Raw genomic sequence first — 55,712 nt, forward strand, 5'->3', positions numbered from 1 at the left:
GCGCCGCCACTTCGTGGACCTGCTGCCGCCCGACGCGCTGGCCGCGCTGACCGAGGCGCTGAAGCCCGTCGCGGAGCACCTCCACGACGAGCGCGGCCGTCCCTGACCACCGGCGTGCTCAGGCGCCGTCCCCCGCGGGGGACGTGAGCCGGGCGAGGGTGGCGCGGAGCCCTTCCCACGCCTGGGCCGTGTCGGGGTTGTCGGTGTGGGGCGCGCGGAACCAGCCGAGGAACGCCGCCGTGTCGTCCAGGTCCCAGCGCAGCCGGTGGAACGCCAGGAGGTCCTGGTCGGGCGTGTGGCCGGTGGCGCGGGCGTAGTACGCGAGGTCGTCGGGGCCGTCGGCGACGAGCCACAGGTCGCGCTCCGGCGGGGCGAGGGCGGTCGTGTCCCAGTCGATCAGCAGCCGCCGGTCACCGGCGCGCAGGATGTTGCCCGGGTGCGGTTCCCCGTGCGTGACGACGGGGGCGCCTGACGGGCGCGCGGCCTGCCGGTCGAAGGCTTCCAGCACGGCACGCAGCGCGGGTGCGTGGCGGGCGGTCAGGGCGCGGGCGGGCTCGGCGTAGGGGCCGCCGGCCCAGGGGATGTCGGTGGCGTCGAGCGCAGCGTCCAGGACGGCGCGGCCGGGCGGCGCGGGCGTGTGGTGCGGGATGCCGGGTGGGGGTGGCGTGCTGTGGAGTGCGGCGAGGAGGTCGAGGACGAGGCGGCGCTCGTGCGGCGTGCGCGCCTCGCAGAACTGGCCAGGGTCACCTGCGACGAACGGGAAGACGCTCACGCAGTACCGCTCCCCCAGCGGCGCGACCGTAGCGCCGTCCGCCGTGCGCAGCGGGGCCACGACGAACGGCAGTGCGCGCAGGGCGTATGCGGTGTCCATCGCACGCCGCAGCCCCAGCAGCGCGCCCTGCACGTCGGGGCCGCAGTGCGGCTTGTCGGAGAGATCGGCCACGGTGACGAACCACCGGCGGCCGTCGCCGGTGGTCACGGTCCAGTGGTGGTCGCCGAACCCGGCGGGCACCCAGGTCGGCGTGGGGTGTTCGAGCCCCCACGCCGACAGGGCGGCGCACAGGGCACTGTCAGGGATGTCCGACGGCCGGTGTCTCATACGGCTCAACGTAGCGGGGGCGGCGCCGCGCGTACCCGGCGACCGCCCCCGTGGCCAGGGCAGCCGCGACCAGCGCGGCGCTCACCCACAGCGGCGACCGGTAGCCGTGCCCCGCGTCGATCGCCTGCCCGCCGAGCCAGGGCCCGAGGGCCGCGCCGACGTTCAGCGCGGCCGTCGCGAGGCCGCCCGCCAGGGTCGGGGCGCCGTCCGCCGCGTACAGGGCGCGGGCGATGAGCGTGGAGCCGACCGCGAAGGACAGCGCGCCCTGCACCAGGGTGAGGACCAGCAGCGCGGGGGCGCTGCCGGCGGCGGGCACCAGGAGCAGCCATCCGGCGAGCAGCGCGGCGCCGCCTCCGGCCAGCAGCGGCAGCGGCCTGGCGTCCGCGACGCGGCCCGCCGCCGTCACGCCGAGGAAGGAGCCGATGCCGAAGAGCGCGAGCACGCCGGGCATCCAGCCCTCGCCGATGCCGCCGACCTCGGTGGCCAGCGGGGCGAGGTAGGTGAACGAGCAGAACGTCGCGCCGTTCACCAGGGCGCCGAGCAGCAGGACGAGCAGGAGGCGCGGCCTGCGCAGCACGCGCAGTTCGCGCCGCGCGCTGCTCGTCGCGGCGGGCGGCGGCCCGGCGGGCACGGACCACAGGATCGCCGCGACGGCGGGCAGCGACACCAGGGCCACCGCCCAGAAGGCCGCGCGCCAGCCCCACAGGTTGCCGAGCAGCGCGCCTGCCGGGACCCCGGCGACGCAGGCCAGCGTCACGCCGCCGAGCAGCACGGACGTGGCGCGTCCCTTGGCGTTCGCCGGGACGAGGGCCGTCGCCGTCGCGAGGGCCACGGCGAGGAACCCGGCGTTGGCCACCGCGCCGACGACGCGGGTGGCGAGCAGGACGCCGTAGCTCGGCGTCAGGGCGCCCACGACATGGGCGAGCAGGAAGGCCGTCAGGAAGCCGAGCAGGGCGCCCCGGGGTGACCAGCGCAGGCTGGCGACGGCCATGAGCGGCGCGCCGGCGACCATCCCCAGCGCGAACGCCGAGGTGAGCGATCCGGCGGCGGCCAGCGAGACGTCCAGGTCGGCGGCGATGTCCGGCAGGAGGCCGGAGAGCATGAACTCGGACGTCCCCTGGGCGAGGACGGCGAGCGCGAGCAGGTACAGGACAAGAGGCACAGCGGTACTCCGCAACCACGAATGACCACGCCATGGACAGGGCGGCGCGACGGTGTACCGGTGGCGGGGAGGGGCGACGCGGCGTCGGAAGGACGGCGGCGTGGTGGGAGCGCGTCAGCGCGGCGTCGCGGGAAGCCACCGGCGGACCGGTGGCCTGCGTCTGTCGGATTCGGGGTTCGACACGCTGCGCAGGGTAAGGGGCCGGGTGGCGCCGCGTCCACGGGATTACCGCGGCGCCACCCGTACGGATCAGCGCCGCGGGGCGGAGTCCGGGAGCGGCGGCGGGACGGCGGCCGGTCGGCGTTCCAGCGCGGCGAGTGCCTGCCCGACCGCCTCGGCGAGCTGCGGGTCCTCGCCCGCCGCCCGGTCCTGGGGGCGGATGACGACCTCGGTGTCGGGCTCGGTGCCATGGTTCTCGACGCCGTAGCCGAAGCCGCCCTCGAGATGGCTCGCGAACGTCGGCTGCGTGACCAGGGTGCCGTCCACGAGCGTGTACCGCATGTCGATGCCCACGAGGCCGCCCCAGCTGCGGGCGCCGACGACGGGGGCGAATCCCCTGATCCGGGCGGCTGCCAGCACCTGGTCGCCGTCCGAGCCCGAGTTCTCGTCCCCGAGCATGACGACGGGGCCGCGCGGCGTGTCCAGCGGATACGTCCTCGGCTCGCCGACGCGCGGGACCTTCCAGCCCATCAGCTGCCGGGAGAGCTTCTCGACCACCAGCTCGGAGAGATGGCCGCCGCCGTTGAAGCGGGCGTCCACGATCAGGCCCTCGTACGCCATCTGCGTGCGCAGGTCGCGGTGCAGCTGGGCCCATCCCGCGATCATCATGTCCGGCATGTGCAGGTAGCCGAGACGGCCGCCGGAGAGGCGGGCCGTCTCGGCGCGGCGGCCCGCGACCCACTCGTGGTAGCGCAGCGGACTCTCGGTCGCGAGGGGGACGACCACGACGTGCCGGGGGCCGCCGCCCGCCGCAGGACCGATCGTCAGCTCGACGGGCCGGTCGGCCGTGCCGGTGAGCAGGGGCAGGGGGCCGGTCGCGGCGGGGACGGGGTGGCCGTCCACGGCGAGCAGGGCGTCGCCCGGCCGTACGCCCACGCCGGGTGCGGCCAGCGGGGAGCGGGCGGCCGGGTCGGCGGGCTCGCCGGGCAGGACGCGGACGACGCGCCAGACGCCCTCGGCGTCGCGGGTCAGCTCCGCGCCGAGCAGCCCGTCGCGTCCGTGCGCGGGGGCGGGGGGCTCGGGCGGGACCACGTACGCGTGGGACGTCCCGAGTTCGCCCTGCACCTCCCAGAGCAGATCGAACAGGTCGTCGCGGCTGCCCAGCGCGTCGAGGAGGGGCCGGTACGCGTCGAGCGTGGCGGCCCAGTTGACGCCGCCCATGTCGGCCCGCCAGAACTTGTCCCGCATGAGGCGGCCCGCCTCGTCGTACATCTGCCGCCATTCGGCGGGCGGATCGACGGTGACGCGGACGCGGCCGAGGTCGAGGTCACGCGGCTCGGCGGGGGCGGGGCCGGTGGCGGACAGCTCACGCAACCCCTCACCCGTGCGGGCCACGAGGCGTGTGCCGTCGCCGCTGACCTCGAAGCCGGAGATCTCGGTGGCCAGTTCGCCGTGCTCCAGGGTGTCGGTGCGGAAGCGTTCCAGCGTGCGGGTCGCCCGCGTCCCGGTGCCGAGGCCCAGCCTGATGCCGTCGTAGTCGCGCACGGGGTGGCGCAGCCACAGGAGGCCGTCGGCGTAGGCGCGGAGGGAGGAGTAGCGGCCGGTCTCCACGGGGAAGGGCACGGCGCGCTCGTGCAGCCCGTCGAGGTCCACGGTGACGGCGGCGGGCCCGCCCCCCGCGTCCCCCGCGTCCGCCGCGTCCGCCGCGTCCGCCGCCGGGGCGTAACCGTCGCGGAACGGGCCGAACGGGGAGGGCGTCGTGGCGGCCAGCGGCAGCAGCCAGGGCCGGGCGGCTGCGGGGAAGCCGACGTCGAAGACGACCGAGTCGTAGACGGGCTCGAAGGACCGCTCGGACAGGAACGCGAGATGCCGTCCGTCACGGGTGAACACCGGCTCGTGGTCGATGAACCGCAGCGGCGTCACGTCGGTGACGGCGCGGTCGTCCTGCGGGCCGCGTACGTGCGCCATGCGCAGCTGCCGCAGCGGGAGCGGGCCCGCGTGGGACCAGGCGAGCCAGGCGGAGTCGGGTGAGAAGGCGAGGCCGGTCGCGTGGTCGTGCGAGGAGCGGTCCAGCTCGGTGACCAGGCCGCTGTCCGGCTCGACCAGCAGGACCCGGCCGTCGTGCGAGGCGGCGGCGATCAGCGTGCCGTCCGGTGCGACGGCGAGTTCGTGGACGCGTCCCAGCTCGCCCGCCGCGAACAGCCGCGCGTCGGCGACGGGTTCGCCGTCCCGGGGTGCGGCGGCGCGCAGGGCGAGCGCGTCGTCGCCCCGGGCGTCGGTGACCCACAGGACGTGTTCTGCGCCGTCGCGGCTGAAGGTCAGGGGCAGGCGTGCCCGTACGCCCGGCTCCGCCGCCAGCGCGCGGACGGGGCCGTCGCGGTGGGTGAGCCAGTGCAGCGTGCCGCGGGTCTCGACGGCGGTGGCGCGGCCCGTCGTGTCGGGGCTGAAGGTGCCGAGGTGGTCGGCGGCGCTCACGGGGTGGGGGCGGCGGGCGGTGCGGGAGCCGCCCAGGGTGATGGCCGGGTGCCGCGGCCGGGTGTCGTCCGGGCCGTCGAGGCTGTCCAGGACGCGCAGCTGACCGCGCGTCATGTAGGTGACGCGCACGCCGTCCGTCGCCGCTTCGCGGGCGTAGGTCTCCAGCGGGGTGTGGCGGCGCAGGCCGGAACCGTCGGGCAGCGACGAGTAGACGGCGCCGATGCCCTCGTGGTCGGAGAGGAAGGCGATGCGCTCGCCGACCCACAGGGGGAATTCGAGGTTGCCGTCGAGGTCGGCGTGGACCCGGGTGAAGTCGCCCGAGCCGTCACGGTCGATCCACAGGCGGCCCGCCATGCCGCCCCGGTAGCGCTTCCACCGGGCCGCGTCACGGCCCCGGCTCATGGCGGGCGTTATCACGAGTACGCCGCCGTCAGGACCGTACGCGGCGCCGCTGACCGCCCCGTACGGCAGGCGGCGCGCGGGGCCGCCGTCCAGCGGCACCGCCCAGGCCCAGGTCCGGCGTATGGCGGGCTGGTCGTGCGCGGCGAGGACGAGGACCTCGTCCGGGGACAGCCAGCCGTACACGGAGGTCTCGCGCGCGGACCAGTGGGTGAGACGGGTGGCGGGGCCCCCGGCGGACGGGGCCGTGTACACCTCGGTCGTGTCGCCGCGCCGGGACGTCCAGGCGATCCGGGCACCGTCAGGGGAGAGCCGGGGCGTGCTGACCGGCACGTGGTCCGTGCTGACGCGCCAGGCCCGGCCGCCGCCGAGCGGCGCGAGCCAGATGTCGTCCTCGGCCGTGAAGGTGACCATGTCGCCGTGGGAATGCGGGAATCGTGCGTAGAACGGGTGATCCATCGGCTCAGGCTAGGCAAGGGCGGCCGGACAATCCGACTGCGACACACGGGAGTTGGTGGACCGCGCGCCTGCCCGCCTCAGCGGTTCCCGGCGGGCGGCACGTCGGGGACGGGCTGGCCGGGGGGTGTGTAGGCGGCGAGGAGCGTGCCGGTGATGGCGTGGGGCGCGGCCTCCTCGGTGAGGCGGTCGGCGGTGATCTCGTCCGCCGCCGTGTGCAGGACGCTGTAGAAGGTCGCGACGAGCCAGGCCGTGGGGGCGTCCGCGCGGAAGATGCCGTCCGACTGCCCGCGCTCGATCAGCGTGTGGATACGGCGCATCGGGGCCTCGTGCAGCGCGCGGATGCGCTCGGGGGACAGTTCGTCCTGGGCGGCGCGCAGCAGCGCGCGGGAGCGGTCCACGATGCGCCAGGACGAGTCGATGAGCCGGGTGAGGGCGGCGCGCGGGTCGCCGCCGAGGTCCACCGTGCGCAGGGACGCCTCGGCGTCCGTCATGGCGTGGGCGAGGACGGCCTCCACGAGTTCCGGCCGTGAGCCGAAGTGGCTGTAGAGGGTGACGCGGCCGACGCCCGCGCCCTGGGCGATGTCGCCCATGCTCGCGCCGGGGTCGCGGCCGAGGACGTCCCAGGCGGCGTCGATGATCAGCTCGGCGTTGCGCCGGGCGTCGGACCTGCGGCCCCTGACCCGCCGTTCCTGGCCGGTCTCCTCGTCGCGCGCCTGTGCCATCCGTCCGCAGCCTCCTCGTACCTGTCCGCCCCGCCGTGCAGTTCACCCGTGAGTGTCATTCTGCGGCACGCGGTTTCCCGAACACATGTGTTCGGGTTAATGTGGCCGAGTCAACCCGAACAGACCTGTACGGATTAGGGGGCACGTGATGGCCTCGCATCACCCGCACGCGGCCGAGGCGGCACCACAGGGCGCGGAGAAGGCGCCCCCCGAGGGGATACCGCCCGCCCTCCCGGGCCGATGGCGGCTCCTCGCGCTGCTGGGCACCGCCCAGTTCATGCTGGTGCTCGACGTCACGGTCGTGACGATCGCGCTGCCGGACATCGGGGCGAGCCTCGGCCTCGGCCGCTCGGCCCTGACCTGGGTGCTGAGCGCCTACACCCTCGCCTTCGGCGGCCTGATGCTGCTCGGCGGCAAGGCGGCCGACCTGTGGGGGGCGCGGCCCCTCGTCCTCGGCGGGCTCGCCGTGTTCACCGCCGCGTCGCTGACGGCGGGCCTGGCAGGCGGCCCGGCGGGCGCGGCACTGCTCGTCGGGGCGCGCGCCGCGCAGGGCATCGGCGCGGCCCTGCTCTCCCCCGCCGCGCTCGCGACCGTCACCACCGCGTTCCACGGCCAGGAGCGACGGCGTGCGCTCGGCGTCTGGGCCGCGCTCGGCGGCACGGGCTCGGCCGTGGGCGTCCTGGCCGGAGGGCTGCTGACGGCGGGGCCCGGCTGGCGCTGGGTCTTCTTCGTCAACGTGCCCGTGGGGCTCGCGCTGCTGGCGGCGCTGCCCTCCGTCCTGCCCGCGTCCGCCCGCCGGCGCGGAGCGCGGCTCGACGTGCCGGGCGCGCTGCTCGTGACCGCCGCCACGGCCGCCGCGATCCAGGGCCTCGTCCGCGCCGGTGACGACGGCTGGCGCTCGGCGCAGGCGCTGCTCCCGCTGGCGCTCGCCGGCCTGCTGTACGGCGCGTTCGCGGCCGTCCAACGGCGGTCACGCGCGCCGCTGATGCACCTCGCGGTCCTGACGCGGCGGCCCGTGCTGACCGGCGTGGCGCTCATGCTCGTCGGCACGGCGCTGCTGATCACGCAGTTCTTCCTCGGTTCCTTCTACCTGCAACGCGCGGCGGGGCACGGCCCGTTGGCCACCGGCCTGCTGTTCCTGCCGGTGGCGGTCGGCACGATCGTGGGCGCCCACACCGCGAGCCACGCGGTGAGCCGCTTCGGCGCCCGGGCGGTCGCGCCCGTCGCCCTGGCGGTGACGGCGGCGGCGCTCGCCGTCCCGGCCGCCGCGCTCGGCACGTGGACGCTGGTCGGCGGCATGAGCGTCGCGTCGGCCGCCGTCGGAGCCGTCCTCGTCTGCGCCACGCTCACCGCGCTCGCCCGGGTGCCCCACCAGGAGGCGGGCCTCGTCTCCGGGATCGTCAGCACCTGCCACGAGTTCGGGGCGGCGCTCGGCGTCGCGGTCGTCTCGGGCGTGGCGGCCGGGAGCATAGCCAGCGGCGGCGCCACCACCTCGGGCTTCGCGCGGGCGCTGTGGGCGGCCACCGTCGTCGCGGCCGTGGGGGCGGCCGTCGCCGCGTACCTCATACCCGCCGGGCGTCCCCCGGCCGGGACGCACGTCGCGCTCCACTGAGTGCGGGCGGCGCGGCAGGGACGGCGCCCTGACGGTGCGTCAGGACCAGCGGCCGGTGCGCCCGAGGAGCAGCGCCAGGGCCGCCGTGCCCGCCGTCGAGGTGCGCAGGACCGTGGGCCCGAGCCGGTACGGCTTCGCGCCCGCCTCGGCGAACGCGGCCAGCTCGTCCGGCGTGACGCCGCCCTCGGGACCGACGACCAGCACGATCGGCCCCTCGCCCGGCAGCGCCGCGGTGGCCAGCGGCTCCGTGCCGCTCTCGTGCAGGACGGCGGCGAACGCGGCGTCGGCCAGCAGCCCGGCCGCGCCGCGCGTCGTCACCGGATCGGCGACCTCGGGGAACCGCAGCCGCCGCGCCTGCTTGCCCGCCTCGCGCGCGGTGGCACGCCACTTGGCCAGCGCCTTCGCGCCCCGCTCGCCCCGCCACTGCGTGACGCAGCGGGCGGCGGCCCACGGCACGACGCGGTCCACCCCGGTCTCGGTCATGGTCTCCACGGCCAGTTCGCCCCGGTCGCCCTTCGGCAGCGCCTGCACGACCGTCAAGGACGGGCGCGGCGGCGGCTCCTCGCGCACGTCGGCGACCGCCACCTCCAGCCGGTCACGCCCCTCGACCGAGGCCACGGTGCCGAACGCGCCGGTGCCCCGGCCGTCCGTCAGCACGACGTCCTCGCCCGACCGCAGCCGCCGTACCGCGACCGCGTGCCGCCCCTCGGGGCCGTCGAGCAGCAGCGTCCGCCCCACGGCGGCCGTGTCCAGCGAATCGACCAGGAAGACAGGCGCGGTGCTCATCGACCGTTGAACGCGTCCTTCAGGCGGGAGAAGAGCCCCTGCTGCCCGGGCTGAAACTGGCCCATGGGGCGCTCCTCACCCCGCAGTTTCGCCAGGCGCCGCAGCAGGTCCTCCTGGTCGGCGTCCAGCTTGCCTGGCGTCTGCACCTCGACGTGGACCACCAGGTCGCCGCGACCGCCGCTGCGCAGATGCGTGATGCCGCGCGCGTGCAGGGGGATCGACTGGCCGGACTGCGTGCCGGGCCTGATATCGACCTCCTCCATGCCGTCCAGCGTCTCCAGCGGCACCTTGGTGCCGAGCGCCGCCGCCGTCATGGGCACCGTCACGGTGCAGTGCAGGTCGTCGCCACGCCGCTGGAACACCGCGTGCGGCGTCTCGCGGATCTCGACGTACAGGTCACCCGCGGGGCCGCCGCCGGGACCGACCTCGCCCTCGCCCGCGAGCTGGATGCGCGTCCCGTTGTCCACACCGGCGGGGATCTTCACCGTCAGCGTCCGCCGGGTGCGCACCCGGCCGTCGCCCGCGCACTCGGGGCACGGCGTGGGCACCACGGTCCCGAAGCCCTGGCACTGCGGACACGGCCGCGACGTCATGACCTGACCGAGGAACGACCGCGTCACCTGCGAGACCTCGCCCCGGCCACGGCACATGTCGCACGTCTGCGCCGACGTGCCGGGGGCCGCGCCCTCGCCGTTGCACGTGGAGCAGACGGTGGCCGTGTCCACCTGGATCTCCTTGGTGGTGCCGAAGGCCGCCTCGTTGAGGTCGATCTCCAGCCGGATCATGGCGTCCTGGCCGCGCCGCGTCCGCGACTTCGGGCCGCGCTGCGACGCGGTGCCGAAGAAGGCGTCCATGATGTCGGAGAAGTTCCCGAACCCCGCGCCGCCGAAGCCCGCACCGGCCGAGGCGGCGTTCCCCATGGGATCGCCGCCGAGGTCGTACATCTGTTTCTTCTGCGGGTCGGAGAGCACCTCGTACGCGGTGTTGATCTCCTTGAACCGCTCCTGCGTCTTCGGGTCAGGATTGACGTCAGGATGCAGTTCGCGCGCCAGCCTGCGGAAGGCCTTCTTGATCTCGTCCTGCGAGGCGTCCCGCTGCACGCCGAGGACCGCGTAGTAGTCCGTCGCCACTTAGTTCTCCGCGAGGATCTGTCCGACGTACCGTGCCACTGCGCGCACCGCTCCCATCGTTCCCGGGTAGTCCATGCGGGTCGGTCCGACCACGCCGAGCTTGGCCACCGCCTCGTCCCCTGAACCGTAGCCGACCGACACGACCGAGGTGGAGGTCAGCCCCTCATGGGCGTTCTCGTGACCGATGCGCACGGTCATCCCCGAGTCCTTGGCCTCGCCCAGCAGGCGCAGGAGCACGACGTGCTCCTCCAGCGCCTCCAGCACGGGCCGGATCGTCAGCGTGAAGTCCTGCCCGAAGCGGGTGAGGTTGGCGGTCCCGCCGATGACCAGCCGCTCCTCGGTCTCCTCGACCAGCGTCTCCAGCAGCGACGAGAGGACCGTCGAGACCGTGCCGCGCTCCTCCAGGTCGAAGGAGTCCGGCAGGTCGGCCACCAGGCGCGGCACCTCGGGGAACCGCTGCCCCGCGACCCGGCCGTTCAGCCGGGCCCGCAGCTCCGCGAGCGACGTCTCGCCGAACGGCACCGGGCAGTCGATCAGCCGCTGCTCGACGCGGCCGGTGTCCGTGATCAGCACCAGCATCAGCCGCGCGGGCGCCAGGGACAGCAGTTCGACGTGCCGGACCGTGGAGCGGCTGAGCGAGGGGTACTGCACGACGGCCACCTGCCGGGTCAGCTGCGCGAGCAGCCGCACCGTACGGCCGACGACGTCGTCGAGATCGACGGCGCCGTCGAGGAAGTTCTGGATCGCCCGCCGCTCGGGGGCCGACAGCGGCTTGACGTCGGCGAGCTTGTCCACGAACAGGCGGTAGCCCTTGTCCGTGGGCACCCGCCCGGCGCTGGTGTGGGGCTGGGCGATGTACCCCTCTTCCTCCAGGGCCGCCATGTCGTTGCGCACGGTGGCCGGGGAGACCTGGAGGTTGTGCCGCTCGGTCAGGGCCTTGGAGCCGACCGGCTCCTCGGTGCCCACGTAGTCCTGGACGATGGCCCGCAGCACTTCGAGCCTGCGTTCACTGAGCATGCCGCACACCTCCCGTCCGGCCGTCCGCCGATCCGACGCCCCTGGCACTCCACGTCACCGAGTGCCAATCCCTGGACCAGTGTACGGCCGGGTAGCTCGCCCAGGGAATCGCGACCGGCGTGAAGGTGTCGGGCAGGGGCCGGTCGCGGGTGGCTCGTCGTTGTTGACTGAGGCTAACGTCCCAGGTCCATGAGCACTTGGGAAGAGGTGACGGGCGGCGTGATCCGCCGCCGCCTGCCGGGCTGGGACGAAACGGTCGGCGCGGTCGCGGGTGACGGCGGTCTCCTGCTCGTGGACACGGGCCCCTCGCCCGCCGTCGCGGAGGAGGTCGGGCGGGAGGCGGGCGCGCTGCTGGGCGCGCCGGTGACCTGGCTGGTCGTGACGCATCCGCACTTCGACCACCTGCTGGGCGCGGGCGCGTTCCCGGGAGCGGCGGCGTACGGGCCACGGCACGACGGGCGGGAGGCGGCGCAGGACGCCGTGCACCAGGGGCTGCCGCCCGCCGAGGCGGAACAGGGCGCGGCGCTGCTGCCCGGCGTGCGCTGGCACGTGCTGGACGGCACGGACGTGGAGCTGGACCTCGGCGGCGGGCGGCGCGTGCTGCTCGTGGACCTCGGGGCGGCGCACTCGTCGCACGACGTCGCCGTCGTCGTGCCTGGCCCCGTGCCCGTGGTGTTCTGCGGCGACCTGGTGGAGGAGTCGGGCGAGCCCCAGGCGGGACCTGACGCGCGGCCCGCGCGCTGGCCCACCGCCCTGGACCGGCTGCTGGAGCTGGGCGGGCCCGACGCCGTCTACGTCCCCGGCCACGGCGCGCTGGTGGACGCGGCCTTCGTCCGGGCCCAGCGCGACGCGCTGCACGCGCGGTTCGGGGCGTCGGCGGACTGACCCCGCGCGCCGGGGCCGCGTGATCGAATGAGGCCATGCGCAGCCGAGAGTACGGACCCGACCTGACGCCGCCCTGGAAGCGGAGCGCGCCGGCCCCCGAGGTGCCCGCCGACGACGGGCTCGTGGTCGAGGAGGCCGTGACGGGCTTCTGCGGCGCCGTCGTCCGCTGCGAGCGGACGGCGCAGGGGCCCACCGTCACGCTGGAGGACCGTTTCGGCGCGCTGCGGGTCTTCCCGCTGGAGCCGCGCGGCTTCCTCATCGACGGCCGCCCCGTGACGCTGACCCGGCCCACGCGCCGCGCCCCGGCGGCCCCGGCGGGTCAGGGGCGCACCGCCTCCGGCTCCGTGGCCGTCCCGGGGGCGCGCGCCCGCGTGGCCCGCGCGGGGCGGATCTACGTGGAGGGGCGGCACGACGCCGAGCTGGTCGAGAAGGTCTGGGGCGACGACCTGCGGATCGAGGGCGTCGTCGTGGAGTACCTGGAGGGCGTGGACGACCTGCCCGCCGTCGTCGCGGAGTTCGCGCCGGGGCCCGACGCGCGGCTCGGCGTGCTGGTGGACCACCTGGTGCCCGGGTCGAAGGAGTCCAGGATCGCCGCGTCGGTGACCGGCGCGCACGTCCTCGTGGTCGGGCATCCGTTCATCGACGTCTGGGCGGCGGTCAAACCCGCGTCCGTCGGCATCGCCGCCTGGCCTGACGTGCCGCGCGGGCAGGACTGGAAGACGGGCGTCTGCCGCCGCCTCGGCTGGCCGGAGAACACGGGCGCGGCCTGGCAGCGCATCCTCGGGAGCGTCCGCAGCTACCGCGACCTGGACCCGGCGCTGCTCGGCCCCGTCGAGCACCTCATCGACCACGTGACGGTCGGCGGGCCGAACGGCTGACCGCGGCGGCCACCGGCGCTGAGGGACAATCGACCCCATGCCCTCCACCCTCCCCGACGGCGAGCCGGTCCCCGAGGACGGCGCCCTCCCCGCGTCGGCGACGGCCGGTGCCGCGAGCCGCCCCCTGGCGTTCTACCTGCACGTCCCGTACTGCGCGACGCGCTGCGGCTACTGCGACTTCAACACCTACACGGCCGGTGAGCTGCGCGGCTCCGGCGGCGCCCTCGCGTCGCGCGAGAACTACGCGGACGTCCTGACCGAGGAGATCAGGCTGGCGCGCAAGGTCCTCGGGGACGACCCGCGCGAGGTGTCCACGGTCTTCGTCGGCGGCGGCACCCCGACGCTGCTGCCGCCGGGCGACCTCGGGCGGATGCTGGCGGCCGTGCGCGACGAGTTCGGCCTCGCCGCCGACGCCGAGGTGACGACGGAGGCGAACCCCGACTCGGTGGACGCCGCCTCGCTCGCCGCGCTGCGCGAGTCGGGGTTCACGCGCGTCTCGTTCGGCATGCAGAGCGCCAGGCCGCACGTCCTCGCCGTCCTGGAGCGCACGCACACCCCCGGCAGCCCCGAGCGGCGCGTCGCCGAGGCGCGCGCGGCCGGGTTCGACCACGTCAGCCTCGACCTGATCTACGGCACCCCCGGCGAGACGGACGACGACTGGCGCGCCTCGCTGGACGCCGCGCTGTCGGCCGGGCCCGACCACGTCTCGGCGTACTCCCTGATCGTCGAGGACGGCACCCGCCTCGCCGGGCGCGTGCGGCGCGGCGAGGTGCCGATGACCGACGACGACGTGCACGCCGACCGGTACCTGATCGCGGAGGAGACGCTGACGGCGGCCGGGCTCGGCTGGTACGAGATCTCGAACTGGGCCGCGTCCCCCGCCGACCGCTGCCGCCACAACGAGCTGTACTGGACGGGCGCCGACTGGTGGGGCGCAGGTCCCGGCGCGCACAGCCACGTCGGCGGCGTCCGCTGGTGGAACGTGAAGCACCCCGGCGCGTACGCGCAGGCCCTCGCCGAGGGACGCTCGCCGGGGGCGGGGCGCGAGCTGCTGGCGGACGAGGACCGGCGCGTGGAGCGCGTCCTGCTGGAGCTGCGGCTGCGCGAGGGCGTGCCCCTGTCCGTCCTCGCCCCGGCGGGGCGCGCCGCCGCCGACGAGGCGCTGCGCTCGGGGCTGCTGCGGCCGGACGCGTACGCCGCGGGCCGCGCGGCCCTGACACTGCGCGGACGGCTGCTGGCGGACGCGGTGACGCGGGACCTGGTGGACTGAGCCAGAGCCTCAGCCGCCCAGCCCCGCGTCACCCCGTCAGGCGTCCGGGTACATCTCCTCGACGAGGGAGTGGAACTCGCGCTCCACGACCGGGCGCTTCAGCTTCAGGCTCGGCGTGAGGTCGCCGTGCTCGACGTCCAGCTCGCGCGGCAGCAGCCGGAAGCGCTTGACCGTCTGCCAGCGCTGGAGGCCCGCGTTCAGCTCCTGGAGGTAGCCGTCCACCAGGGCGACGGTGCGCTCGTCGGCGACGATCTGCGCGTAGTCGCCCGGCACGCCGTTGTCCTTCGCCCAGGCCAGCAGCGACACCTCGTCCAGCGCGATGAGGGCCGAGCAGAACTTGCGGCCGTGGCCGACGACCATCATCGCCGAGACGTAGGGACACACCGCCTTGAAGCGGCCCTCGATCTCGGTCGGCGCGACGTACTTGCCGCCCGAGGTCTTGAAGAGGTCCTTCTTGCGGTCGGTGATCCGCAGGTAGCCGTCGTCGGACAGCTCGCCGATGTCGCCGGTGCGGAACCAGCCGTCGGCGTCCAGCACCTCGGCCGTCTGCTCGGGCATGCCGTGGTAGCCCTGCATGATGCCGGGGCCGCGCAGCAGCAGCTCGCCGTCCTCCGCGACCTTCGCCTCAAGCCCGGGGAAGGGCTTGCCGACGGTGCCGACGCGGTTGGCGGTCAGCGGGTTCAGGAAGCTGGCGGCGGCCGTCTCGGTGAGGCCGTAGCCCTCCAGGACGGGGATGCCCGCGCCGTTGAAGAAGTGCCCGATCTCCGGGGTGAGGGCGGCCGACCCCGAGACGCAGGCGCGCATCCGGCCGCCGAACGCCTCGCGCAGCTTCGTGTAGACGAGCCGGTCGGCGAGCGCGTGCTTGACGCGCAGCCCCGCGGGGACGGACGCGCGGCCCGTGCGGCGGAAGGTGTCCTGCGAGACGCGGGAGTACTCCTTGGCCGTCGCAGAGGCCCAGTCGAAGATCCGGCCGCGCGCCCCGCCACCGGCGTGGGCGCGCATGGCGGCGCCGTTGTGGACCTTCTCGAAGATCCGCGGCACACCGCACATCACGGTCGGCCTGACGGCCGGGAGGTTCGCGACGATCTCGTCCACGCGGCCGTCCACGACCATGACGTGGCCGATCTTGATGTGCGCGGACAGCAGCACCTTGCCGAAGACGTGCGCGAGCGGCAGCCACAGGTACTGCACGTCGTCGGGGCGCAGCAGGTCGATGGCCTCGATGGTGTGGCCCATGTACGACCAGGTGTCCTGGCTCAGCCGCACGCCCTTGGGCCGCCCGGTCGTGCCCGAGGTGTAGATCAGCGTGGCGAGCTGTCCCGGGAGCAGCGCGCCGACGGTGTCCTGGACGCAGTCGGGCTTGCGCTCCAGGTAGGCGGCGCCGCGCTCGGCGAGGTCGGCGAGGGAGAGGACCCAGCCCTCCGGGTCGCCCTCGGCCGGAACGGCGTCGGCCGCCTCGATGACGACGACGTGCGCGAGGTCGGGCAGGTCGGCGCGGCGCTCCCGCACCTTGGCGAGCTGCGCGGCGTCCTCGGCGATCAGCACCCTGCTGCCCGAGTCGGCGAGGATGTACGCCGTCTCGTCGGCGTTGGTCTGCGCGTAGACCGTGGTCGTGGCGGCGCCCGCGCACATGATGCCGAGGTCGGCCAGGATCCAGTCCACGCGCGTCGCCGAGGCGACGGCCACGCGCTCCTGCGGCCGTACGCCCAGGTCCATCAGACCGGCGGCGATCGCGAAGACACGGGCCGCCGTCTCGGCCCAGGTGTAGCCCTCCCAGCCGCCGGTGCCGTCGGCCTGCGGGGGCACCGGGTAGCGCAGCGCCTCACGGTCGGGGGTCGCGGCGACGCGCTCCAGGAAGAGATGCGCCACGGATGGCGGGCGGTTCTGGGTCAGCTGCTGCTGCCTGTCGGTCACGACTTCCTCCGGGTGCCGCGCTGCAACGGGGGTGACTAATCGGTAACTTCCGGGTGGCGCTCAGACTAGAGGCCACGGCCCCCGCGCGTAAGGGGTGTCATTTCTTGTTCTTCCCCTCGGCGCTCTCGGAATCCGACGACAGGGCGACGATGAAGGCTTCCTGCGGCACCTCGACGCGCCCCACCATCTTCATCCGCTTCTTGCCCTCCTTCTGCTTCTCCAGCAGCTTGCGCTTACGGGAGATGTCGCCGCCGTAGCACTTGGACAGGACGTCCTTGCGCATGGCGCGGACCGTCTCGCGGGCGATCACGCGGGAGCCGATGGCGGCCTGGATCGGGACCTCGAACTGCTGCCGCGGGATGAGTTCGCGCAGCTTCGCGGCCATCCGCACGCCGTACGCGTACGCCTTGTCCTTGTGGACGATGGCGGAGAAGGCGTCCACCTTGTCGCCGTGCAGCAGGATGTCCACCTTGACGAGGGCGGCGGCCTGCTCGCCGATGGGCTCGTAGTCGAGCGAGGCGTAGCCGCGGGTCTTGGACTTCAGGGCGTCGAAGAAGTCGAAGACGATCTCGGCCAGCGGCAGCGTGTAGCGCAGTTCGACGCGGTCCTCGGACAGGTAGTCCATGCCCTTCATGGTGCCGCGCCTGGTCTGGCACAGCTCCATGATCGCGCCGATGTACTCGCTGGGCGCGATCAGCGTCGCGCGGACGACGGGCTCGCTGACCTCGGCGATCTTCCCGCCGGGGTACTCGCTCGGGTTGGTGACCGTGTGCTCGCTGCCGTCCTCCATGGTGACCTGGTAGACCACGTTGGGGGCGGTGGCGATCAGGTCGAGGTTGAACTCGCGCTCCAGGCGCTCCCGGATGACCTCCAGGTGCAGCAGGCCGAGGAAGCCGACGCGGAAGCCGAAGCCGAGGGCGGCGGACGTCTCGGGCTCGTAGACGAGCGCGGCGTCGTTGAGCTGGAGCTTCTCCAGGGCGTCGCGCAGGTTCGGGTAGTCGGAGCCGTCGATGGGGTACAGGCCCGAGAACACCATGGGGCGCGGGTCCTTGTAGCCGCCGAGCGCCTCGGTGGCGCCGCCGCGCTGCCGCGTGATCGTGTCGCCGACCTTGGACTGGCGCACGTCCTTGACGCCGGTGATCAGGTAGCCGACCTCGCCGACCGCGAGGCCGTCGGCCGCGGTCATCTCGGGCGAGGTGACGCCGATCTCCAGCAGTTCGTGCGTGGCGCCGGAGGACATCATCTGGATGCGCTCGCGCCTGCCGAGGGAGCCGTCCACGACCTTCACGTAGGTGACGACGCCGCGGTAGGCGTCGTAGACCGAGTCGAAGATCATCGCGCGGGCGGGCGCGTCCGGGTCGCCCACCGGGGCGGGGACCTGCCGGACGACCTCGTCGAGCAGCGCCTCGACGCCCTCGCCGGTCTTCGCCGAGACGCGCAGGACGTCCTCGGGCTCGCAGCCGATGAGGTGCGCGAGTTCGGCGGCGAACTTGTCGGGCTGGGCGGCGGGGAGGTCGATCTTGTTGAGGACCGGGATGATCGTGAGGTCGTTCTCCATCGCCAGGTAGAGGTTGGCGAGGGTCTGGGCCTCGATGCCCTGGGCGGCGTCCACGAGCAGGACGCAGCCCTCGCAGGCCGCGAGGGAACGGGACACCTCGTAGGTGAAGTCCACGTGCCCCGGGGTGTCGATCATGTTCAGCACGTGCGCCGCGCCGTGGGCCTGCCACGGCATGCGGACCGCCTGCGACTTGATCGTGATGCCACGTTCACGCTCGATGTCCATGCGGTCGAGGTACTGCGCGCGCATCTGGCGCTGATCGACGATCCCGGTGAGCTGGAGCATCCGGTCGGCAAGCGTGGACTTGCCGTGGTCGATGTGCGCGATGATGCAGAAGTTGCGGATCAGAGCCGGGTCGGTACGGCTGGGCTCCGGCGCGTTCGAAGTGATCGCGGGCACGCGGGGTCCTGTCGGTCATGGCTGGGGAAGAATGGATGGACCCCATGCTCCCACGCGCCCGCCGCGGTTGCGGATTCGGAGCCGGTGAGGGCCGCTGGTAGGCTGGCGGTCCGTGCCCGCGCGCCGGTTCACCGGCCGCGTGCACACGGTGACCTGGCGGTGACACCAGGCGGTCGGTATCGACATGCATGCGACGTGGATCGACACGGATGCGACATGCATCGAGCACGGACCGCGCGGTGGCCCGCCACCTCGCCGGAGCAGCACCAGAACCCGTGACACCCAGCGGCGCGCCGGACCCGGCCGCGCCCATCCGAACCTGCAAAGGCTCATTTCGTGGCGAACATCAAGTCCCAGATCAAGCGCATCAAGACCAACGAGAAGGCGCGGCTGCGCAACCAGGCCGTGAAGTCCGAGGTCAAGACGGCCGTCCGCCGTGCCCGCCAGGCCGTGGCCGCCGGTGACTACGAGCAGGCCGAGGCCGCCCGCAAGGTCGCCGCGCGCAAGCTGGACAAGGCCGTCAGCAAGGGCGTGCTGCACCGCAACAACGCCGCCAACAAGAAGTCGGCGCTGGCCGTCCAGGTCAACGCGCTCCAGGGCTGAGCCCCGGGTCACTCGCCGACGTCCCCGGGACGGGACCACAGCGGCCCCTCTCTCCGCTCCCGCCCGCCGCGCGTCACGTACCGCGCTGATCCCGACGTTCGCCACGCCGACGCGGTGCTCCGAGTGACCAGGGACACCCTGACCGAGGTGTCTTCGCGAAAGCCCCGGCCCCGCCGTTCCCCGGCGGGGGCCGGGGCTTTCGCGTGCCGTCGCGGCGCGGGCCGCGTCAGCGGGAGCGCGCGGCGCGGGCGATGGTGACGACGGCCTTCTCCAGCGCGTACCCCGGGTCATAGCCGCCGCCCTTGACGGCGGCGTCCGCCTCCGCCACGGCGATCAGCGCGACGGCGACGCCGTCGGCGGACCAGCCGCGCATCTGCTGCCTGACGCGGTCGATCTTCCAGGGCGGCATGCTCAGCTCGCGCGCCAGGTCCGCCGGACGCATGCCGGGAGGCGCCGACGCCAGCCTGCCGATGGAGCGCACCCCTTGGGCGAGCGCGCTGGTGACCAGCACGGGCGCCACACCGGTGGACAGTGCCCAGCGCAGCGCCTCAAGCGCCTCGGCGGCGCGGCCCTCGACGGCCCGGTCGGCGACGGTGAAGCTGGACGCCTCCGCGCGGCCCGTGTAGTAGCGGCCGACGACGGCCTCGTCGATCGCGCCCTCGACGTCGGCCGCGAGCTGGGCGCAGGCGGCGGCCAGTTCCCGCAGATCGCCGCCGACGGCGTCCACCAGCGCCTGGCAGGCGCCGGGGTTCGCGCTGCGGCCCGCCGCCCTGAACTCGCCGCGGACGAAGGCCAGCCGGTCCGCCGGCTTGGTCATCTTCGGGCAGGCCACCTCCCGGGCACCGGCCTTGCGCGCGGCGTCCAGCAGGCCCTTGCCCCGGGCGCCGCCCGCGTGCAGCAGCACGAGGGTGATCTCCTCGACGGGCGCGGCGAGATACCCCTTGACGTCCTTCACCGTGTCGGCGGACAGGTCCTGCGCCTGCCGGACGACGATGACCTTCCGCTCGGCGAACAGGGAGGGGCTGGTCAGTTCGGCGAGCGTGCCCGGCTGGAGGGCGCCGGGCTCCAGGTCGCGGACGTCCGTGTCGGGGTCGGCGGCCCGCGCCGCGGCGACGACCTCGCCCACGGCCCGGTCGAGCAGCAGTTCCTCCTGGCCGACGGCGAGCGTGAAGGGGGCGAGGGGGTCGTCGGCGTGGGCTGCTCTGGCTGGCATGGGGCCAGCATGGCACGCGCCTCGGACACCGCCGCGCGGGCGCCTCGCGCCCCGGGCCGACAATGGTGCGGTGAGCGACGGACGACATGTACTGGTGCTGCCGGACCGCGACGCGGCCGACGAGGTCGCGGCCGAGGCCGCCGGGCTCCTGGGCCTCGCCGAGGAGCCCCGCCCGCTGCGCGACGCGCTGGCCGGTGAGGACGACGCGGAGGACGCGCAGTGGCTCGTCGTCGTGGAGGACCCCGAGGGCCTGCACGACCCGGGGGCGCTCGCGGCGCTCGCGGAGGCGTACGACGGCTGGCTGGAGCGCGGCTGAGCTGCGGGGTGGGGCACACGCGCCCGGGACCAGGGCCCTACGCCCCTCGCCCGATGTGCGGCCGGGCGGGCGGCGCTAGCGTCGGTGGCCATGGGAGAAGAGAAGGCTCCGGCCCGTGACCGCGCGGTGCGCAAGGCCGATGTGCTGACCCGTCTCGAACAGGACGTGGACGCCTGGGTGTCCACGGCGGGCGCGGACGGGCTGCCGTACCTGATGCCGCTCTCGTTCGTCTGGTTCGGCGAGCGCCTGGTGATGACGACGCGGGCGGCCAACCCGACCGCCCGCAACGTCCGCGCCAACGGCCGGGCCTACGTCTCGCTCGGCCACACCCGCGACGTCGTGCTGATCGAGGCGGAGGCGGAGAGCGTGCCCTCCGGGGAGCTTCCGGCGGCGGTGGGCGAGGCGTTCGTCGGCAAGTTCACCTGGGACGTGCGCGCCGACCCCGCGTACGCGTTCCTCCTCTTCAGGCCGGTGTCCGTGCGGGCCTGGCGCGAGGTGAACGAGCTGCCGGAGCGCGAGCTGATGCGCGACGGCGTCTGGCTCGTCTGACCCGCCGGGCACGCGGGCCCGGCGCCGCCTCCCCTGCGCCGGTCCTCGACGTGCCCGCGCACGGCGATACGGCCGGGCAGGTCGTCGCTCCCGGGCGGGCAGGCGTCCGCCACCAGGGCGGCTGCCGGGCACGCTCCCCGGACACCCGGTCGTTCAGGCCGGGGGCCGGCGCGCCCCTTCCTGGTCGCGGAGGCCGGAGACCTCGGAGTCGCGCCCGCCGTCCCGGGGCGGCGCGGTGAGCCGGTGTCGGCCCTCGTGAGGTCAGGCCGAGCTTGGCCAGCCACCGGGCCGATGCGACGTTCCGCGCCGACGACGAAACCCACGCGACGACCCTGCACCCGGAGGTGCGCGAGGTACGAGACCTCGCCCTGGTGGTGGGCCGCGCTCCGGACGTCCCGCTCGCCGATGCCGACGCGTTCGCCGTCGAGGCGGGCCGCCCTGACGAATCCCGCCCGTGGTGACCGCGACCGGGCGTGCACCGCGCCGTGGACGTGGCCGCGCGTCTCCTCCTCGGGGCTGCCGAAGGGGTCCACGGCATGACGGTCGCCGACGACGAGTGCACGAAGGGACACCCGGGTCCTGGTCACGAGCCGAGTCCGTCGGGCCGACGTCACCCCGCACCGGCGCGCGGGCCGCACGGCCCGGGAACGCGCGGCCCCAGCGGGTCGGTGGTCGGCGCGGGAGGTGCCCGGATCATGGGGCTGCCTCCCGTGTCACGCCGACCGGGCCCGACGGCCCGGCGGTGACGGCGAGGTCGCCGTGCAGATCGGTCCGCAGCGTCACCGTGCCGAGGTCGGCGAGGCGGCGCAGGGTCAGGGGCGCCGGGTGGCCGTATCCGTTGTCCTCGCCGCAGGACACCAGGGCGAGCCGGGGACGCAGCCGGTCGAGGAGCGGGCCGTGCTGGTGCGCCGAGCCGTGGTGCGCGACCTTGAGCACGTCGGCGCGCGGCAGGTCCGGATGCGCGGCCAACAGCCGCTCCTGCGCGAGGGGTTCGAGGTCGCCTGGCAACAGGACGGTGAGGTCACCGGCACGGACGAGCAGCGTGACGCTGGCGTCGTTCGCCCCCAGACCCGCCGCGCCGACGGGCGGCCAGAGGACTTCCCAGCTCAGCTCGGACCCGACACGCTGCCGGTCACCGGGGACGGCGGCCTCGACCGGGATGCCCGCCTCGGCGGCCAGCCGCCGGGCCTGCGCGGCCTGGTCGTCGGAACCGCCCACGGACGGGACACGCACGGCTTCGACACTGCGGCCACGCAACACCCCTGGCAGCCCCGCCACATGGTCGGCGTGGAAGTGGCTGACGACCAGCAGGGGGACGTGCCGGACGCCGAGGTCGCGCAGGCAGCGGTCCACGGCGGCGGGTTCCGGCCCGGCGTCCACGACCACCGCGCTGCCCGGCCCTGCGGCCAGGACCAGGGCGTCGCCCTGCCCGACGTCGCAGGCGACCATGCGCCAGCCGGTCGGCGGCCAGCCGGTGAGGAGCCTGCTCAGCGGGGCCGGGCGCAGGACCGCCAGCAGCAGCACCAGCACGCACAGCAGGACGGGCCAGGGTCCGCGCGGGAGGCGGCCCAGGAGGACGACGGCCGCGGCGGAGACGGCCGCGAGCAGGGCGGCGCCGGTCCAGCCGCCCGGCCAGTCGGTCTCGGCCCCCGGCAGGGCGGCGCCGGTGCGGGCGACGGTGGCGATCCACCGCGCGGGCCAGCCCGCCGCCCAGGCCAGGGCCTCGGCGACCGGTGGCGCCACGGGTGCGGTGGCGAGGGCGGCCCAGCCGAGAACGGCGACCGGGGCGACGGCGAGGTGGGCGAGGAGGTTGCAGGGGATGGCGACGAGGCTGGTGCCCGACGTGAAGACGGTGACGACGGGCGCGCACACCAACTGGGCGGCGGCTGCCGCCGCGAGCGCGTCGGCGGGCCTTCGCGGCATGCCGCGCCGCTCCAGCGCCGCCGACCAGCGGGGCGCGAGGGTGAGGAGCGCCCCGGTGGCGAGCGCGGAGAGCAGGAAGCCGAACGACCGGCCGAGCGTGGGGTCGTGGAGCAGCAGGATCAGGACGGTGGCGGCGAGCGCGGGCAGCAGCGCGCGGTGACGGCCGGTCGCCAGGGCGAGGAGGGCGATCCCGGCGCAGGCCGCGGCGCGCAGCACGCTCGGATCGGGGCGGCAGACCAGGACGAGACCGGCGACGAGGACGCCTCCGAGGACGGCGCCGGTGCGCAGCGAGAGGCCGAACCGGGCGGCGATGCCGCCGCGTTCGGCGCGGGCCGCCGTGGCGAGGCCGCCGAGGAGGACGGTCAGGACGATGGCCACCTGGCTGCCCGAGGCGACGACGAGATGGGTCATCCCGGTGGCCCGCACCGCGTCGGCGAGGTCGTCCCCCACGCGGGAGTCGTCCCCGATGACCAGCGCGGGCAGCAGCGTTCCCGCGTCGCCGGGCAGGGGGGCGGTGGCGTCGCGCAGTCCTTCCCTGAGCCGGTCGGCGAGGCGTCGGGCGGGGCCGGGGTCGGCGGTGACCTCGGGCGGATCGTGGCCGTCCACCCGGAGGACGGCGGCCAGTTCGCCGCTGCGGCCGGGGAGCGGAGGGGTGGGCTCGGCGCGTAGGCGCAGCCGGGTGCCCGGTCGCAGGGCGAGCCAGTCGTCGGGCTGGTCCGTGGTGACGACGAGCAGCGCGGGCGCGTGGAGGGCGAGGCCGGGCTGTCCTCGCGGGGTGAGGTGGTGGACGTCGGCGGTGATGAGGACGGGGCGCGGGGCGCCGGGTCTGGCCGAGCTGCCGCGCGCGGTGCGGGGGTCGTCGGTGAGCGTCGCCTCGGCGACGGTGGCGCTCCCTGCCAGGGCGTTCCACAGACCGTGGTGGAGCCCTGCGGTGTGGAGCCCGGTGACGGCGAGGGCGGCTGCCGCGCACAGCAGCGACGTGGCCACGGGGACGGCGAGGGGGCGCGCTGTGGCACGCAGGCGCGGGAGGAACCGTGCGGAGAGGCAGCAGAGGGTGGCTCCGGCGGCGAGGCAGCAGCCGAGGGCACACAACCCGGCGGTGCGGCCGGGGAGTCCGAGGGCGAGGGCGGCGGCTGCCCAGGTGGCCACGGCAGGGGGTACGAGCCGCAGGTCGGTGGGGAGGCGCTGGTCGGGACGCGCGGCGCCGAGCCGGTGCCGGGCCCCGGCGTGGACGGGGTGCCGTGCGGTGGGTCGCCCCCTGGCGGCGCGGTCGGAGCGTGGGCGGTCAGAGCGTGACATGGTCCCTCAGCTCCGCCATGCGCTGCTCGCCGATGCCCGAGACGTCGCCGAGCTGGTCAACGGACGTGAAGCCGCCCCGCTGCTGCCGGTGTTCGGCGATGCGTCCGGCGAGGACAGGGCCGATCCCGGGAAGGGTCTCCAACTGTTCGGGGGTCGCCGAGTTCAGGCTGACGGGGGCGCCGGGGGCCGGGGCTCCTGGCGGCGGCGCGGGCGCGCCCGCCGCCTGGGGCTGCGCCGTGGCGCCGACGAGGATCTGTTCGCCGTCGAGCAGGAGCCTGGCGCGGTTGAGGGCGTCGGTGTCCGTGCCGGGTTCGCTGCCGCCCGCCGCGTCGATCGCGTCGGCGACCCGTGACCCGGCGGGGAGGGTGTAGATCCCCGGATCGGCCACCGCGCCCGCCACATCGACCACCACCGCTCCCCCGTCCGCCGGTACGGCGGCGCCAGCGGTGGACGGGCCGGGATCAGGATCGGGGCCGGGCTCTGCCCGAGCGGCGGTGTCGGCGGCGGACGGGTCGGTGTCGGCGGGGGCGTCCGTCACCGCGACGGTCTCGGGACGGCCCGCGACGAAGTGGTACCAGGCGAAGGCCACGGCGGCGGCCAGCACGACGGCCAGCGCCGCCAGCGTCCGCGCCTCCATGGCGCAGCGCGCGCCCAGCCACACGCCCAGGCGACCGGCCCGCCCACGCCGCCGCGTGCGGCCGGGCTCCGGCGGTGGCCCGTGCGCGTCCACCGCCGGGACCGGGACCGGATCGGGCGGAGGGCCGGTCCGTTCCACCACCGGGACCGCCCGGCGGTCGGCGGGGCTGCCGGGCAGCAGCGCCGTGGCGCGGACCAGCGCAGGACGGTGGCCCCGGCCGGGCCCCCGCCCGGCGTTCCTGCGGCCCACGGTGGTCCGGTGCCGCGTCGTCGTTCGCTGCCTGTGTGCGTTCATGCCCCAGACGCTCCCACCGATCACCGACAGTGACCAGAGGGGTCCTGGAATCTGGGGACAACCCCCGCCTTGTGGATAACTCGGCCACCCTTCCGGGTGACCGTCACCCCGCCCCGGCCGACAGGCTCCGGTCGGACAGGAACCGCAGGTACTCGACCGCGTCCAGCGGGTTCCCGTCCGTCCGCGCACGGCGCGGCGCGGTGCCCCGCACCGGCCGGTCCGTGCCCGGCCGGGTCCACAACGCGCCCTGCCCGCCGGTCAGTCCTGGCAGCGCGCCCACCAGCCGCTGGAGCGGCCCGACCGGCATCTCGGCCTCGACCGCCCACACCGCCCCCCGCGGCTCCGCGACACCGACCTCAGCCCCGAGCCCCGCCAGCAGCCCCACGACGTCCCCCACCGCATCGGCCGGAAGCTCCACCTCCACCGCCTGGCACGGCTCGTGGACACGCGTGCCCGCGTCCGCCAGCGCGCGCAGGACGGCCATCGGCGTGACCTTGCGGAAGTCGGCCGTCACCGTGTCCGGCGAGTGGAAGTCGAGCCGGTGGACCGTCAGCACGCAGTCGGTCACCGCCCACCCGTGCACCCCCTGCCCGAGCGCCCGCAGCGCCGTCTCCTCCACCGCGCGGTGGTACGCGCGCGGGCCGTGCCCGGCCTCGACGTCGTGCACGTACCGCACGCCGGACCCGTAAGGACCCGGCTCGACACGAACCCCCACCGTGGCCCAGAACTCGTTCCCCTCCGTCCGCCGCATCTCCATCAGCGCCTCCCCCACGCCGACCGGCCGCTCCACGTACAGCGGGCGCGGCTCCCCGAAGTCCGCGTCCACGCCGAAGTCACGCCGCAGCCGCTCCCCGATGACCTCGCGCTGCACCGCCCCGTACAACAGCAGCGCCACCGCCCCGTCGGGCGCACGCCTGACCTGGATGAGCGGGTCCTCGTCCGCCAGCGCCGTGAGCGCGGCCCACAGGCGGCCCTCCCCGCCCGGCTCCCGGCCACGGACGGCCGTCTCCAGGCCGGGCGGCGCGAAGTGCGACGGCCCACCCGCGCCGCCACCCGCACCCCCGGAACCGTCCCCGAGCCGGTCGCCGACCCGCACCTCGGCCAGCCCCCGCACCCGCGCGACGTCCCCCGCGACCAGCCGCCGCCCGGCGTCCCTCCCCGGCGCGGCGACGACGTCGAGCCCGGTGACCCGTCCCCCGAAACCGCCCTCCGCGCCGCCCGGCTCACGCCGCCGGAACGTCAGCCGCTGCCGGTCCCGCACCTCCCCCGCGAACAGCCGCAGGTAGGCGACCTTCCGCCCCGTGGCCCGGCCCCCCTCCGCCCGCTCGACGGCGAACACCACGCCACGCGGCGCGTCCCCTTCGCCGCCTCCGGCCGCCGGGGGCACGAACGCGCCGATCGCGGCGGCCAGTTCGCCCGTCCCCTCCCCCGTCAGCGCCGAGCCGCACCACAGCGGGTACGCCAGCCCGGCCGCCGTCTGCCGCGCCAGCCGCTCCCGCAGCTCCGCGCCGGAGGGCGTCCGCCCCTCGACGAGCGCCGCGAGCAGCCGCTCGTCGTTCTCGGCCAGCGCCTCCGCCGCCCGCGCGTCCAGCGGCAGCGGGACGGCCCGCGCCCCGGGCGTCCCAGGGCCCACCACCCCGCCCAGGGGGACGACGCACGGGGTGAGCACCCGCCGTACGTCGGCGAGCAGCGAGTCGTACCGCGCGCCGGGGCGGTCGATCTTGTTGACGAAGAGCAGCGTGGGGAGCCGCAGGCGCCGCAGCGTCCGCATCAGGACCCGCGTCTGCGCCTGCACACCCTCGACGGCCGACAGCACGAGCACCGCCCCGTCGAGCACGGACAGGGCGCGCTCGACCTCGGCGACGAAGTCGGGGTGGCCCGGGGTGTCCACCAGGTTGATCTGCCGCCCGGCGGCGGTGAAGGCGGCGACGGAGGCGCGGATCGTGATGCCGCGCTCGCGCTCCAGCGCGCCGCTGTCGGTGCGGGTGCTCCCGGCGTCCACGCTCCCCAGCTCGGGGACGGCGCCGTGGTCGAAGAGCAGGCGCTCGGTCAGGCTGGTCTTACCGGCATCGACGTGGGCGAGCACCCCGATGTTCAGGGTCCTGCGGGAAGGGTTCGGGATGGGCAAGAGGGTCCTCGAAGTCCAGGGGGAGGTCATTCGGCAGCTCGACCGCTCCGAGGGAACGCCGCATGTCTCTCTCCTGTCTTCGCCGGACCGTCACCGGCCCACCGGGTGTGGGGCAGCGCGGACCCTACCGACGCCGCCCGCGCCCCCGCACCCCGTTTATGCCGCGCCCCCCGTCAGCCCCGCCAGCAGTTCGTCCGCCGCCGCGTACGGGTCCGCCGCACCCGCCGCGACCCGCTCCGCCAGCGCCGCGAGCCGGTGGTCCCCGCGCAGGTCCGCCATGCGGCGGCGCAGCGCGGTGACGGCCAGCGTCTCGATCTCCCGGGCGGCGCGCCGCGTACGGCGGGCCGCAAGGCCGCCGTTCCCCGCCAGCCACTCCCGGTGCTTGTCCAGCGCCTCCGTCATCGCGTCCACGCCCTCGCCCCGCGCCGCGACCGTGCGCACGACCGAGGGCCGCCAGTCCCCCGGCGCGCGCGGCGCACCGAGCCCCAGCATGTGCTGGAGCTCGCGCACGGTCGCGTCGGCGCCCTCGCGGTCGGCCTTGTTGACGACGAAGACGTCCCCGACCTCCAGGATCCCCGCCTTGGCCGCCTGCACCCCGTCGCCCATCCCCGGCGCGAGGAGCACGACGGTGGTGTCCGCCTGCGACGCGACGTCCACCTCTGACTGCCCGACGCCGACCGTCTCCACGAGCACCACGTCGCACCCCGCCGCGTCCAGCACCCGCACCGCCTGCGGCGCCGCCCACGCCAGGCCGCCGAGGTGCCCGCGCGTCGCCATGGAGCGGATGTACACGCCGGGGTCCGTGACGTGCTCGCCCATCCGCACCCGGTCCCCCAGCAGCGCGCCGCCCGAGAACGGCGAGGACGGGTCCACGGCCAGCACCCCGACGCGCAGCCCGGCCCGCCGGTAGGCGGTGATCAGCGCGGACGTGGTCGTTGACTTCCCGACGCCCGGCGCGCCCGTCAGGCCCACGACGTAGGCGTGCCCGGTGTGCGGGGCGAGGCGCGCCATGACCTCGCGCAGCTGCGGCGCCTCGTTCTCCACGAGGGTGATCAGCCGGGCGACGGCCCGCGCCTGCCCGTCGCGGGCCCTGGACACCAGCTCGGCGACGCCGGTGCCGCGCGCCAGGCCCGTCACGCGCGGGGCGCGCGCAGGATCAGCGCGTCGCCCTGCCCGCCGCCGCCGCACAGGGCCGCGACGCCGGTGCCGCCCCCGCGCCTCCCCAGCTCGTGCGCCAGGTGCAGGGCCAGCCGCGCCCCTGACATCCCGATCGGGTGACCGAGCGCGATGGCGCCCCCGTTGACGTTGACCCGGTCGAGCCCGAGGCCGAGGTCGCGCATCGACTGGACGGCGACGGCGGCGAACGCCTCGTTGATCTCGACGAGGTCGAGGTCGTCCACGGTCAGGCCCTCCCGCGCCAGCGCCGCCCTGATGGCGCCCGACGGCTGGGACTGGAGCGAGTTGTCCGGGCCCGCGACGTTGCCGTGCGCGCCGATCTCGGCGATCCACCGCAGCCCGAGTCGTTCCGCCCGCTCCCGCGCCATGACGACGACCGCCGCCGCGCCGTCCGAGATCTGCGACGACGAGCCCGCCGTGATCGTCCCCTCGGGGCTGAACGCGGGCCGCAGCCGGGCCAGGGACTCCTCGGTGGTCTCCGGCCTGATGCCCTCGTCCTGCGCGAAGAGGACGGGCTCGCCCCCGCGCTGCGGCACGGCGACCGGCACGATCTCCGCGTCGAACAGACCGTTCTTCCGCGCCTCGGCCGCACGCCGGTGCGAGGCCGCCGCGACGGCGTCCTGCTCCGCGCGCGTGATGCCGAGCCTGCCGTTGTGGTGCTCGGTGGACGCGCCCATGGCGATGTTGTCGAACGCGTCGGTGAGCCCGTCGTGCGCCAGGGAGTCCAGCAGCTCCATGGCGCCGTACTTGTGCCCCTCGCGCGCCTTGGGCAGCAGGTGCGGGGCGTTCGTCATGGACTCCTGGCCGCCCGCGACGACCGTCTCGAACTCGCCCGCGCGGATCAGCTGGTCGGCCAGGGCGATGGCGTCGAGGCCGGAGAGGCACACCTTGTTGACGGTGAGCGCCGGGACGCGCATCGGGATCCCGGCGCGTACGGCGGCCTGGCGCGCCGGGATCTGCCCGGCCCCCGCCTGGAGCACCTGGCCCATGATCACGTAGTCCACGTCGTCGCCCGCGACCCCTGACCGCTCCAGCGCGGCGGCGATGGCGAAGCCGCCCAGCTCGGCCGCCGAGAAGCGCTTCAGGGAGCCGAGCAGCCGGCCCATCGGCGTCCTCGCCCCGGCGACGATGACGGAGGTCCTGCGGTCGGCCGGTGTGGTGCTCATGGAAACTCCTCGGCGGATCTCGGGAGTGAACGCGGGTTCACGTCAATGTACCGAGCGTGACACGGACGGCCGTCCGGGCGCACCTGTGACGCCGCGCACGTTGCGGGAGACCGCCAAGGACGGTGCACTGGTGAGATGTTGACACGAATCGATCACATCGGGATCGCCTGTCACGACCTGGACGCGACCGCCGAGTTCTACCGCGCCACCTACGGCTTCGAGGTCCTGCACGCCGAGACCAACGAGGAGCAGGGCGTCCGCGAGGCCATGCTCCGCATCAACGGCACCGACGACGGCGGCGCCACCTACGTGCAGCTGCTGGAGCCGACCCGCGCGGACTCCCCCGTGGGCAGGTGGCTGGCCAAGAACGGCGAGGGCGTGCACCACATCGCGTTCGGCACCGCCGACGTGGAGGGCGACTCCGAGGCGATCCGCGCGAAGGGCGTCCGCGTCCTCTACGACCGGCCGCGCCCAGGGACGATGGACTCGCGCATCACCTTCCTCCACCCCAAGGACTGTCACGGTGTGCTCACCGAGATCGTCACCGCGGCCCCGCCGGGAACACCGGGAGAGGGCTCGGGCCACTGACGCGGGCTGTCCCGGCCGGTAGAGTGGCCCAGCCGGGGCAGCGAGTCTCTCTCCTCGTCCCGCGTTCGGCCGATGACCGACGACGTTCGACGCTTCACCACGACCAGGGGACGGATGGGACCGCGCGGTGCGGGGCTACGACGCCTACCAGGCTGACGACCATCTCTCGCGACTCGAAGCCGAGATGGACCGGCTGAAGAAGGAGCGCGACAAGGCGGTCGATCACGCCGACGACCTGGGCTACCAGGTCGAGGTCCTGCGTGCCAAGCTGCACGAGGGCCGCCGTGCGCTCTCGATGCGCCCGGTGTACGGCGACGCCGCCTCCCACGCGGAGCAGCTGCTCCGCTCCGCGCACCACCAGTCGGACCAGATGCGCGCCGAGGCCGAACGGGAGCTGCGCGAGGCGCGGAGCCGGTCGCAGCGCGTGTCGCAGGAGCAGGCCGACCAGCGCGCCCGGATGGACGCGGAGCTGCACGCCGAGGCCGTCAGCCGCCGTCAGCGCCTGGACGAGGAGCTGGCGCAGCGCCGCTCCACCGTCGAGTCCCATGTGAACGAGAACGTCGCCTGGGCCGAGCAGCTGCGGGCCAGGAGCGAGGCGCAGTCCAGGCGGCTGCTGGAGGAGACGCGGGCGGAGGCCGAGCAGACCATCGCCCAGGCCCGTACCGAGGCGCTGCGGCTGGTGGACGACGCGCGCCGCCGTCTCGCGGCGGAGGCCGACGACGCGCGGGCCGAGGCGGAGGAGCTGGTACGCCGGGCCCGCGCGGACGCCGAACGGATGCTGGGCGCCGCGTCGGCGCAGGCGCAGGAGGCCACGGAGCACGCCGAGCGGCTGCGGACGTCCACGGCGCAGGAGACCGACACGGGCCGCCGCGAGGCCGCCGCCATGATCCGCAAGGCGGAGGAGCAGGCGGCCGACGCCCGTACGGCGCTGCGCGTGGCCCGCGAGGAGGCCGAGCGGCTGGTGGCGGAGGCCACGGCCGAGGCCGAGAAGCGCAGGACGTCGGCCGAGTCGGAGTACGAGCAGCGCACGGCGACGGCCAAGGCCGAGATCGCCCGCATGGTCAGCGAGGCGACGCGCGACGCGGAGCAGCGCCGTACGGAGGCGCAGCACGCGCTCGACGAGGCGCGGGCGCGGGCGGAGCAGATGCTCGCCGAGGCCACCGAGGAGGCGCGGACCAAGTCGGCCGAGGAGTACGCGGCGCAGCTCGCGGACGCGGCGCGCACCGCCGAGTCCGTCACGTCGCGGGCGGCGAAGGAGGCGCAGGCCACCACGCGCGCGGCGGGCGAGGAGGCGGAACGGCTGCGGGCCGAGGCGGAGGCCGAGGCCGACCGGCTGCGGGCGGAGGCGCACGACGTCGCCGAGCAGCTGAAGGGCGCCGCGAAGGACGACACGGCCGAGTACCGCGCGAAGACCGTCGAGTTGCAGGAGGAGGCGCGTCGGCTGCGCGGCGAGGCCGAGCAGTTGCGCGCCGAGGCGGCGCAGGAGGCGGAGCGGGTACGCGCCGAGGCCGGGCAGGAGGCGGTGCAGCGGATCGAGCAGGGCGCGCAGAGCGCCGAGGAGCTGCTCGCCCAGGCCCGCGGCGACGCGGAGGAGATCCGTTCGGGCGCGACGGCCGAGAGCGAGCGCGTCCGCACCGAGGCCATCGAGCGTGCCACGACGCTGCGCAACCAGGCGGAGCAGGCGCTGAAGAAGGCGCGCGGCGAGGCGGACAAGCAGCTCGCCGACGCGGCAGAGCAGGCGGCCCGTGCGGTCGGGGAGGCCGAGGAGGCCGCCCGTCGGCTGCGCGAGGAGGCACGGGACGCGGCGCGCGCCGAGCGCGAGGCGGCGTCCGCCGAGCTGGAGCGGCTGCGGGCCGAGGCCGAGCGGCGGGTCGCGGACGCGGAGGAGGCGCTGGGCGGCGCCCGCGCCGAGGGCGACCGGCTGCGCGCGGAGGCGAACGCCGAGACGGAGCGGCTGCGCGCCGAGGCGGCCGAGCGCATCAGGACGCTCACCGAGGCGGCCGAGGCCGCGGCGACGCGGCAGCGGGAGGAGGCGGCGGACGACGCCGCGCGCTTCCGTACCGAGGGCGAGGAGCTGGCGGTCCGGCTGCGGGCCGAGGCCATCGCCGAGGGCGACCGGCTGCGGGAGGACGCGCTGCGCGCCGCCGACCGCGTACGGGCCGAGGCGGGCGCGGCGGCGGAGCGTACGGCGGGCGAGGCCGCGGAGGCGCTGGCCGCCGCGCAGGAGGAGGCCGCACGGCTGCGGGCCGAGGCGGACGCCCTGCTGGCGGAGGCGCGGGACGCGGCGCACCGCGAGCGCGCGCAGGCCCGCGAGCGCAGCGAGGAACTGCTCGCGACGGGACGCGCCCGGCTGGACGAGGCGGAGCGCCGCGCGGAGACGCTGGTGTCGGCCGCCGAGCACAAGGCCCAGCAGGTGCGCGACTCGGTCGCCGGGCTGCGGGACGCGGCGGAGGCCGAGATCGCGCAGCACCGCTCGGAGGCCGAGCGGGAGGCCGCCCGTGTGCTGCGGGAGGCGGCGGAGGAGAAGGAGGCCGCCTCGGCGCTCGCCGAGCGCACGGTGCAGGAGGCCATCGCCGAGGCCGAGCGGGTACGGACGGAGGCCGCCGCGGCGGCCGAGCGCACCCGGTCGGAGGCCGACGCGTTCCAGGACCGTGTGCGGCGGGAGTCGTCGCAGCGGCGCACGGAGGCGGCGGCCCAGGCCGACCAGCTCGTCGCCAAGGCGCAGGAGGAGGCCGCGCGGCTGCGGGCCGAGGCCGAGGAGACGCAGGACCAGGCACGTAAGGACGCCGCACGCCGTCGCACGGAGGCCGCCGCGCAGGCCGACCAACTCGTGGCGAAGGCGCAGGAGGAGGGCGGACGTGTCCGCGCCGAGGCGGAGCGCATGCAGGACCAGGCGCGCAAGGACGCCGCACGCCGCCGTACCGAGGCCGCCGCGCAGGCGGACCAGCTGATCGCGAAGGCGCAGGAGGAGGCGGCCCGTATGGGCTCGGCCGCCGAGGAGGCTGCGGAGACGATGACGGCGGCGGCGCGTGCCGAGGCGGCGTCGCTCGTCGCCGAGGGGCGGCAGGTCGGCAGCGAGGCCGTGGAGACGTCACGGGTGGACGCGAACCGGCTGCTGGACGAGGCCCGCAGGGACGCGGCGGCCATAAGGGATCGCGCGGAGGAGCTGCGGGGCCGGGTCGAGGCCGAGGTCGAGGCGCTGCACGACCGGGCGCGCCGCGAGTCGGCGGAGCTGGCGCGCGCGGCGGGCGAGCGGGTGGACAAGCTGATGAAGGCCGCCGAGGAGCAGCGCGCGGAGGCGCGGGCGGCGGCCGAACGTACCGTGGCGTCCGCCGACTCCGAGGCGAGCAAGATCCGGGTGGCCGCCGTACGCAAGGCCGAGACGCTGCTGAAGGAGGCCGAGCAGCAGCGTTCCAAGGCGCTGCGGGAGGCGGAGCAGCGGCGGGCCGACGCGGAGCGCGAGGCCAAGCGGCTGGTCGAGGACGGCAAGCGGGAGCTGGACAAGCTCACCCGCAGGCGTGAGGACATCAACACCGAGATCTCGCGCGTGCAGGACGTGCTGGAGGCGCTGGAGTCGTTCGAGGCGCCGAAGGCGGGCGGCGGCGGCAAGGGCGCGGGCGCGCCCGGTGGCGGCGCGGGCGGCGGTGGCGGGGGTGGTGGCGGCCAGGGCAAACCGGGCGGCGGCCGTTCCGTGCCCGACCCGAGGATCGCGGGCCGGGAGAAGTCCGGCGCGGGCGCGGGCAATCCGCGGCCCGCCGGGAAACGCCCCGGGCCGTGACCCGAGGACCCGAAGCCCCGAGGACACAAGGACATGACCGTTCGGCGTCGCCACTCTTACGAGCGGCTTGAATGCGCGGATGGGGCGAACATTCTCCATGGAGAAGTGAGATCCGCTCGAAGACACGCCGGTTCGCCCCCTAGGATGGGGCCTTCGAGGGCATGGACCCGTCTTGTACCGAAGGCTGAGGAGTTCACCTCGAAGCGCTGAACGCCCCGGCCCCCCGATCACCGACTCACTCGCCCGTCTGAGAATCGACAGGAACCCCATGAGCGACACTTCCTCCCCCTTCGGCTTCGAGCTCGTGCGGCGTGGATACGACCGCGGGCAGGTGGACGACCGTATTTCGAAGCTCGTAGCTGACCGCGACAGCGCTCTGGCCCGCATCACCTCGTTGGAGAAGCGGATCGAGGAGCTGCACCTCGAGACCCAGAACGCGCAGGCGCAGATCACGGACGCCGAGCCGTCGTACGCCGGTCTCGGCGCGCGGGTCGAGAAGATCCTGCGTCTCGCCGAGGAAGAGGCGAAGGACCTTCGCGAGGAGGCGCGCCGGGCCGCCGAGCAGCACCGTGAGCTGGCCGAGGGCGCGGCCCAGCAGGTGCGCAACGACGCGGAGTCGTACGCTGCCGAGCGCAAGGCGAGGGCCGAGGAAGAGGGCTCGCGGATCGTCGAGAAGGCCCAGGGCGACGCGGCGGCGACGCGCGCCGAGGCCGACAAGGACGCCCAGACGAAGCGCGAGGAGGCGGACGCCCTCTTCGAGGACACCCGCGCCAAGGCGGCCCAGGCGGCGGCGGACTTCGAGACGAACCTCGCCAAGCGCCGCGAGCAGTCGGAGCGCGACCTCGCGTCCCGTCAGGCCAAGGCCGAGAAGCGGCTCGCGGAGATCGAGCACCGCGCCGAGCAGCTGCGCCTTGAGGCGGAGAAGCTGCGCACGGACGCGGAGCGCCGCAGCCGTCAGACGGTGGAGACCGCGCAGCGCCAGGCCGAGGACATCGTCGCGGACGCGAACGCGAAGGCCGACCGGATCCGCAGCGAGTCCGAGCGTGAGCTGGCCGCGCTGACCAACCGCCGCGACAGCATCAACGCGCAGCTGACCAACGTCCGCGAGATGCTGGCCACGCTGACCGGCGCGCAGGTCGCCGCCGCCACCCTGGACGACGACGACAACGACAGCCTGAGCAAGGGCGTGCCCGCGCAGCAGACCCGCTGACGCGCCGCCGCAGCGGCTCACCCCAACGGCGCAGAGGCCGTCGTCCTCACCGGGCGGCGGCCTCCGCGCTGTCCTAGCGTCGAGACATGATCGAGATGTCGGGCCTGACCAAGCGGTACGGGAAGCGCGTGGCCGTGGAGGGCCTAACGTTCACCGTGCGGCCCGGCGTGGTGACCGGCTTCCTCGGCCCGAACGGGGCGGGGAAGTCCACGACGATGCGGATGATCCTCGGCCTCGACCGGCCGACCGGCGGGACCGTGGCGGTGAACGGCACGCGCTACGACCGGCTGCGGGAGCCGCTGACGGACATCGGCGCGCTGCTGGAGGCGCGCGCGGTCCATCCGGGCCGCACGGCGTACCACCATCTGCTGTGCCTGGCGCAGAGCAACGCGATACCGGAGCGGCGCATCGGCGAGGTGCTGGACGTCGTCGGCCTGTCGGCGGTGGCGCGCAAGCGGCCGAAGGGTTTCTCGCTGGGCATGGGGCAGCGGCTCGGCATCGCGAGCGCGCTGCTGGGCGACCCGCGCATCCTGATGTTCGACGAGCCGGTGAACGGGCTCGACCCCGAGGGCATCCAGTGGATCCGCAATCTGATGAAACACCTGGCGGCCGAGGGTCGGACCGTGTTCGTGTCCAGTCATCTGATGAGCGAGATGGCGCTGACGGCCGATCACCTGGTCGTCATCGGGCGCGGACGGTTGCTCGCGGACACGTCGATGACGCGTTTCATAGAGGAGAATTCGGCCACTTTCGTGCGGGTCCGCACGCCCGAGCCCGAGCGGATGCGTGACCTGCTGGCGCGGATCGGCGCCTCGCCGGACCAGGAGGACGACGGCGCGCTGACGGTTCCGGGCTCGGACGCGGCGCGCATCGGCGAGCTGGCCGCCGAGAACCGGCTGGTGCTGCACGAGTTGAGCGTGCAGCAGGCGTCTCTTGAGGAGGCGTTCATGCGGCTGACGCACGGCACCGTCGAGTACCAGGCGAAGGGCTGACCATGGCGTATCCGGACCGGGTGCTGCGGTCGGAGTGGACGAAGATCAGGACCGTGCGCTCCACCCTGTGGACGCTCGCGGCGGCACTGATCGTGACGGTGCTGCTCGGCACGCTGATCAGCCTGCTGATCCGCAACGAGTTCGACGACCTGTCCCTCCACGACCGCCTCACGTTCGACCCGACGCTCACCAGCTTCGCCGGGACGTCGCTCGGGCAGCTCGCCATGATCGCCTTCGGCATCCTGGTGGTGTCGAACGAGTACGGCACCGGCATGATCCGCGCGTCGCTCGCCGCCGTGCCGCAGCGGGGCGCGCTGCTTGCCGGGAAGCTGACGGTCGCCACGCTGCTGGCCCTGGCCGTCGGGATGGTGACGAGCTTCGCGGCGTTCTTCGCGGGCCAGGCCGTGCTGGGCGAGCACCGGACGACGCTGGGCGAGCCGGGCGTGCTGCGGGCGGTGTTCGGGGGCGGGCTGTACATGGGGCTGATCGCGCTGTTCGCGATGGGGCTGACATGGGTGCTGCGCAGCGCGATGCTGTCGTTCGGCGTGCTGATGCCGTTCTTCTTCCTGGTGTCCAACATCCTCGCGAACGTGTCGGCGACGCGGCGGATCGGCCACTACCTGCCGGATCAGGCCGGGCAGCGGATCATGTCGGTCGTGGACACGGGCGACCGCCCGTACGGCCCGTGGGGCGGGCTCGGGATCATGGCGCTGTGGGTGGCCGCGGCCGTGCTGGTGGGCTATCTGGTGCTGCGCAGGCGCGACGCCTGAGCGGGCCCGCCGTGCGCGCGGGGGTGGCGGGGCGTCAGTAGCGCGGCGCGTTGCGCGACCGCTGGACGCGGGCGCCGCGGCGGTCCCGCGCGCTCCAGCAGGCGCCGTGCCAGTGCCGCCGGTCGTCCACGGCGCCGAGCCGGGGCCAGGCGACGACGTGGGGTACGCCGGGCGGGATCTCCTGGTCACAGCCGGGGCAGCGGTAGTGCTTGGCGGCGCCGCCGCCGGTGACGCGGCGCACCACCCACTCCTCGCCCTGCCAGTCCTCGGTGTTCTCCAGGCCGTACACGCGCGGTCCGTCGTCGGCGCCGTGTGCGCTCGTCTGTCGTCGGCCCTGGGCCTTGTTGCGACGGGGGGACATGACGCCGAGTGTACGCATCGGCCCCCGCCCGCCATTGAACGATCATCCGAGAAATGGGGCGGTGGACCGTGCCCTGGGCACGTGTCGTCCGTTGAGTCGGTGAGGAATCGGTGAGGAATCGGCCATGTCACGCGGACGCGGCGGACCCCGGAGGGAACGGTATCCATGGAGAGACTGCGTATAGGAACATTCGTGCTGGCGGGCCAGTACCCGGGACAGAGTGAGCGCGAGGCACTGGACCGGGCCGTCCGCTCGGCGGTCGCCGCCGACGAGGCGGGCCTCGACAGCGTGTGGCTCGGCGAGCACCATTTCGTGCCCTACGGCCTGTGCCCGTCCGCCACCACCCTGGCCGCGCTGCTGCTCGGCCGCACGCGCCGCATCGGCATCGGCACCGCCATCAGCGTCCTGTCCACCGCGCACCCCGTCGCCCTCGGTGAGCAGACGACGCTGCTGCACCTGCTCTCCGGCGGACGGTTCACCCTGGGCGTCGGACGCGGCGGGCCGTGGGTGGACCTGGAGGTCTTCGGCGGCGGCGCCGACGCCCTGGAGCGCGACTTCCCCGAATCCCTCGACCTGCTGCTGCGCTGGCTGCGGGAGCCGCGCGTCTCCGCCGACGGCGAGCGCTACCGCTTCCGCGAGGTGACGGTCGTCCCCGCGCCCGACTCCCCGCCACCCGTCGTCGTCGCCTGCACGTCCCCGGGGACCGTACGCCTGGCCGCGCACCGTGGGCTGCCCATGCTGCTCGGCATGCACATCGGCGACGACGAGAAGGCCGAGATGGTCGCGCTGTGGCGCGCGGAGGCGACCGCGGCCGGGCAGCCGCGCGAGACGGTCGAGGGCGCGGGGCATGTCGCGGCGGGCGTCGCCCAGGTCGCGGACAGCACGCGGGAGGCCGTCGAGATCCTGCGCGGCGCGCTGCCCCGCTGGCTCAGCCACGGGCTCGCCGCGCACCAGACGTTCGACGGCAGACCCCGGCGCATGCGGGACCCGCTCGCCTACACCGAACAGCTGTGCCGCCTGCACCCGGTCGGCGACCCGGCCCTGTGCGCGGAACGGCTCGCCGCCACGGCGGCGCGCACCGGCATCTCGCGCTTCGCACTGCTCGTGGAGGGCTCGGGCGACACGGCCGTCACGGAGCGCAACGTCCGCCGTCTCGCCGCGGACGTGCTGCCGCTCCTGCGCCGCGTGGACGACGGCGGAGCGGCAGCACCGGGCGCCGTCAGCAGTCGCGCAGCTCCGGCGACTGGTTGAGCAGCTGGTTGCGGACCGACGTGAAACGCGCGTGCACGTCCTCCTGCCCGACCGGCGGGAAGACGGCGACACGGTGGCAGTTCTGGAAGGCGAGACGCACCCCGAAGTGCCGTTCCAGGGCACCGCGGATCGCGTCACTGGCGAGGGCGCGGAGCAGTTCGCCCCGCGCGTGTTCGTCCGGCGGCGGCGTGGTGTTGTCGGCGAACGGTCCGCCGTCCACCTTCAGCCGGGCCACCAGCGTGCTGATCATCTCCCAGGCGAACGGCAGGGATACGCGGACGCAGTCGATGAACTCCCCGTCATCGACCTCGCCTCGCTCGGCCCGCGCGAGCAGTGCCGGTGAGACGTCGAGCGACATGAATGTCTCCTCTCGGACCCCTGGGTGGAGGGGTCTGGCGTAACGGCCCGAGGACACCGCCGCGTACCGCCACCGCGTCCACGGATGAATCCGGTGTGTCCGGACGGCGACGCCCCCAGGGCAAACGGTAGGCGTCATGGCCCGTGCATGTCAGGGATACGGGCACATAACCGGCCACGGCCAGAACCCACCCATCCCGCGAACCACCCGGCCCTCTTGCGCATCCCGTTCCCCTCGTCCCCGGCCGCCAACTCCGCGCCGCGAACGGCCCGTTCCGCCGTGACGCCGGGCCGTCCCCCCGCCCGTCGGGAGTGACCCGCGCCAGCCTCTAGGCTGTCCCCCATGCGTCTCGTCATCGCCCGCTGCTCCGTGGACTACGCGGGCCGGCTCACCGCCCATCTCCCCTCGGCCCCGCGGCTGATCCTCGTCAAGGCGGACGGCTCCGTCTCGATCCACGCCGACGACCGGGCCTACAAGCCCCTCAACTGGATGTCGCCGCCGTGCACGCTGAAGGAGGCGGCCCCGGCGGAGGACGGCGGCCAGGCGGTCTGGACGGTCGAGAACAAGGGCGGCGAGAAGCTCATCATCACGATGGAGGAGGTCCTGCACGACTCCTCGCACGAACTCGGCGTCGATCCCGGGCTGATCAAGGACGGCGTCGAGGCGCACCTCCAGGAGCTGCTGGCGGACCGCATGGACACCCTGGGCGAGGGCTGGACCCTCATCCGCCGCGAGTACCCGACCGCGATCGGCCCGGTGGACATTCTCGGGCGCGACGCGGACGGCGTGACCGTCGCCGTGGAGATCAAGCGGCGCGGCGAGATCGACGGCGTCGAGCAGCTGACGCGCTACCTGGAGCTGCTGAACCGCGATCCGCTGCTGGCGCCGGTGCAGGGCGTGTTCGCGGCGCAGGAGATCAAGCCGCAGGCCCGCGTGCTGGCCACGGACCGGGGCATCCGCTGCGCCGTCCTCGACTACGACGCGCTGCGCGGCATCGACGACGACAAGCTGCGGCTGTTCTGACCGGTCGCCCCTTCGTACTGCCCCGGCCCGGCCTGTCACGGCAGGGTCAGAACGGCCGGGGGTGCGGCGGCGGTAAGTCGTCGCGCAGGGCGCCGTGCGGCAGCCGTCCGGTGGCGGGGAGCCGGGACGGCGTCCCAGGCCCGCCAGGGCGGCCCGTACGGCTGCGCCCGCCACCCGATTCCGTTGTGCCAGGCGGGCGGTCACTTCCTCCGGAAGAGGTGGTGCGTGCTCCTCCCGTGGTCGGTGGCAACGGTGAGGAGACCCAGGGGCACGCGAGAACTCGTCGCCTCACGTGGTCCGGTCACACGTCGCGGGTCCTGCGCCGCCACAGGGCCCCGGCGGCGAGCAGCGCGACGCACACGGCGACGGGAATCCACAGCCCGGGTGAGGACGGGTCGGACGCCGAGGCACCGGCCAGCACGTACGCCGTGCTCCCGGGGAGCGTCCCCAGCAACGTGGCGGCGGCGAACGGCGCCCACGGCGTACGCGACACCGCCGCGCCGAGGTTGACCAGGGCGAACGGCATGACCGGCACGAGCCGCAGCAGGAGAACCGTGGTGAACGGGCGCTCGGACAGCCGCTGTTCGACCTTGGCCAGCGCTGGCGCGCGCAGCATCGGCCGCAGCGCGTCACGTCCGAGGATGCGCGCCAGGAGGAAGGCGAGCAGGGCGCCCAGCACCGTACCGGCGACGGCGACCGTCAGCCCCGGGCCGATCCCGAGGACCGCACCGGCGGCGGCGCTGAGCGCCGGTTTGGGCACGAACGCCAGCGTGGCCAGGGCGTAGACGAGGGTGAGGAGCGGCACGGTCCAGATGCCGGGGGCCGCATCGTCCGTGCGTCGGCCGAGCAGGTCGTCCGACCCGATGGCCAGCACCACGCAGGCCCCGCCCGCGAGGAGCAGCACGAGCAGGACCAGCCGGGCCACGGGCGACAACATGAGCCCGGCCACGCGCCGGAGCGGAAGTTCGTTGTGGGGCATCGGGGACATCATCGCCGACCACGGGGCACGAGCCTGCTCCGGCTCTCAGGGGAGGGGCCAGTGGGGGCCGTCGGGGGTGTGGTGCCAGAGGTGGTGGGTGCCGTCGGGGTGGAGGGTGAGGCCGTAGTGGGCGTGGGTGGGGTGGTCGTGGTTGGCCCAGTGGGTGAGGAGGGGGGTGAGTTCGTGGACGAGGTCGCGGGGGCCGCCGTGTTCGACGGCGTGGAGGTTGTGGCCTTGGGGTTCGATGCGGGCCCATGAGCCGGTGGCGGGGTGGGTGAGGCAGTGGACGGCGCGGTGGTGTTCGCCGAGGCGGTGGAACGTGTGGGTGTGGACGTCGGGTTGGAGGACGCTGCGCAGGAGTGCCGGGGTGTCGGCGGTGATGTCGGGCAGGACGGTGGTGGTGCGGGTCCCGGTGCGGACGAGAAGCGCGGAGGTGGTGGGGGCGGGTCGGGTGTCGGGGGGTGGGGCGGTGGTGGGGAGGAGGGGTCCGGTGGCGGTGCCGTCGTGGTGGACGGTGAGGGCAGCGAGGGCGTTGCCGATGCGGGCGACGAGGGTGCCGCCGGGGCGGACCTGTACGGGCCAGGTGGATGGGATGCGAGGGAAGCGGCGGGTGGTGATCAGGGCGTCGTAGGGGGCGTGGTGGGGGTGGCCGTGGGCGCCGTCGCCGGTGAGGAGGCGGGGGGTGTGGCCGGTGCGCTGGAGGGCTTGGCGGGCGCGGCTGATGGTGCGGGGGTCGATGTCGATGCTGGTCACGTTGTTCGCGCCGACCTTCTCGGCAAGGAGGGCGGTGGTCCATGCGGTGCCGGTCGCGATCTCCAGGACACGCGCGCCGGGTTGGAGGTTGCCGAGGGCGGACAGGGCGGATGCGGTGACGGTCGGGGCGGGGACGGTCGCGGCGCGGGTGCCGGTGGGGTCGTGCCGGACGGTCAGGGGCGCGTCCTCGTAGGCGGCGCGCAGGTAGCCGGTGTCACCGGGGGCGTAGTCCTGGGGGCCCCACGGACGGCGGATCGCGAAGCACCGCACGAACGGTTCACGCGGCACGTCGAGGAATGCGTCCGTCCAGCAGGGCGCGAGCACGTGCGCCGCGCGCAGCCGCACGACCATGCGGTGCCGCAACTCGGCCGACGACTCAGCCGGAATGGTCGAGGTCATCCCTGAAACACCTTCCCGAACGCATGTACCGGAGAAAGAGAGAGGAAGAAGAGGCGGACGCGGGCGGCGCGAGTCGGCGGACCGCCTCACCGCCCGTACTCCTTCAAGCTCCGCAGGTGCGCCTGCACGACCTCGTTCAACCGCGCGCACTCAGCCGCCAGTTCAGCAACCGAACGACGCTCGGCAGACACCGGCTCGGACGGCTCGGCCGACGGCTCGTCAACACCAGCCGGGGGTTCATCGGGAATCGCTGTGCTCATGGCTCACTCCGCTGCCTGACAGACGGTGGTTGGACGCCATCGGGAACTGCAAGCCAGCTGAGAATGGGGTGACTTGAGCGCCGATCGGCCTTTCCCAGACTGATGGCGTCACGATGACCGATGCAAGACTACGAAGGTCGCCGTTCACTCTTGAGTGGCGAAGAAGATGGGCTGCACTACGAAAGCCAATAAACGCGCATTACAGTTCGGGCGTCGAGGGGATTACACAGCGAACGAAGGAAGGTGACGCGTGGTCGAGGGAACCACCGGCAGTACCGTCCCGAGGCGCCAGCTCGGGCGGTACCTGCGCGAACTCAGAGAATCCGCACGCCTGTCGGTCAAGGCCGCCGCCGCAGCACTGGAATGGTCCACACCGAAAATCTGGCGCATCGAGACGGGTCAGGTGTCACTGCGCAGCCTGGATGTCCGCAACATGTGCGAGATCTATGGGGCTTCGGACGAACTTACCCAGGCGCTGATGGCACTGGCCAAGGAGACGAAGGCCCGTGGCTGGTGGCACAGCTATGGTGATGTCCTTCCCGAGGGCTTCGATCTGTACGTGGGCCTCGAAGAGGCGGCGGAGAGCCTTGATCTCTACCACAACGAGATAATCCCTGGCCTGCTCCAGACCGAGAGCTACGCCAACGCGATCATCGGCACCCACATCCGTGGGATCAGCAACGAAGAACTCGAAGGACGGGTCCGGCTGCGCATAGAGCGGCAGACCATCCTGACGAGGAAGACCAAGCCGCTCTCGTTGCGTATGGCGTTGAGCGAGACCGTCCTACGGCGCCCCATCGGCGGAGCCGACATCATGGCTCACCAACTGGCCCACCTTGTGTACATCACGGAACTTGGGAACATCACGTTCCGCGTCGTGCCGTTGGCGGCCGGAGCGCACGACGGAGTGGTGACCGGACCGTTCAATATCCTGCGCTTCCCCTTGTCGGCGGACGGGCGTCAGACTGAACCCACAACCATCTACGCAGACGGGTACACCGGGGGCCTGTACCTGGACAAGCCGAGCGAAGTCGAACAGTACGACTGTGCGTTCCAAGGCATCTGGGATGCTGCGCTGGATGAGCAAGCGTCGCGAGAGCTGATCGCGGAAGTGGCAGGGAGCTATGAACAGGTACACAGTTGATCCGCGTACGCCGTGGTTGAAGTCCAGCTACAGTAACGGCAACGGTGATTGCGTCGAGGTCGCCAGCCTCACCGAGGCTGTGGCGATGCGTGACAGTAAGCAGGTGGAGGGCGCCGTGCTGAACGTCCCGGCCCCCGGCTGGAAGGCATTCATCGCAGGCGTGACCGAGGGCTCGTTCACCGCCCGATGAACCCCTGAGCCATCGAGCGCCCTGTCCCGGCCTTCAACAGGGGCAGGGTGCTCGTGGTCACCCTCTCCAGCCGGACCCGTGCCATCGGCCGTCTTCGGCCACCTGCGGGCCGGACTTCCGGCGAGGCCGGCGCCGTTTCCGGCCATCGGTGCCCGGCCGTCTTGCCCACCCTCTCCGCCCGTGCGAGGTTGCCGTCAGGCAAGAGACGAAACCAGAGGGGGAAACGGTATGCGTACCAGGATCTGGGCTGTGGGCGTCGCGCTGGGAACCGTCATGCTCGCGGGCGGTGCCGTCGCCGCACCCGCCTCGGCGGCCCCGCCCGTCCTCGTGGGGTACTACGACACTCTGGACGAGTGCTTCGAGGCTGGCCAGACACAGGTGGGCGAGCACGCGTGCGTCCGCAACGGCGCCCGGTGGGCCCTGTACGTCTACGTGTGAGCGGAGCAGTGCGACACGGCGTTCCGGCCTAGCGGGAACACCTCACCCAACCAGCAGGAGTCATGACGCCTGCTCACCGAAGTGGCGGGGAATCTTGGACATGATCGACCTGACGGATGTGGTGTGGAAGAGGACGATGCCCTCGGCCCGGTGATGGGCTTCCCTCAAGGTCAGTGGCGAGCGTTCGTTCTCGCGGTTGATGGTCTCTACGAACAGCGTCCCTAGCATCGAGGCAGAAGAACGTGCCCCCGCGTCGCCTCACGGTTGGCGCGGGGGATCTCCCCTTGGCCGCCCCCACCGCCACGGTCCCTCCCACGGGTGACAGATCGGGTACGCGCGGGAGGAAGGCCACGGACGCCACTACGGTGTCCGCGTGGAACGACACGAGGCGGACAACGGTCCTGTGTTCATGACCTATCTGGATGGTGAGTCCGTCGCCCTCCCGCGCACGGTCAACGGCGTGCGCGCGGCCCTGCCGCCTGAACGGCGCGGCGAGTTCGACCGCGCGGTCGGCGAAGCGCCCGCCGAAGAACTCTTCGCGGTGGTGGGCCACTGGGCGATCGAGACCCGGCCCGACCTCCGGGCCCACGACGAAACGCTCTTCCGGCAACTGGAGAGCGGTGACTTCTCCGGCTTCACCGCCGAGGAGGATCTCGACCGGTGAGCCGCCGCTACCGCATCCAGTACGCGGACCAGGCACGTGACGCGCTGGCGAAAATGAGCCCTGCCCGGCGCCGGACGTTCGACGCGGCCATGGCCCATGTGGCGGTCACGCCGTACGCCCACGGGGAGGCCCTGGGGGGTGACAAGGACCGCCGCCAGGCGTCGCTGGCGGGGACCATCACCGTCTACTGGGTCAGTGACGGCGTCCTGACCATCTCCGTCGTCCGGATCGTCCACACCGACTGACCGCCGTTCCGGCCTGCGTACCCCTTCCGGGCCGCTGACGGTACGCGGTACAGGGCCGTCGGCCGGACTGCCCGGCCGGTGAATCGCCGTCTCGGGTACGGCCGGTGCGAGGGCGGCGTGGGCGCTACGGCCCCGACGCGTCGCGTCGGTGGCCTACGGGCGGCGGTCTCGCTCGCCGGTCACAGGAGCGGACGACGGGCTTGCGGGCGTGTGGCGCGGCTGTCGCGGGCTCTCAGCCGTAGGTCTTCGACACCTTGCCCGGTGCCGTCCCCGTCCTGAGGTACTGAGCGCGGAGGTGAACCGAGATCCAGGAGAATTCCTCACGGCTGATGTGCCCGTTCTCCTCGCGCGCCTCGCCCTCGGCCTCCTGGTCGGCCATCGGCTCCAGTTCGCCGTCCTCCAGGAAGACTCTCAGCGCGCCGGTGGGCGTTCCGTCCTCTGCGGCGGAGACGATCTCCCCCGCCTCCGTGTCGAGGGTCAGGTGGGCCAGCCTCTCGCCCCCGTCGAGATGGACACGGTAGAGGTGGGTCGGGCCCTCGCTGCTGAGCAGCGTGGCGAAGAACGACATCACAACGGTTGATCTCCTGGTCGGTGGCGAAACCCACGGCCGTCCCGCGAGGCCGCGTCCTCGTCCCACGTGAGCCGACCCCGGGTCAGGCCGAGAACCGAAGTGGGCTCCGGCGGGCGGGACATCAGGAGATCACGCCGATGCCAGGGCCCCGCGTTGCCCGGACGCGGGGCCGTCGTCGGGACCGGCCGATCGGCCGGTCCCTCAGATGACGGGGGTGCCGGGGTCCGTGGGGGACGCGTCGGCGCTGGTGCCGCCGGAGGGGTCGGTGGGCGGGTCCGTGGGCTCGGTCGGCGGGTCGGTCGGTTCCGTGGGCGGGTCAGTCGGCTCGGTCGGCGGGTCCGTGGGCTCCGTGGGCGGGTCGGTCGGCCCGTCCGAGTCTCCGCCGTCGTCCGAATCGCCGCCGTCGTCGTCCCCGCCGCCACCGCCGTGCGAGCCACCACCGTGGGAACCGCCGCCGGACGAGTCGCCGCCGTTGTCGCCGCCGCCGGTGGACGACGACGGGGGCGGGTCGTACGTCGGGTCGGCCGTGGTCGGGTCCTGAGTGGGGGGCTCGGAGGTCTCCGTGGCGCTCGGGGACTCGGAGGGCGACTCGCTCTCCTCCGGGTCGTCGTCCCGCTGGGTGGGCCGCCGCGTCCAGGGCTCGTCGTCGTCGCCGAGCGGGGTGTCCTCGTCGGTGGCGGTCGGATCGGCGGGCGGGGCGTTCTCCGGGTCCTCGTCGGACGGGCCCGACGTCAGGCCGAAGGCGACGACCGTGCCCAGCACGGCGACCAGCAGCGCACCGGCCCCGGCGACCACGACGTTCCGCTTCGCCGCACGGTGCGCGCCGCCCCGGCGCGGGCGGCCGACGACCACCGGCTCTGGCTCGGGCACGCGCGCGATGACCTCGGTCTGCGCCTCGGTCCTCGGCGTCCGCGCCGTGTCCACCGCGTCGAAGGCCGCCACGGCCTGGGCCAGCGGATCGACCACCGGCAGCTGCGCCGTGTCGCCGCCCGTCCCCGCCGGGAGGCCGAGGGGCGGCGTGCGGGCGGGCGCGGGCGGCAGGGCCGGGGGACGGCTCAGGTCCGCGACGAGCGTGAGGGCCCGGCGTCCCGCGACCGTCCCGCCCGCGTCGGCCAGGACGCCGTGCAGCGCGATGGACGCCTCAAGCTCGACCCGCGCCCGGTCCAGCTTGCCGCCGCAGATGGCGAGGACGCCGAGTTCGTGGTGGAAGTACGCCTGCTGCGCGACCTCCCCCGCCGTCCGCGCCGCCTCCTGCCCGCTGCGCAGCACCCTCTCCCACGCGCTCCAGCGCAGCACGGCGGCCAGCGGGGGCGCGGCGGCGCGTGCCAGGGCGGTGACGGCCGAGGCGTGTCCGGCGCGCTGGGCGGCGGCGACGGTGGCGAGCAGGGAGTCGGCCTCGGCCGCGACGGCGGCGGCGGCCGTCTCGCGCCGTCCGAGCCACCAGGTGTAGTGGACGGCGGCGCCGTGGGCGCGCGCGCCCGTGGTGTCCGCGTACCCGGCGGCGGTCAGATCGGCGGTGACGGCCGGGGGCAGGTGGTGGCCGTGGCCCGCGTGGACGAGGAGCCCGGAGTCGAGCAGTTCGGCCCGCGCGGTGGCGGCCGAGGTGTCGCCGGTCAGGGCGGCCAGGTGGTCGCGTCCCGGCAGTTCGCCGCCGAGGGCGACGGCGAGGCGCAGGAGTTCACGGGCGGGCTGGGACAGGGCGGCGGCGAGGGCCGCCGTGAGCCGGGCGGGTTCCGGCAGCGGGGCGCCCGGGGCGCGCAGCCGCAGCAGCGCCCCGGCCTCGGCGAGGCGCAGGGGGAGGCCGTCGGTGGCGGCGCACAGGTCGGCGGCCCACAGCTGCTCGGCGTCGTCCAGGGGCCGGGCGACGGCGAGTTCGAGGAGTTCGAGGGCCGCCGTGTGGGTGAGCCCTGGGAGGCCGATCTCCTCGACGCGGGAGGCGGGCCCGGCGGGGGGCGTGGCGGGGTCGGCGGACAGCAGGAACGCGCACTCGGGGGTGGCGGCCAGCAGTTCGTCCAGCGCGGTGTCGCCGAACTCGGCGTCGTCCAGGACGACGACCGCGCCGATCTCCCGCAGGGCGGCGGCGAGTTCGGTGCGGCCGGGGCGGTAGCCGCCGGTGGTGTGGACGGCGGTGAAGAGGTCCTGGAGCACGTCGTCCGCGGTGCGGCGGTGGCCGTCCAGCCGGATGACGCCGTAGGGCGCCAGTTCGCCGCAGTCACGGGCTACGGCGGCGAGGAGCGCGGTGCGGCCCGAGCCGGACGGGCCGGTGAGACGGACGGAACGGCCGCGCGCCAGCAGGCGGTACAGCCGGTGGCGTATCTCGTCGCGCTCCAGCAGGGGCGCGCCGTCCTGGGGCGGCGTCGCGGGGGCCGGGAGCGTGCCCGGGGCGCGGCGCGGGGCTATGGGACGGCGGCCGGGCGGGCAGGAGACGATCTCGCTGCCGTCCACCGGATTGACCGTGAGGAGGAAGTCGGCCGCGACGAGTTCGACGACGCGCCCCGGCTCACGGGAGTGCTCACCGTTCGGGGCTGGGGAGTTGAGGTCCATGCTCTTCGTCTCTCGAACGCGATGCGGAGGAGTTGCGGCCGGGGCCCACGCTACCGGTGTGCCCTCCCGTGGCGACGGGCGGTGCCGCCGATTCCGTGAGAATCGCGCGCCGATCAGGACGCGATGGTGAGGACGCGGTGCAAGCGGGTGGCGATCAGCACGCGCCGCATGTGCGGGGGCACGTCGCGCAACACGAGGCGGCGACCGCTGTTCCCGGCGTGGCGGTGGGCGCCCATGAGGACGCCGAGGCCGGTGGCGTCGCAGGAGTCGAGCTGCCGCAGGTCGAGGACGAGGTCGCCCGCGCCGCCGTCCACGGCGCGGTGGAGCGCCTGGCGGGCGTCGGCCGCGTTCGTCACGTCCAGGCGCCCGCCGACGACCAGTTCGGCGTGGTCGCCCGAGATGTGCATGGCTGGTTCCCCCGTTGGTGGTGCGGCTCGTGTGTGGCGGACGGCGCGGTGGTCCGCGAAGGGATGCGTGGGTGCCGGTGCGGTCGGCGGATGACGGTGCAAGGGACTGGGTGCGGCTCTCCGTTGGGCTGGCGGCGGGCGCGGACCCGGCTGCGCGCGGCTGGACGCGTGGCCGGTCCTGTCCCGGGGCGGCGAAGGCGCCCCGCCGGGCCGCCCGCGGACGATCAAGGGTGGTACACGGGACGGTCCGGCGGGACCCGGAGGTGGCGGACCGTCGCGAAACCGATACCGAAATCACTCCCCGGGGTGACCGGGTTGACCAGGGTGACCGGCGGGCGGGGTCAGGGCTGGTGCCGGTGGAAGCCGCGGCCGGTCTTGCGGCCGAGGTCGCCCGCGTCCACCATGCGGCGCATCAGCTCGGGCGCGGCGAACTTGGGGTCGCGCGACTCGGCGTGGATGTTGTCGGTGGCGTGGAGCAGGACGTCCACGCCGGTGAGGTCGGCGGTGGCCAGGGGGCCCATGGCGTGGCCGAAGCCGAGGCGGCAGGCGAGGTCGATGTCCTCGGCGCTGGCGACGCCCGACTCGTACAGGGCGACGGCCTCCATGACCAGCGCGGTGATGAGCCGGGTCGTGACGAAGCCCGCCACATCACGTTCGACCACGACGCAGGTCTTGCCGCACGACTCGGCGAAGGCGCGGGCCGTCGCCAGGGTCTCGTCGCTGGTCCGCAGGCCGCGGACGAGTTCGCACAGCTCCATCAGGGGCACGGGCGAGAAGAAGTGCGTGCCGACGACGCGTTCAGGCCTGCGGGTGACGGCGGCGAGCTTCGTGATGGGGATCGCGGAGGTGTTGGACGCGAGGACGGTGTCGTCGCCCACGAGGCCGTCGAGGCTGCGGAAGATCGCCTGCTTGACCTCGACCTGCTCGAAGACGGCCTCCACGACGAGGTCGGCCCCGGCGGCGGCGTCGAGGTCGGTGGCGGTGGTGATGCGGGCGCGCGCCGCGTCCGCCGCGTCCTGCCCGAGCCTGCCCTTGCCCACGAACTTCGCCCACGACGCGTCGATCCCGGCCAGGCCGCGCGTGAGGGCGGCCTCGGTGGTGTCGATGAGGGTCACCTCCCAGTCCGCCTGGGCGGCGACCTGGGCGATGCCGGACCCCATGAGTCCTGCTCCGACGACGGCGAGCTTCCTGGTCACGTGAGATCTCCCTTGATCCGGACGGAACGACGGGCTCGGGAGGCACGACCTTAGCGGGCGCGGCGCGCCCCGGGGGACGAAAGAGACACGCGTCACCCGTGGGGCGCGGCGGCAGGAACGCTCGTCAACTCTGCTTATCGCACGAGATGTTGGCGCTGCTGCGGCTCGGCGTCGAAGGGCCTCGGCTCTCCGTGGGGCCACCGTCCCGGGTGCCGTTCGGGTGCCACGAGGACCGCGCCGTGGCGGAGCCCAGGCAGGGTGCGGCGGTCGGCGTCGGGCAGCGGCCCGGCCAGCGAGCGGTGCACGCCGTACGGGGCCTGGACGGGAGGGGCGGACGGGAAGGTCAGGAGACGGCGGGCCTGCGGGCGTAGTCGCGCGCCGTGGGGGCGAGCAGGCTCTCGGCGACGTCCAGTTCGCGCAGCATCCGGGCGGCGATCTCGTCCACCGGCGTACCGGCGAGGGCGCCCTCGCCCGCGATCCGGTAGACGCTGTTGACGAGCCACATGAGGATCCCCGCGACCAGCTTGGGCGTCGGGTCGTCCGGGGCCGCGCCCGCCTCCTCGCGCAGGGTCTCGGTCAGGCGGTCGCACATGCGGTGGTGCATGCGTTGCAGCCGGGACATCAGGGTCGGGGAGCCGAACAGGACGCGCATGAAGCGGTCGTAGCCGCCGGTCAGGCCGACCCAGGGCTGGCGGGTCTCGATGTCGGCGCGCGCGGCGCGCAGGATCGCCTCGGCGGCCGACTCGCCGGGGGCGCGCCCGCGGACGCGCAGGGAGGGGCGTTCGACCTGCTCGTCCTCCCGGTCGAGGAAGAGGTCCTCCTTGGCCGGGAAGTAGTTGTAGACGGTGTTCACCGAGACGTCGGCGGCCTCGGCGATCTCGGCGACCGTCACGACGTCGAAGCCCCGTTCGAGGAACAGCCCGGTGGCGACATCCGACAGATGCTGCCGCGTCTGCTGCTTCTTGCGCTCCCTGAGCCCGGTCACGAGGCCGATCGTACCTGGCCTTGAGCTGCTTAAAAAATAGTGACATTGCAAATTTAGAGCGACTCTGCTTTTCTCTCGGGCATGGAGACGATCCTCAGCACGCACGGGCTCGCCCGGACGTTCACCACCAAGCGCGGCACCGTCGAGGCGGTGCGCGGCATCGACATGACCGTGGAACGGGGCGAGATCCTCGGCTTCCTCGGCCCCAACGGGGCGGGCAAGAGCACCACCCTGCGCATGCTCACCACCCTCCTGCCCCCCACCCGCGGCACCGCCACCATCGCCGGGCACGACCTGGCCCGCGACCCGGTGGCCGTCCGGCGGCGCATCGGGTACGTCGCGCAGCGCAGCGGCGTGGCGGCCGACGAGACGGTCCGCGACGAGCTGGTCTTCCAGGGCCGCCTGTACGGCCTGACCAGGGAGGACGCCGTCCGGCGCGCCCTGGAGCTGGCGGACGACCTGGACCTCGCCGACCTGCTGGACCGCAAGGGGGCCGCCCTCTCCGGGGGCCAGCAGCGCCGCCTCGACATCGCGCTCGCCCTCACCCACCGGCCCGCCGTCCTCTTCCTCGACGAGCCGACGACCGGCCTCGACCCCGGCAGCCGCGCCGCGCTGTGGGACCTGATCCGCCGCGTGCGCGACGAGCAGCGGACCACCGTCTTCCTGACCACGCACTACCTGGACGAGGCCGACGCCCTGTCCGACCGGCTCGTCGTCGTGGACGGCGGCCTCGTCGTCGCCGAGGGCACGCCGCTCGACCTCAAGACGCGGTACGGCGGCTCGCCCGACGCCGGGCTCCAGGACACGTTCATCGCCATCACGGGCCACGGCCCCAAGCCCGCCGAACCGGCGCCCCTCGCCCTGTGACCACGCCGCCCCGTACGACAGAAGGACGTTCCCCCATGCCCAGCCTGTTCACCGAGACCGGCGTCGTCTTCGGCCGCTACCTCCGGCAGACCCTGCGCTCCCGCATCAGCGTGATCTTCGGACTGATGCAGCCGCTGCTCTTCCTCGTCTTCTTCGGGCCGCTGCTGCGCGACGTGCCCCTCGGCGGCGAGGGCGACTCCTGGCAGACCCTCGTGCCCGGGCTGCTGATCCAACTCGGCCTGTTCAGCGCGGCGTTCGCGGGCATCGGCGTCATCATCGAGAAGCAGCTCGGCATCATCGAACGGATGCGCGTCACGCCGGTCAGCCGGTCGGCCCTGCTGTTCGGCCGGGTGCTGCGGGACGTCGTCCAGCTGCTGGTCCAGTCGCTGCTGCTCGTCCTGCTCGGCATCGCCTTCGGGCTGCGTGCACCCGTCGCGGGGGTGCTGATCGCGTTCCTCCTCGTCGGCCTGATGGGCGCGTCGCTGGCGTCGCTTTCCTACGCGTTCGCCATGCGGGTGCGGACGGCGCAGGAGTTCGCGCCCGTCGTCAACTCGATCAACCTGCCCGCCATGCTGCTGTCCGGCATCCTGCTCCCGATGGCCCTCGCGCCCGGCTGGCTCGACACCATCTCCCGCTTCGTGCCGTTCCGTTACGTCGTGGAGGCCATCCGCGCGGTGTTCGTCGGCGACTACGGCGACGCGGCCGTCCTCCAGGGCACGCTGGCCGTCGCCGTGCTCGCCGCCGTCTCCCTCACGGCGGGCGTCCGGCTGTTCGGCAGGGCCGACGCCTGACCGGGGCGGCGACGGGCCTCTACCCTCGTGCCATGGTCAACCTGACGCGGATCTACACCCGCACCGGAGACAGCGGCACGACGGCGCTCGGCGACTTCAGCCGCACCGCCAAGACCGACACCCGCATCGCCGCCTACGCCGACGCGAACGAGGCGAACGCCGTCATCGGCACGGCGCTCGCGCTCGGCGACCTGGCCGAGGACGTCCGCACCGTCCTCGTCCGGGTGCAGAACGACCTGTTCGACGTCGGCGCCGACCTCTCCACCCCGGTCGCGGAGAACCCGGCCACCCCGCCGCTGCGCGTCCTCCAGACGTACATCGACCGCCTCGAAGCCGACTGCGACCGCTACCTCGCCGAACTGGAGGCGCTGCGCAGCTTCATCCTCCCGGGCGGCACCCCGGGCGCGGCCCTGCTGCACCAGGCGTGCACGGTCGTCCGCCGGGCGGAGCGCTCCACCTGGGCCGCGCTGGAGGAGCACGGCGAGACGATGAACCCGCTCGCCGCGACCTACCTCAACCGCCTCTCCGACCTGCTGTTCATCCTCGCGCGCGTGGCCAACAAGGACTACGGCGACGTCCTGTGGGTCCCCGGCGAGAACCGCTGACCCCCACCCCGGCCACGCCGCCCGCGTGGGACGGCCGATGCTCACCTCCGGGCCACGGCCGTCCCGGTGACGGGCGGGGAAGGCACACGGGGAGCGTGGCCCCGGTGGTACGAGTCGCGTGCGGGCGGGCCTAGTCGCTGTCGAGGTCTTCCCCGAAGGTGACGGCCAGTTCGGTGGTGAGGGCATCGGCCAGTTGGAGCGACTGGGCCCGGTCGATGACGATCCGCTTGAGCGCGGAGAGGCCGCGGAGCTGGGAGAGGGTGTTGCCCCGCAGGTCCAGGCCGCGGTGGTTCCCGCCCTCGAACTCGGTCAGCCGCAGATCGCAGCCGTCGATCAGGACCCGGCCCAGGTCGGCGGCGGCGAAGGTGGTCTCGCGCAGCGAGCACCGGGAGAAGATCACGGGTCCTGTGGCCCGGACGCGGGTGAGGACGCTGTGGTCGAGCTTGCAGTTCTCGAACAGCACGTCGTCCAGCGTGACGTCCTCGAACATGGCGCCCATGAGCCTGCTGTCGCGGAAGACGGCCCGGGAGATCCTGCTGTCGGTCCATCGCAGGGAGGCCAGATCGCAGCCGGTGAACTCCACCGAGTCCACGCGAAGCTTCTCCAGGTGGGCGCGCCGGGCCTTCAGGCCGGTGACCCGGCCGTCGAGCAGGTGGACGTCGGCCAGGTCGAGCGCACGCAGGTCGCCGTCGGCGTAGTGGAACCCGGCCACCCGGCCACGGCCGCCGTCCAGCGAGGTGACAGGGGAGAGACGGAGGCCCGGCTCGTCCAGGGCGGGCAGCGTGACGCTCGTGCGGCGGATCGTGCGGGTGTCCATCGACAGCCTTTCAGGCGGCGGCGCGGTCGTCGGCGCTGCCGGCACGCACATGGCCCGCCGGCAGCGTCGCGGCTACTTCTTCTTGTTCCAGTTGTCCCAGGTCGGGCGGTTGTCGAAGGGGGCGGGGGTCTTCGCCCAGTTGTCCCACGTGGGCCTGTTGTCCCACATGCCTTCGACGACCGCCGGACGCGGGGCGTCGTGCGTGGCCGCCAACTCCATCACGACGAGGGCGTCGGATGTGGCAAGTCGGTCCAGGATCGTCATGCTGATGCCTCCTTGGTTGCGAGCGCGGAGAGGGCCGTGACCAGGGCCTGCCGGGAGACCCGGCAGTAGTGGGTTTCGGTGGTCGTGAGACTGCCGTTCTCGAAATAGCGGTTGGCAGCCTGGGCGCCACGACAGAAGTCGAAGAACGCACACTCGGTCTGGCAGCGGTCCAGACCGGTGAGGAAGTCACGTACATAGCGCAGCCGGTGGGCGTTGCCGAGAATCTCGGTCAGGGGACGATCCAGGATGTTGCCGGCCACGAAGTCGCCGTACTCGGGCGCCCTGGTGTCGGCAAGCTCCGGCGAGAGCAGGACCACGTCGCCCTTCCAGGAGACGGTGGGGATCGGGTCGAGGCGGCGCCGTTCCCACTCGGCTCTCCGTCCGGAACGGATCAGCTTCAGATACTCGGCCAGGCGTTCGATCTCTCGGACCGGTGGGGCGCCGGGGTGCTCGCGGGTCCAGGTGAGGATGCGGCGCCAGAACTCCTCGGACTGGCCCACGGTGGGTGGCTGCCGGTCGGTATTGACTCCTTCGATCTCCTCGATGTTGAAGCCCGTCGAGTGGCCCCCCAGGGTGGCCTGGAACTCCATCAGCCTCTCCGGCATCGCGATGCCCATGGCGCCGACCACAGAGATCACGGAGAACTCGATGCCATGCTCACGCAGCAGCGAGATGCCGCGCAGTATGCGGTCGAAGGCCGGCTTGCCGCGAAGATCGAGGCGCTCGGCATTCACGGCGGCCGGCCCGTCGATGCTCACCCCGACCCGGATGTCATACGCGCCCAGCAGATCGCACCATGCCTCGCTGATGAGCGTCGCGTTGGTCTGGACGTAGTGATGGACCCGACCCGAACGGCGCAACTCCTCGAACGGCGCGAGCAGGGATGCGAACTTCTCTCGCCCCACGGCGAGTGGCTCCCCGCCGTGCCAGACGATGCCGGTCGGCTGGCCGCTGTCCTCGAACCGGGCCACCGCCCGGGCCAGGGCCTCGGCCACCTCCAGAGGCATCTGATGTTTGAGCTTGCGAAAGGGCAGGTAGCAGTACCGGCAGTCCAGATTGCACCAGGTCGTGGGCTGAATCACCACCGTCTGCGGGGCCGCGAACCACTTCCGGTAACGGGCACGCCATGGGGACGGGCAAGGGCGCATCGAAGTCCTCTCCTCAACGGACAGGGAACGTCGCCGCCCCGTGCACGAAGCTGCGGATCGGCGTGTGACCACCATCCACGCGGTGATGAGCTATACGCCGTGACAATCTGTTGTCATTGCCGGTGACATGTCATCATCGTGCGTTGACACCCCGGCGAAGCGCGCGTATCTGCAGGTCCGTTCGCCTGATCCTGGTGGACTATCGTGGCCAAGGTGCCCCGCTCGATTCTGATCCACGACGGCCGGACCGCCCGCGACATCGGTCTGGTGTACTGCTGCTCCGGCTACCTCGTCGAGGGCGGCAAAGTACTGCTCGTGCACCACAACCGCTTCGACAAATGGGTCCCACCCGGAGGGCACATCGAGCCCGGGGAGTCCTTCGCCGGCACAGCTGTGCGCGAGTTCAAGGAGGAGACCGGACTGCTGGTGGAGGCGATCTCCAGCCAACCCGCCATCCATCCAGCCGATCACAACGCCACCCCTGAACCCGTGCCCTTCTACGTGGACATCGAGCGGGAGGGATTCCCCACCCCGGCGTTGGTGCAGTTCTTCTATGTACGGAGGCAGCCAGGCACCCACGGGCAAGCAGTGAAGGCCCAGTTCGACGAGGTGCACGGAGCGGCCTGGTTCGGCTTGGAGGACATCGAGAACCTCAAGACCTTCGAACAGGTCCGCTCCCTCGCACGGTTCGCGCTCCTCAACTACCCGGTGTCCGCGGAACGGGCCGCCTCTTAGGCGACCGTCCTACCGCCCCGCGAGGCGATATCCGCTGGAACCATCGATGGTGGCGGGCAGGAGGAGCCGAGCCGGAGCGCCACCGAAGGCGACGGAGATCGCCTGGTTCAGCCGCTGAACGTACTTCGGCACCGACGACGGCGCCACGTAG

At 73.9% G+C, this 55,712-nt stretch carries 54 protein-coding genes (2 of these 54 cut by a window edge); 25 read left to right on the plus strand and 29 right to left on the minus strand.

The window, feature by feature from the left end:
* Nucleotides 1-106, plus strand: the final stretch of a protein-coding gene (locus IF27_RS04800) for a MarR family winged helix-turn-helix transcriptional regulator (RefSeq protein ID WP_052848068.1). The gene continues 371 nt to the left of window position 1, outside the view; the window shows 106 of its 477 coding nt (coding positions 372-477); the start codon falls outside the window, past its left edge; the stop codon is at nt 104-106.
* 12 nt (nt 107-118) lie between these two features.
* Here the strand turns inward: IF27_RS04800 and IF27_RS04805 are convergent, their stop codons facing one another.
* The 4 genes from IF27_RS04805 to IF27_RS04820 form a co-directional block, all read right to left on the minus strand.
* Entirely contained in the window at nt 119-1,099 is a 981-nt protein-coding gene (locus IF27_RS04805) for a phosphotransferase (protein ID WP_052848069.1), read from the minus strand.
* Nucleotides 1,071-2,261 (minus strand): Cmx/CmrA family chloramphenicol efflux MFS transporter, encoded by a 1,191-nt coding sequence (locus IF27_RS04810; protein WP_052848070.1) that lies wholly within the window; start codon nt 2,259-2,261, stop codon nt 1,071-1,073. Before IF27_RS04810 ends, IF27_RS04805 begins: the two co-directional genes overlap by 29 nt.
* Nucleotides 2,262-2,510: 249 nt before the next feature.
* Nucleotides 2,511-5,753 carry a S41 family peptidase gene (locus IF27_RS04815; protein ID WP_052848071.1) on the minus strand — a complete coding sequence of 1,081 codons (3,243 nt, stop codon included), beginning with the start codon at nt 5,751-5,753 and terminating at the stop codon, nt 2,511-2,513.
* A gap of 77 nt (nt 5,754-5,830) precedes the next feature.
* Nucleotides 5,831-6,475, minus strand: coding sequence for a TetR/AcrR family transcriptional regulator (locus IF27_RS04820; protein ID WP_052848072.1), 645 nt, complete (start codon nt 6,473-6,475; stop codon nt 5,831-5,833).
* A gap of 148 nt (nt 6,476-6,623) precedes the next feature.
* Between IF27_RS04820 and IF27_RS04825 the strand changes: the two genes are divergently transcribed.
* Nucleotides 6,624-8,087, plus strand: coding sequence for an MFS transporter (locus IF27_RS04825; protein ID WP_110945554.1), 1,464 nt, complete (start codon nt 6,624-6,626; stop codon nt 8,085-8,087).
* A 39-nt stretch (nt 8,088-8,126) separates the two neighbouring features.
* Here IF27_RS04825 and IF27_RS04830 read toward each other — a convergent pair whose 3' ends face one another.
* The 3 genes from IF27_RS04830 to hrcA are packed head-to-tail and all read right to left on the minus strand — an operon-like array spanning nt 8,127 to nt 11,020.
* On the minus strand, nt 8,127-8,873 hold the full coding sequence (locus tag IF27_RS04830; protein WP_052848073.1) for a 16S rRNA (uracil(1498)-N(3))-methyltransferase: 747 nt from the start codon (nt 8,871-8,873) through the stop codon (nt 8,127-8,129).
* The gene (dnaJ, locus tag IF27_RS04835; RefSeq protein WP_052848074.1) at nt 8,870-10,003 is read right to left on the minus strand and encodes a molecular chaperone DnaJ; all 1,134 of its coding nucleotides are present in this window, start codon (nt 10,001-10,003) and stop codon (nt 8,870-8,872) included. The genes IF27_RS04830 and dnaJ overlap by 4 nt, the downstream gene beginning before the upstream one ends.
* Nucleotides 10,004-11,020: a heat-inducible transcriptional repressor HrcA gene (hrcA, locus tag IF27_RS04840; RefSeq protein WP_052848075.1), complete on the minus strand. Its 1,017-nt coding sequence runs from the start codon at nt 11,018-11,020 to the stop codon at nt 10,004-10,006.
* Between the two features lie 189 nt (nt 11,021-11,209).
* On the opposite strand from hrcA, the gene IF27_RS04845 reads away from it, so the two are divergent.
* Genes IF27_RS04845 through hemW form a run of 3 tightly spaced genes read left to right on the plus strand, consistent with a single transcriptional unit; the run spans nt 11,210 to nt 14,053 of the window.
* Entirely contained in the window at nt 11,210-11,905 is a 696-nt protein-coding gene (locus IF27_RS04845; RefSeq protein WP_052848076.1) for an MBL fold metallo-hydrolase, read from the plus strand.
* A gap of 35 nt (nt 11,906-11,940) precedes the next feature.
* Nucleotides 11,941-12,783, plus strand: coding sequence for a DUF3097 domain-containing protein (locus tag IF27_RS04850; protein ID WP_052848077.1), 843 nt, complete (start codon nt 11,941-11,943; stop codon nt 12,781-12,783).
* 37 nt (nt 12,784-12,820) lie between these two features.
* Complete coding sequence (gene hemW / locus IF27_RS04855) at nt 12,821-14,053, plus strand: radical SAM family heme chaperone HemW (RefSeq protein WP_052848078.1); 1,233 nt, start codon at nt 12,821-12,823, stop codon at nt 14,051-14,053.
* A 36-nt stretch (nt 14,054-14,089) separates the two neighbouring features.
* On the opposite strand, the gene IF27_RS04860 is transcribed toward hemW, so the two are convergent.
* The gene (locus IF27_RS04860; protein ID WP_052848079.1) at nt 14,090-15,967 is read right to left on the minus strand and encodes an AMP-dependent synthetase/ligase; all 1,878 of its coding nucleotides are present in this window, start codon (nt 15,965-15,967) and stop codon (nt 14,090-14,092) included.
* A 97-nt stretch (nt 15,968-16,064) separates the two neighbouring features.
* Nucleotides 16,065-17,924: a translation elongation factor 4 gene (gene lepA / locus IF27_RS04865; protein ID WP_052848080.1), complete on the minus strand. Its 1,860-nt coding sequence runs from the start codon at nt 17,922-17,924 to the stop codon at nt 16,065-16,067.
* Between the two features lie 336 nt (nt 17,925-18,260).
* On the opposite strand from lepA, the gene rpsT reads away from it, so the two are divergent.
* A complete protein-coding gene (rpsT, locus tag IF27_RS04870; RefSeq protein ID WP_052848081.1) occupies nt 18,261-18,527 on the plus strand; it encodes a 30S ribosomal protein S20 in 267 nt (88 codons plus the stop codon).
* A 226-nt stretch (nt 18,528-18,753) separates the two neighbouring features.
* Here the strand turns inward: rpsT and holA are convergent, their stop codons facing one another.
* Nucleotides 18,754-19,740 carry a DNA polymerase III subunit delta gene (gene holA, locus IF27_RS04875; protein WP_052848082.1) on the minus strand — a complete coding sequence of 329 codons (987 nt, stop codon included), beginning with the start codon at nt 19,738-19,740 and terminating at the stop codon, nt 18,754-18,756.
* Nucleotides 19,741-19,810: 70 nt separating this feature from the next.
* Between holA and IF27_RS04880 the strand changes: the two genes are divergently transcribed.
* From IF27_RS04880 to IF27_RS04890, 3 genes are all read left to right on the plus strand, one after another.
* The gene (locus IF27_RS04880) at nt 19,811-20,056 is read left to right on the plus strand and encodes a hypothetical protein (protein WP_052848083.1); all 246 of its coding nucleotides are present in this window, start codon (nt 19,811-19,813) and stop codon (nt 20,054-20,056) included.
* A 90-nt stretch (nt 20,057-20,146) separates the two neighbouring features.
* The gene (locus IF27_RS04885) at nt 20,147-20,605 is read left to right on the plus strand and encodes a pyridoxamine 5'-phosphate oxidase family protein (protein ID WP_052848084.1); all 459 of its coding nucleotides are present in this window, start codon (nt 20,147-20,149) and stop codon (nt 20,603-20,605) included.
* A 272-nt stretch (nt 20,606-20,877) separates the two neighbouring features.
* Entirely contained in the window at nt 20,878-21,066 is a 189-nt protein-coding gene (locus tag IF27_RS04890) for a hypothetical protein (protein ID WP_052848085.1), read from the plus strand.
* 232 nt (nt 21,067-21,298) lie between these two features.
* Here IF27_RS04890 and IF27_RS04895 read toward each other — a convergent pair whose 3' ends face one another.
* The 5 genes from IF27_RS04895 to IF27_RS04915 form a co-directional block, all read right to left on the minus strand.
* The gene (locus IF27_RS04895; protein WP_052848086.1) at nt 21,299-23,827 is read right to left on the minus strand and encodes a ComEC/Rec2 family competence protein; all 2,529 of its coding nucleotides are present in this window, start codon (nt 23,825-23,827) and stop codon (nt 21,299-21,301) included.
* Nucleotides 23,814-24,758, minus strand: coding sequence for a ComEA family DNA-binding protein (locus IF27_RS04900; RefSeq protein ID WP_223290919.1), 945 nt, complete (start codon nt 24,756-24,758; stop codon nt 23,814-23,816). Before IF27_RS04900 ends, IF27_RS04895 begins: the two co-directional genes overlap by 14 nt.
* Nucleotides 24,759-24,861: 103 nt before the next feature.
* Nucleotides 24,862-26,916: a GTP-binding protein gene (locus tag IF27_RS04905; protein WP_052848087.1), complete on the minus strand. Its 2,055-nt coding sequence runs from the start codon at nt 26,914-26,916 to the stop codon at nt 24,862-24,864.
* A gap of 126 nt (nt 26,917-27,042) precedes the next feature.
* The gene (gene meaB, locus IF27_RS04910; RefSeq protein WP_052848420.1) at nt 27,043-28,014 is read right to left on the minus strand and encodes a methylmalonyl Co-A mutase-associated GTPase MeaB; all 972 of its coding nucleotides are present in this window, start codon (nt 28,012-28,014) and stop codon (nt 27,043-27,045) included.
* 5 nt (nt 28,015-28,019) lie between these two features.
* A complete protein-coding gene (locus IF27_RS04915; protein WP_052848088.1) occupies nt 28,020-29,228 on the minus strand; it encodes an acetyl-CoA C-acetyltransferase in 1,209 nt (402 codons plus the stop codon).
* A gap of 135 nt (nt 29,229-29,363) precedes the next feature.
* Between IF27_RS04915 and mce the strand changes: the two genes are divergently transcribed.
* The 5 genes from mce (at nt 29,364) to IF27_RS04940 (ending at nt 36,566) form a co-directional block, all read left to right on the plus strand.
* Nucleotides 29,364-29,816: a methylmalonyl-CoA epimerase gene (gene mce, locus IF27_RS04920; protein WP_052848089.1), complete on the plus strand. Its 453-nt coding sequence runs from the start codon at nt 29,364-29,366 to the stop codon at nt 29,814-29,816.
* Nucleotides 29,817-29,943: 127 nt separating this feature from the next.
* Entirely contained in the window at nt 29,944-33,594 is a 3,651-nt protein-coding gene (locus IF27_RS04925) for a hypothetical protein (protein ID WP_052848090.1), read from the plus strand.
* 268 nt (nt 33,595-33,862) lie between these two features.
* Nucleotides 33,863-34,804 carry a coiled-coil domain-containing protein gene (locus tag IF27_RS04930; RefSeq protein ID WP_052848091.1) on the plus strand — a complete coding sequence of 314 codons (942 nt, stop codon included), beginning with the start codon at nt 33,863-33,865 and terminating at the stop codon, nt 34,802-34,804.
* Nucleotides 34,805-34,890: 86 nt separating this feature from the next.
* Nucleotides 34,891-35,796 (plus strand): ATP-binding cassette domain-containing protein, encoded by a 906-nt coding sequence (locus tag IF27_RS04935; RefSeq protein WP_052848092.1) that lies wholly within the window; start codon nt 34,891-34,893, stop codon nt 35,794-35,796.
* 2 nt (nt 35,797-35,798) lie between these two features.
* Nucleotides 35,799-36,566: an ABC transporter permease gene (locus tag IF27_RS04940; RefSeq protein ID WP_052848093.1), complete on the plus strand. Its 768-nt coding sequence runs from the start codon at nt 35,799-35,801 to the stop codon at nt 36,564-36,566.
* 34 nt (nt 36,567-36,600) lie between these two features.
* Here the strand turns inward: IF27_RS04940 and IF27_RS04945 are convergent, their stop codons facing one another.
* Nucleotides 36,601-36,927, minus strand: a complete 327-nt coding sequence (locus IF27_RS04945) for a hypothetical protein (RefSeq protein WP_052848421.1) — start codon at nt 36,925-36,927, stop codon at nt 36,601-36,603.
* 174 nt (nt 36,928-37,101) lie between these two features.
* On the opposite strand from IF27_RS04945, the gene IF27_RS04950 reads away from it, so the two are divergent.
* Nucleotides 37,102-38,178: an LLM class flavin-dependent oxidoreductase gene (locus tag IF27_RS04950; protein ID WP_052848422.1), complete on the plus strand. Its 1,077-nt coding sequence runs from the start codon at nt 37,102-37,104 to the stop codon at nt 38,176-38,178.
* Here IF27_RS04950 and IF27_RS04955 read toward each other — a convergent pair.
* Nucleotides 38,147-38,536, minus strand: a complete 390-nt coding sequence (locus IF27_RS04955) for an SCO5389 family protein (RefSeq protein ID WP_052848094.1) — start codon at nt 38,534-38,536, stop codon at nt 38,147-38,149. The genes IF27_RS04950 and IF27_RS04955 overlap by 32 nt on opposite strands.
* Before the next feature lie 342 nt (nt 38,537-38,878).
* Between IF27_RS04955 and nucS the strand changes: the two genes are divergently transcribed.
* Nucleotides 38,879-39,559, plus strand: coding sequence for an endonuclease NucS (nucS, locus tag IF27_RS04960; protein ID WP_052848095.1), 681 nt, complete (start codon nt 38,879-38,881; stop codon nt 39,557-39,559).
* Between the two features lie 301 nt (nt 39,560-39,860).
* Here the strand turns inward: nucS and IF27_RS04965 are convergent, their stop codons facing one another.
* The 3 genes from IF27_RS04965 to IF27_RS30855 form a co-directional block, all read right to left on the minus strand.
* A complete protein-coding gene (locus IF27_RS04965) occupies nt 39,861-40,538 on the minus strand; it encodes a TVP38/TMEM64 family protein (RefSeq protein ID WP_052848096.1) in 678 nt (225 codons plus the stop codon).
* 45 nt (nt 40,539-40,583) lie between these two features.
* On the minus strand, nt 40,584-41,690 hold the full coding sequence (locus tag IF27_RS31770) for a methyltransferase domain-containing protein (RefSeq protein ID WP_052848097.1): 1,107 nt from the start codon (nt 41,688-41,690) through the stop codon (nt 40,584-40,586).
* A gap of 86 nt (nt 41,691-41,776) precedes the next feature.
* Nucleotides 41,777-41,950, minus strand: coding sequence for a hypothetical protein (locus IF27_RS30855; protein ID WP_190232812.1), 174 nt, complete (start codon nt 41,948-41,950; stop codon nt 41,777-41,779).
* A 250-nt stretch (nt 41,951-42,200) separates the two neighbouring features.
* Here IF27_RS30855 and IF27_RS04975 point away from each other — a divergent pair, with 250 nt between their 5' ends.
* From IF27_RS04975 to IF27_RS04990, 5 genes are all read left to right on the plus strand, one after another.
* Nucleotides 42,201-43,094, plus strand: coding sequence for a helix-turn-helix domain-containing protein (locus IF27_RS04975; protein ID WP_052848098.1), 894 nt, complete (start codon nt 42,201-42,203; stop codon nt 43,092-43,094).
* On the plus strand, nt 43,075-43,284 hold the full coding sequence (locus tag IF27_RS29950; protein ID WP_110945556.1) for a DUF397 domain-containing protein: 210 nt from the start codon (nt 43,075-43,077) through the stop codon (nt 43,282-43,284). Before IF27_RS04975 ends, IF27_RS29950 begins: the two co-directional genes overlap by 20 nt.
* 228 nt (nt 43,285-43,512) lie before the next feature.
* Nucleotides 43,513-43,722 carry a hypothetical protein gene (locus IF27_RS04980; protein WP_190232813.1) on the plus strand — a complete coding sequence of 70 codons (210 nt, stop codon included), beginning with the start codon at nt 43,513-43,515 and terminating at the stop codon, nt 43,720-43,722.
* 373 nt (nt 43,723-44,095) lie between these two features.
* Complete coding sequence (locus IF27_RS04985; RefSeq protein ID WP_052848100.1) at nt 44,096-44,386, plus strand: hypothetical protein; 291 nt, start codon at nt 44,096-44,098, stop codon at nt 44,384-44,386.
* Nucleotides 44,383-44,631, plus strand: coding sequence for a hypothetical protein (locus tag IF27_RS04990; RefSeq protein WP_223290921.1), 249 nt, complete (start codon nt 44,383-44,385; stop codon nt 44,629-44,631). Before IF27_RS04985 ends, IF27_RS04990 begins: the two co-directional genes overlap by 4 nt.
* A 232-nt stretch (nt 44,632-44,863) precedes the next feature.
* Here IF27_RS04990 and IF27_RS04995 read toward each other — a convergent pair whose 3' ends face one another.
* The 5 genes from IF27_RS04995 to IF27_RS05020 form a co-directional block, all read right to left on the minus strand.
* Nucleotides 44,864-45,199 carry a hypothetical protein gene (locus IF27_RS04995; protein ID WP_190232814.1) on the minus strand — a complete coding sequence of 112 codons (336 nt, stop codon included), beginning with the start codon at nt 45,197-45,199 and terminating at the stop codon, nt 44,864-44,866.
* A 204-nt stretch (nt 45,200-45,403) separates the two neighbouring features.
* The gene (locus IF27_RS05000) at nt 45,404-47,746 is read right to left on the minus strand and encodes an ATP-binding protein (protein WP_052848102.1); all 2,343 of its coding nucleotides are present in this window, start codon (nt 47,744-47,746) and stop codon (nt 45,404-45,406) included.
* A gap of 113 nt (nt 47,747-47,859) precedes the next feature.
* Nucleotides 47,860-48,153, minus strand: a complete 294-nt coding sequence (locus IF27_RS05005; protein ID WP_052848103.1) for an STAS domain-containing protein — start codon at nt 48,151-48,153, stop codon at nt 47,860-47,862.
* Between the two features lie 341 nt (nt 48,154-48,494).
* Entirely contained in the window at nt 48,495-49,349 is an 855-nt protein-coding gene (locus IF27_RS05010) for a 3-hydroxyacyl-CoA dehydrogenase family protein (RefSeq protein ID WP_052848104.1), read from the minus strand.
* 343 nt (nt 49,350-49,692) lie between these two features.
* Entirely contained in the window at nt 49,693-50,334 is a 642-nt protein-coding gene (locus IF27_RS05020) for a TetR/AcrR family transcriptional regulator (RefSeq protein WP_052848106.1), read from the minus strand.
* An 81-nt stretch (nt 50,335-50,415) separates the two neighbouring features.
* Between IF27_RS05020 and IF27_RS05025 the strand changes: the two genes are divergently transcribed.
* From IF27_RS05025 to IF27_RS05035, 3 genes are read left to right on the plus strand one after another with little or no spacing between them, the layout of a single operon-like run.
* Nucleotides 50,416-51,201 (plus strand): ABC transporter ATP-binding protein, encoded by a 786-nt coding sequence (locus IF27_RS05025; RefSeq protein WP_052848107.1) that lies wholly within the window; start codon nt 50,416-50,418, stop codon nt 51,199-51,201.
* A gap of 35 nt (nt 51,202-51,236) precedes the next feature.
* Nucleotides 51,237-51,992 (plus strand): ABC transporter permease, encoded by a 756-nt coding sequence (locus tag IF27_RS05030; RefSeq protein WP_052848108.1) that lies wholly within the window; start codon nt 51,237-51,239, stop codon nt 51,990-51,992.
* Between the two features lie 32 nt (nt 51,993-52,024).
* Complete coding sequence (locus IF27_RS05035; protein ID WP_052848109.1) at nt 52,025-52,597, plus strand: cob(I)yrinic acid a,c-diamide adenosyltransferase; 573 nt, start codon at nt 52,025-52,027, stop codon at nt 52,595-52,597.
* A 130-nt stretch (nt 52,598-52,727) separates the two neighbouring features.
* Here IF27_RS05035 and IF27_RS05040 read toward each other — a convergent pair whose 3' ends face one another.
* The 3 genes from IF27_RS05040 to amcB form a co-directional block, all read right to left on the minus strand.
* Nucleotides 52,728-53,414 carry a pentapeptide repeat-containing protein gene (locus IF27_RS05040; RefSeq protein ID WP_052848110.1) on the minus strand — a complete coding sequence of 229 codons (687 nt, stop codon included), beginning with the start codon at nt 53,412-53,414 and terminating at the stop codon, nt 52,728-52,730.
* 72 nt (nt 53,415-53,486) lie between these two features.
* Nucleotides 53,487-53,678 carry a multiple cyclophane-containing RiPP AmcA gene (gene amcA / locus IF27_RS05045; protein WP_052848111.1) on the minus strand — a complete coding sequence of 64 codons (192 nt, stop codon included), beginning with the start codon at nt 53,676-53,678 and terminating at the stop codon, nt 53,487-53,489.
* A complete protein-coding gene (gene amcB, locus IF27_RS05050; protein ID WP_338058192.1) occupies nt 53,675-54,901 on the minus strand; it encodes a cyclophane-forming radical SAM peptide maturase AmcB in 1,227 nt (408 codons plus the stop codon). Before amcB ends, amcA begins: the two co-directional genes overlap by 4 nt.
* A 138-nt stretch (nt 54,902-55,039) precedes the next feature.
* Here amcB and IF27_RS05055 point away from each other — a divergent pair, with 138 nt between their 5' ends.
* On the plus strand, nt 55,040-55,561 hold the full coding sequence (locus IF27_RS05055) for an NUDIX domain-containing protein (protein ID WP_190232815.1): 522 nt from the start codon (nt 55,040-55,042) through the stop codon (nt 55,559-55,561).
* 9 nt (nt 55,562-55,570) lie between these two features.
* On the opposite strand, the gene IF27_RS05060 is transcribed toward IF27_RS05055, so the two are convergent.
* Nucleotides 55,571-55,712, minus strand: partial view of a prenyltransferase/squalene oxidase repeat-containing protein gene (locus tag IF27_RS05060; RefSeq protein WP_052848114.1) — the 3' end only. It continues 1,316 nt past the right edge of the window; 142 of the gene's 1,458 nt are visible here — the last part of the coding sequence; its start codon lies beyond the right edge, outside the window — the gene reads right to left on this strand; its stop codon occupies nt 55,571-55,573.

Source organism: Streptomyces avicenniae, assembly GCF_000719135.1.
GTDB classification, from domain to species: domain Bacteria; phylum Actinomycetota; class Actinomycetes; order Streptomycetales; family Streptomycetaceae; genus Streptomyces; species Streptomyces avicenniae.

What these genes read in the sequence shown, in the direction of transcription:
- amcA (WP_052848111.1), bottom strand. Translation starts at nt 53,678, where the DNA reads ATGACGATCCTGGACCGACTTGCCACATCCGACGCCCTCGTCGTGATG.
- IF27_RS05030 (WP_052848108.1), top strand. Translation starts at nt 51,237, where the DNA reads ATGCCCAGCCTGTTCACCGAGACCGGCGTCGTCTTCGGCCGCTACCTC.
- mce (WP_052848089.1), top strand. Translation starts at nt 29,364, where the DNA reads ATGTTGACACGAATCGATCACATCGGGATCGCCTGTCACGACCTGGAC.
- IF27_RS29950 (WP_110945556.1), top strand. Translation starts at nt 43,075, where the DNA reads ATGAACAGGTACACAGTTGATCCGCGTACGCCGTGGTTGAAGTCCAGC.
- holA (WP_052848082.1), bottom strand. Translation starts at nt 19,740, where the DNA reads ATGCCAGCCAGAGCAGCCCACGCCGACGACCCCCTCGCCCCCTTCACG.
- IF27_RS04830 (WP_052848073.1), bottom strand. Translation starts at nt 8,873, where the DNA reads ATGAGCACCGCGCCTGTCTTCCTGGTCGATTCGCTGGACACGGCCGCC.
- IF27_RS05000 (WP_052848102.1), bottom strand. Translation starts at nt 47,746, where the DNA reads ATGGACCTCAACTCCCCAGCCCCGAACGGTGAGCACTCCCGTGAGCCG.
- nucS (WP_052848095.1), top strand. Translation starts at nt 38,879, where the DNA reads ATGCGTCTCGTCATCGCCCGCTGCTCCGTGGACTACGCGGGCCGGCTC.
- IF27_RS30855 (WP_190232812.1), bottom strand. Translation starts at nt 41,950, where the DNA reads ATGAGCACAGCGATTCCCGATGAACCCCCGGCTGGTGTTGACGAGCCG.
- IF27_RS05005 (WP_052848103.1), bottom strand. Translation starts at nt 48,153, where the DNA reads ATGCACATCTCGGGCGACCACGCCGAACTGGTCGTCGGCGGGCGCCTG.
- IF27_RS04850 (WP_052848077.1), top strand. Translation starts at nt 11,941, where the DNA reads ATGCGCAGCCGAGAGTACGGACCCGACCTGACGCCGCCCTGGAAGCGG.
- IF27_RS04805 (WP_052848069.1), bottom strand. Translation starts at nt 1,099, where the DNA reads ATGAGACACCGGCCGTCGGACATCCCTGACAGTGCCCTGTGCGCCGCC.
- IF27_RS04825 (WP_110945554.1), top strand. Translation starts at nt 6,624, where the DNA reads ATGGCCTCGCATCACCCGCACGCGGCCGAGGCGGCACCACAGGGCGCG.
- IF27_RS04845 (WP_052848076.1), top strand. Translation starts at nt 11,210, where the DNA reads ATGAGCACTTGGGAAGAGGTGACGGGCGGCGTGATCCGCCGCCGCCTG.
- IF27_RS04930 (WP_052848091.1), top strand. Translation starts at nt 33,863, where the DNA reads ATGAGCGACACTTCCTCCCCCTTCGGCTTCGAGCTCGTGCGGCGTGGA.
- IF27_RS04980 (WP_190232813.1), top strand. Translation starts at nt 43,513, where the DNA reads ATGCGTACCAGGATCTGGGCTGTGGGCGTCGCGCTGGGAACCGTCATG.
- IF27_RS04900 (WP_223290919.1), bottom strand. Translation starts at nt 24,758, where the DNA reads ATGAACGCACACAGGCAGCGAACGACGACGCGGCACCGGACCACCGTG.
- IF27_RS04955 (WP_052848094.1), bottom strand. Translation starts at nt 38,536, where the DNA reads ATGTCGCTCGACGTCTCACCGGCACTGCTCGCGCGGGCCGAGCGAGGC.
- IF27_RS05040 (WP_052848110.1), bottom strand. Translation starts at nt 53,414, where the DNA reads ATGGACACCCGCACGATCCGCCGCACGAGCGTCACGCTGCCCGCCCTG.
- hemW (WP_052848078.1), top strand. Translation starts at nt 12,821, where the DNA reads ATGCCCTCCACCCTCCCCGACGGCGAGCCGGTCCCCGAGGACGGCGCC.
- IF27_RS04945 (WP_052848421.1), bottom strand. Translation starts at nt 36,927, where the DNA reads ATGTCCCCCCGTCGCAACAAGGCCCAGGGCCGACGACAGACGAGCGCA.
- amcB (WP_338058192.1), bottom strand. Translation starts at nt 54,901, where the DNA reads ATGGTGGTCACACGCCGATCCGCAGCTTCGTGCACGGGGCGGCGACGT.
- IF27_RS04905 (WP_052848087.1), bottom strand. Translation starts at nt 26,916, where the DNA reads ATGACCTCCCCCTGGACTTCGAGGACCCTCTTGCCCATCCCGAACCCT.
- hrcA (WP_052848075.1), bottom strand. Translation starts at nt 11,020, where the DNA reads ATGCTCAGTGAACGCAGGCTCGAAGTGCTGCGGGCCATCGTCCAGGAC.
- IF27_RS04965 (WP_052848096.1), bottom strand. Translation starts at nt 40,538, where the DNA reads ATGCCCCACAACGAACTTCCGCTCCGGCGCGTGGCCGGGCTCATGTTG.
- IF27_RS04885 (WP_052848084.1), top strand. Translation starts at nt 20,147, where the DNA reads ATGGGAGAAGAGAAGGCTCCGGCCCGTGACCGCGCGGTGCGCAAGGCC.
- IF27_RS05025 (WP_052848107.1), top strand. Translation starts at nt 50,416, where the DNA reads ATGGAGACGATCCTCAGCACGCACGGGCTCGCCCGGACGTTCACCACC.
- IF27_RS04915 (WP_052848088.1), bottom strand. Translation starts at nt 29,228, where the DNA reads ATGAGCACCACACCGGCCGACCGCAGGACCTCCGTCATCGTCGCCGGG.
- IF27_RS04935 (WP_052848092.1), top strand. Translation starts at nt 34,891, where the DNA reads ATGATCGAGATGTCGGGCCTGACCAAGCGGTACGGGAAGCGCGTGGCC.
- IF27_RS05035 (WP_052848109.1), top strand. Translation starts at nt 52,025, where the DNA reads ATGGTCAACCTGACGCGGATCTACACCCGCACCGGAGACAGCGGCACG.
- IF27_RS04995 (WP_190232814.1), bottom strand. Translation starts at nt 45,199, where the DNA reads ATGTCGTTCTTCGCCACGCTGCTCAGCAGCGAGGGCCCGACCCACCTC.
- IF27_RS04815 (WP_052848071.1), bottom strand. Translation starts at nt 5,753, where the DNA reads ATGGATCACCCGTTCTACGCACGATTCCCGCATTCCCACGGCGACATG.
- IF27_RS31770 (WP_052848097.1), bottom strand. Translation starts at nt 41,690, where the DNA reads ATGACCTCGACCATTCCGGCTGAGTCGTCGGCCGAGTTGCGGCACCGC.
- IF27_RS04895 (WP_052848086.1), bottom strand. Translation starts at nt 23,827, where the DNA reads ATGTCACGCTCTGACCGCCCACGCTCCGACCGCGCCGCCAGGGGGCGA.
- IF27_RS04940 (WP_052848093.1), top strand. Translation starts at nt 35,799, where the DNA reads ATGGCGTATCCGGACCGGGTGCTGCGGTCGGAGTGGACGAAGATCAGG.
- IF27_RS04820 (WP_052848072.1), bottom strand. Translation starts at nt 6,475, where the DNA reads ATGGCACAGGCGCGCGACGAGGAGACCGGCCAGGAACGGCGGGTCAGG.